50 protein-coding genes and 1 pseudogene (1 of these 51 only partly in view) are annotated in these 56,319 nt (G+C 70.8%); 16 read left to right on the top strand and 35 right to left on the bottom strand.

Annotation, left to right across the window (positions count from 1 at the left end; translation table 11 throughout):
* A protein-coding gene (locus JJ683_RS09735; protein ID WP_200173605.1) for an FAD-dependent oxidoreductase crosses the window boundary here: on the top strand, window positions 1-1,945 show its 3' portion. The gene continues 212 nt to the left of window position 1, outside the view; 1,945 of the gene's 2,157 nt are visible here — the last part of the coding sequence; its start codon lies off the left edge, out of view; it ends in the stop codon at window positions 1,943-1,945.
* Window positions 1,946-2,275: 330 nt separating this feature from the next.
* On the opposite strand, the gene JJ683_RS09730 is transcribed toward JJ683_RS09735, so the two are convergent.
* The 3 genes from JJ683_RS09730 to curA form a co-directional block, all read right to left on the bottom strand.
* Window positions 2,276-2,464, bottom strand: a complete 189-nt coding sequence (locus tag JJ683_RS09730) for a hypothetical protein (protein WP_200173579.1) — start codon at window positions 2,462-2,464, stop codon at window positions 2,276-2,278.
* Between the two features lie 369 nt (window positions 2,465-2,833).
* A complete protein-coding gene (locus tag JJ683_RS09725) occupies window positions 2,834-3,298 on the bottom strand; it encodes a hypothetical protein (RefSeq protein ID WP_200173577.1) in 465 nt (154 codons plus the stop codon).
* 620 nt (window positions 3,299-3,918) lie between these two features.
* Window positions 3,919-4,953: an NADPH-dependent curcumin/dihydrocurcumin reductase gene (curA, locus tag JJ683_RS09720; RefSeq protein WP_200173575.1), complete on the bottom strand. Its 1,035-nt coding sequence runs from the start codon at window positions 4,951-4,953 to the stop codon at window positions 3,919-3,921.
* 596 nt (window positions 4,954-5,549) lie between these two features.
* On the opposite strand from curA, the gene JJ683_RS09715 reads away from it, so the two are divergent.
* Window positions 5,550-5,903: a hypothetical protein gene (locus JJ683_RS09715; RefSeq protein WP_200173573.1), complete on the top strand. Its 354-nt coding sequence runs from the start codon at window positions 5,550-5,552 to the stop codon at window positions 5,901-5,903.
* A gap of 36 nt (window positions 5,904-5,939) precedes the next feature.
* Here JJ683_RS09715 and JJ683_RS09710 read toward each other — a convergent pair whose 3' ends face one another.
* Both JJ683_RS09710 and JJ683_RS09705 read right to left on the bottom strand, forming a co-directional pair.
* A complete protein-coding gene (locus JJ683_RS09710; protein ID WP_200173572.1) occupies window positions 5,940-7,538 on the bottom strand; it encodes a carboxylesterase/lipase family protein in 1,599 nt (532 codons plus the stop codon).
* Window positions 7,539-7,718: 180 nt separating this feature from the next.
* Complete coding sequence (locus JJ683_RS09705) at window positions 7,719-9,845, bottom strand: copper-translocating P-type ATPase (protein WP_200173570.1); 2,127 nt, start codon at window positions 9,843-9,845, stop codon at window positions 7,719-7,721.
* Between the two features lie 296 nt (window positions 9,846-10,141).
* Between JJ683_RS09705 and JJ683_RS09700 the strand changes: the two genes are divergently transcribed.
* Both JJ683_RS09700 and JJ683_RS09695 read left to right on the top strand, forming a co-directional pair.
* The gene (locus JJ683_RS09700) at window positions 10,142-10,564 is read left to right on the top strand and encodes a hypothetical protein (protein ID WP_200173568.1); all 423 of its coding nucleotides are present in this window, start codon (window positions 10,142-10,144) and stop codon (window positions 10,562-10,564) included.
* Window positions 10,489-11,019 carry an endonuclease domain-containing protein gene (locus JJ683_RS09695; protein WP_200173565.1) on the top strand — a complete coding sequence of 177 codons (531 nt, stop codon included), beginning with the start codon at window positions 10,489-10,491 and terminating at the stop codon, window positions 11,017-11,019. The genes JJ683_RS09700 and JJ683_RS09695 overlap by 76 nt, the downstream gene beginning before the upstream one ends.
* Before the next feature lie 74 nt (window positions 11,020-11,093).
* Here JJ683_RS09695 and JJ683_RS09690 read toward each other — a convergent pair whose 3' ends face one another.
* The 17 genes and pseudogenes from JJ683_RS09690 to JJ683_RS09610 all read right to left on the bottom strand — a co-directional run bounded on the left by JJ683_RS09690 (window position 11,094) and on the right by JJ683_RS09610 (window position 29,712).
* Window positions 11,094-13,181: a 3-hydroxyacyl-CoA dehydrogenase NAD-binding domain-containing protein gene (locus JJ683_RS09690; RefSeq protein WP_200173563.1), complete on the bottom strand. Its 2,088-nt coding sequence runs from the start codon at window positions 13,179-13,181 to the stop codon at window positions 11,094-11,096.
* A 47-nt stretch (window positions 13,182-13,228) separates the two neighbouring features.
* Window positions 13,229-14,227 (bottom strand): NADPH:quinone oxidoreductase family protein, encoded by a 999-nt coding sequence (locus JJ683_RS09685; RefSeq protein WP_200173603.1) that lies wholly within the window; start codon window positions 14,225-14,227, stop codon window positions 13,229-13,231.
* Between the two features lie 85 nt (window positions 14,228-14,312).
* A complete protein-coding gene (locus JJ683_RS09680; protein WP_200173601.1) occupies window positions 14,313-15,338 on the bottom strand; it encodes a phosphotransferase family protein in 1,026 nt (341 codons plus the stop codon).
* 100 nt (window positions 15,339-15,438) lie between these two features.
* Window positions 15,439-16,242, bottom strand: a complete 804-nt coding sequence (locus JJ683_RS09675) for an SDR family oxidoreductase (protein WP_200173561.1) — start codon at window positions 16,240-16,242, stop codon at window positions 15,439-15,441.
* A 2-nt stretch (window positions 16,243-16,244) separates the two neighbouring features.
* A complete protein-coding gene (locus tag JJ683_RS09670) occupies window positions 16,245-17,474 on the bottom strand; it encodes an acyl-CoA dehydrogenase family protein (RefSeq protein ID WP_207280117.1) in 1,230 nt (409 codons plus the stop codon).
* A gap of 59 nt (window positions 17,475-17,533) precedes the next feature.
* Window positions 17,534-18,478 (bottom strand): enoyl-CoA hydratase-related protein, encoded by a 945-nt coding sequence (locus JJ683_RS09665; protein ID WP_200173559.1) that lies wholly within the window; start codon window positions 18,476-18,478, stop codon window positions 17,534-17,536.
* Window positions 18,478-19,299: an SDR family NAD(P)-dependent oxidoreductase gene (locus JJ683_RS09660; protein WP_200173557.1), complete on the bottom strand. Its 822-nt coding sequence runs from the start codon at window positions 19,297-19,299 to the stop codon at window positions 18,478-18,480. Before JJ683_RS09660 ends, JJ683_RS09665 begins: the two co-directional genes overlap by 1 nt.
* Window positions 19,300-19,473: 174 nt before the next feature.
* Entirely contained in the window at window positions 19,474-20,256 is a 783-nt protein-coding gene (locus JJ683_RS09655; protein ID WP_200173554.1) for a TetR/AcrR family transcriptional regulator, read from the bottom strand.
* Between the two features lie 74 nt (window positions 20,257-20,330).
* A complete protein-coding gene (locus JJ683_RS09650; RefSeq protein ID WP_200173552.1) occupies window positions 20,331-21,092 on the bottom strand; it encodes an SDR family NAD(P)-dependent oxidoreductase in 762 nt (253 codons plus the stop codon).
* A 130-nt stretch (window positions 21,093-21,222) separates the two neighbouring features.
* Window positions 21,223-22,017: a (2Fe-2S)-binding protein gene (locus tag JJ683_RS09645; protein WP_200173597.1), complete on the bottom strand. Its 795-nt coding sequence runs from the start codon at window positions 22,015-22,017 to the stop codon at window positions 21,223-21,225.
* Window positions 22,018-22,022: 5 nt separating this feature from the next.
* Window positions 22,023-22,913 (bottom strand): ABC transporter ATP-binding protein, encoded by an 891-nt coding sequence (locus JJ683_RS09640; RefSeq protein ID WP_200173550.1) that lies wholly within the window; start codon window positions 22,911-22,913, stop codon window positions 22,023-22,025.
* Window positions 22,910-24,088, bottom strand: a complete 1,179-nt coding sequence (locus tag JJ683_RS09635; protein WP_200173547.1) for a FecCD family ABC transporter permease — start codon at window positions 24,086-24,088, stop codon at window positions 22,910-22,912. Before JJ683_RS09635 ends, JJ683_RS09640 begins: the two co-directional genes overlap by 4 nt.
* An 8-nt stretch (window positions 24,089-24,096) precedes the next feature.
* Entirely contained in the window at window positions 24,097-25,137 is a 1,041-nt protein-coding gene (locus JJ683_RS09630) for an ABC transporter substrate-binding protein (protein ID WP_307810812.1), read from the bottom strand.
* Window positions 25,138-25,140: 3 nt separating this feature from the next.
* The gene (locus JJ683_RS09625) at window positions 25,141-26,121 is read right to left on the bottom strand and encodes an ABC transporter substrate-binding protein (RefSeq protein ID WP_200173545.1); all 981 of its coding nucleotides are present in this window, start codon (window positions 26,119-26,121) and stop codon (window positions 25,141-25,143) included.
* Window positions 26,122-26,580: 459 nt separating this feature from the next.
* Entirely contained in the window at window positions 26,581-28,440 is a 1,860-nt protein-coding gene (locus JJ683_RS09620) for an acyl-CoA dehydrogenase (RefSeq protein ID WP_200173543.1), read from the bottom strand.
* A gap of 73 nt (window positions 28,441-28,513) precedes the next feature.
* Window positions 28,514-28,920: pseudogene (locus tag JJ683_RS09615) on the bottom strand (MaoC family dehydratase).
* A gap of 36 nt (window positions 28,921-28,956) precedes the next feature.
* On the bottom strand, window positions 28,957-29,712 hold the full coding sequence (locus JJ683_RS09610; RefSeq protein ID WP_200173540.1) for an SDR family oxidoreductase: 756 nt from the start codon (window positions 29,710-29,712) through the stop codon (window positions 28,957-28,959).
* Window positions 29,713-29,888: 176 nt separating this feature from the next.
* Here JJ683_RS09610 and JJ683_RS09605 point away from each other — a divergent pair, with 176 nt between their 5' ends.
* The 5 genes from JJ683_RS09605 (at window position 29,889) to JJ683_RS09585 (ending at window position 36,480) form a co-directional block, all read left to right on the top strand.
* Window positions 29,889-30,584, top strand: coding sequence for a TetR-type transcription factor C-terminal domain-containing protein (locus tag JJ683_RS09605; protein ID WP_200173538.1), 696 nt, complete (start codon window positions 29,889-29,891; stop codon window positions 30,582-30,584).
* Entirely contained in the window at window positions 30,581-31,447 is an 867-nt protein-coding gene (locus JJ683_RS09600) for an MBL fold metallo-hydrolase (RefSeq protein WP_200173535.1), read from the top strand. Before JJ683_RS09605 ends, JJ683_RS09600 begins: the two co-directional genes overlap by 4 nt.
* Window positions 31,448-31,593: 146 nt before the next feature.
* Window positions 31,594-33,126: an AMP-binding protein gene (locus JJ683_RS09595; RefSeq protein ID WP_200173533.1), complete on the top strand. Its 1,533-nt coding sequence runs from the start codon at window positions 31,594-31,596 to the stop codon at window positions 33,124-33,126.
* 160 nt (window positions 33,127-33,286) lie between these two features.
* A complete protein-coding gene (locus JJ683_RS09590; protein ID WP_200173531.1) occupies window positions 33,287-34,444 on the top strand; it encodes a serine hydrolase domain-containing protein in 1,158 nt (385 codons plus the stop codon).
* 377 nt (window positions 34,445-34,821) lie between these two features.
* Entirely contained in the window at window positions 34,822-36,480 is a 1,659-nt protein-coding gene (locus JJ683_RS09585) for an amidohydrolase (RefSeq protein WP_200173529.1), read from the top strand.
* On the opposite strand, the gene JJ683_RS09580 is transcribed toward JJ683_RS09585, so the two are convergent.
* The 5 genes from JJ683_RS09580 to JJ683_RS09560 all read right to left on the bottom strand — a co-directional run bounded on the left by JJ683_RS09580 (window position 36,470) and on the right by JJ683_RS09560 (window position 42,068).
* Window positions 36,470-37,108, bottom strand: coding sequence for an HAD family hydrolase (locus JJ683_RS09580; RefSeq protein WP_242474578.1), 639 nt, complete (start codon window positions 37,106-37,108; stop codon window positions 36,470-36,472). The genes JJ683_RS09585 and JJ683_RS09580 overlap by 11 nt on opposite strands.
* The gene (locus JJ683_RS09575; protein ID WP_200173526.1) at window positions 37,105-37,785 is read right to left on the bottom strand and encodes a TetR/AcrR family transcriptional regulator; all 681 of its coding nucleotides are present in this window, start codon (window positions 37,783-37,785) and stop codon (window positions 37,105-37,107) included. Before JJ683_RS09575 ends, JJ683_RS09580 begins: the two co-directional genes overlap by 4 nt.
* Window positions 37,786-37,844: 59 nt before the next feature.
* Window positions 37,845-39,269, bottom strand: coding sequence for an MFS transporter (locus JJ683_RS09570; RefSeq protein WP_200173524.1), 1,425 nt, complete (start codon window positions 39,267-39,269; stop codon window positions 37,845-37,847).
* 187 nt (window positions 39,270-39,456) lie between these two features.
* Window positions 39,457-41,094, bottom strand: a complete 1,638-nt coding sequence (locus JJ683_RS09565; RefSeq protein WP_200173522.1) for an AMP-binding protein — start codon at window positions 41,092-41,094, stop codon at window positions 39,457-39,459.
* A complete protein-coding gene (locus tag JJ683_RS09560) occupies window positions 41,094-42,068 on the bottom strand; it encodes a phosphotriesterase family protein (protein ID WP_200173520.1) in 975 nt (324 codons plus the stop codon). The genes JJ683_RS09565 and JJ683_RS09560 overlap by 1 nt, the downstream gene beginning before the upstream one ends.
* 116 nt (window positions 42,069-42,184) lie before the next feature.
* Here JJ683_RS09560 and JJ683_RS09555 point away from each other — a divergent pair, with 116 nt between their 5' ends.
* Window positions 42,185-42,745 (top strand): QsdR family transcriptional regulator, encoded by a 561-nt coding sequence (locus JJ683_RS09555; protein ID WP_200173518.1) that lies wholly within the window; start codon window positions 42,185-42,187, stop codon window positions 42,743-42,745.
* Between the two features lie 53 nt (window positions 42,746-42,798).
* Here the strand turns inward: JJ683_RS09555 and JJ683_RS09550 are convergent, their stop codons facing one another.
* Window positions 42,799-43,119 carry a YbjQ family protein gene (locus JJ683_RS09550; protein WP_200173515.1) on the bottom strand — a complete coding sequence of 107 codons (321 nt, stop codon included), beginning with the start codon at window positions 43,117-43,119 and terminating at the stop codon, window positions 42,799-42,801.
* A gap of 50 nt (window positions 43,120-43,169) precedes the next feature.
* Between JJ683_RS09550 and JJ683_RS09545 the strand changes: the two genes are divergently transcribed.
* Window positions 43,170-43,574 (top strand): MmcQ/YjbR family DNA-binding protein, encoded by a 405-nt coding sequence (locus JJ683_RS09545; protein WP_200173512.1) that lies wholly within the window; start codon window positions 43,170-43,172, stop codon window positions 43,572-43,574.
* 40 nt (window positions 43,575-43,614) lie between these two features.
* Here JJ683_RS09545 and JJ683_RS09540 read toward each other — a convergent pair whose 3' ends face one another.
* Together JJ683_RS09540 and JJ683_RS09535 are read right to left on the bottom strand one after the other, a co-directional pair.
* Window positions 43,615-44,217 (bottom strand): FMN reductase, encoded by a 603-nt coding sequence (locus tag JJ683_RS09540; RefSeq protein ID WP_200173510.1) that lies wholly within the window; start codon window positions 44,215-44,217, stop codon window positions 43,615-43,617.
* A complete protein-coding gene (locus JJ683_RS09535) occupies window positions 44,214-45,329 on the bottom strand; it encodes an LLM class flavin-dependent oxidoreductase (RefSeq protein WP_200173508.1) in 1,116 nt (371 codons plus the stop codon). Before JJ683_RS09535 ends, JJ683_RS09540 begins: the two co-directional genes overlap by 4 nt.
* A gap of 179 nt (window positions 45,330-45,508) precedes the next feature.
* Between JJ683_RS09535 and JJ683_RS09530 the strand changes: the two genes are divergently transcribed.
* Window positions 45,509-46,753, top strand: coding sequence for a cation:proton antiporter (locus tag JJ683_RS09530; RefSeq protein ID WP_200173506.1), 1,245 nt, complete (start codon window positions 45,509-45,511; stop codon window positions 46,751-46,753).
* A 4-nt stretch (window positions 46,754-46,757) separates the two neighbouring features.
* On the opposite strand, the gene JJ683_RS09525 is transcribed toward JJ683_RS09530, so the two are convergent.
* From JJ683_RS09525 to prpD, 3 genes are read right to left on the bottom strand one after another with little or no spacing between them, the layout of a single operon-like run.
* Window positions 46,758-47,978, bottom strand: coding sequence for a bifunctional 2-methylcitrate synthase/citrate synthase (locus tag JJ683_RS09525; RefSeq protein ID WP_200173591.1), 1,221 nt, complete (start codon window positions 47,976-47,978; stop codon window positions 46,758-46,760).
* On the bottom strand, window positions 47,978-48,892 hold the full coding sequence (prpB, locus tag JJ683_RS09520) for a methylisocitrate lyase (protein WP_200173504.1): 915 nt from the start codon (window positions 48,890-48,892) through the stop codon (window positions 47,978-47,980). The genes JJ683_RS09525 and prpB overlap by 1 nt, the downstream gene beginning before the upstream one ends.
* Window positions 48,892-50,394 carry a 2-methylcitrate dehydratase PrpD gene (prpD, locus tag JJ683_RS09515; protein ID WP_200173589.1) on the bottom strand — a complete coding sequence of 501 codons (1,503 nt, stop codon included), beginning with the start codon at window positions 50,392-50,394 and terminating at the stop codon, window positions 48,892-48,894. The genes prpB and prpD overlap by 1 nt, the downstream gene beginning before the upstream one ends.
* A gap of 189 nt (window positions 50,395-50,583) precedes the next feature.
* Between prpD and JJ683_RS09510 the strand changes: the two genes are divergently transcribed.
* A complete protein-coding gene (locus JJ683_RS09510; RefSeq protein ID WP_200173502.1) occupies window positions 50,584-51,510 on the top strand; it encodes an AEC family transporter in 927 nt (308 codons plus the stop codon).
* A gap of 41 nt (window positions 51,511-51,551) precedes the next feature.
* Here JJ683_RS09510 and JJ683_RS09505 read toward each other — a convergent pair whose 3' ends face one another.
* On the bottom strand, window positions 51,552-52,073 hold the full coding sequence (locus JJ683_RS09505; protein ID WP_200173500.1) for a VOC family protein: 522 nt from the start codon (window positions 52,071-52,073) through the stop codon (window positions 51,552-51,554).
* A gap of 98 nt (window positions 52,074-52,171) precedes the next feature.
* Here JJ683_RS09505 and JJ683_RS09500 point away from each other — a divergent pair, with 98 nt between their 5' ends.
* The gene (locus JJ683_RS09500; protein WP_242474576.1) at window positions 52,172-52,909 is read left to right on the top strand and encodes a (2Fe-2S)-binding protein; all 738 of its coding nucleotides are present in this window, start codon (window positions 52,172-52,174) and stop codon (window positions 52,907-52,909) included.
* A 223-nt stretch (window positions 52,910-53,132) separates the two neighbouring features.
* Entirely contained in the window at window positions 53,133-53,930 is a 798-nt protein-coding gene (locus JJ683_RS09495) for a YdcF family protein (protein WP_200173495.1), read from the top strand.
* A 67-nt stretch (window positions 53,931-53,997) separates the two neighbouring features.
* Here JJ683_RS09495 and JJ683_RS09490 read toward each other — a convergent pair whose 3' ends face one another.
* Window positions 53,998-54,864: a class I SAM-dependent methyltransferase gene (locus JJ683_RS09490; protein WP_200173493.1), complete on the bottom strand. Its 867-nt coding sequence runs from the start codon at window positions 54,862-54,864 to the stop codon at window positions 53,998-54,000.
* 242 nt (window positions 54,865-55,106) lie between these two features.
* Here JJ683_RS09490 and JJ683_RS09485 point away from each other — a divergent pair, with 242 nt between their 5' ends.
* Window positions 55,107-56,258: a DUF222 domain-containing protein gene (locus JJ683_RS09485; RefSeq protein ID WP_200173491.1), complete on the top strand. Its 1,152-nt coding sequence runs from the start codon at window positions 55,107-55,109 to the stop codon at window positions 56,256-56,258.
* The last annotated feature ends 61 nt before the right edge of the window (window positions 56,259-56,319 follow it).

The following is a 56,319-nucleotide window of genomic DNA, read 5'->3' as shown; positions in this document are numbered from 1 at the left end:
AGGCAGCACCAGCAAGAAGGAGCCGGGGCTGTCGGACGACAAGTTCATCCCGGGCCTGACGGCGCTGGCCGACGCGGTGCACGAGACCGGGAACAAGCTGTGCATCCAGATGGTGCACCACGGCAAGGTCGCCCGCATCGACACCGTCGACGACCGTCCCCTGCAGGTGCCGTCCACCCCGCGCCAGAAGATGGACCTGAGCGCGCTGGCCGACAACACGCCCGGCGAGCTGGCCAAGATGGCGGCCGTCACCGGCGGCAAGCAGGCGAGCTACCACGAGGTCACCGTCGAGGAGATCGCGGAGATCACCCGCCTCTACGCCGACGCGGCGCGGCGGGTGCGCACCTCCGGCGCGGACGCGGTGGAGATCCATTGCGCGCATGGCTACATCCTCAGCGGATTCCTCAGCCGGGCCGACAACTTCCGCACCGACGAGTACGGGGGTTCGCTGGAGAACCGGGCACGCTTCGCGTGCGAGGTCATCGCGGCCGTCAAGGAGGCCGTGGGCGAGGACCTGGCGATCCTGGTGCGCGTCTCCGGCAGGGAGTTCGGCGGCACCGAGGAACCGAATGCCCTGAGCACCGCCGAAGCCACTGCGGCGGCGCAGATGTTTGAGAAGGCGGGTGCCGACGCCATCGATGTCACCGGGTGGGGCCGCAATCCGTTCTCCAACTTCACCGACGGCCCGCTGCCGGACCAGGTGGGCGCTTACGTGGACCTGGCTGCGGCCGTCAAGCAGGCCGTGACGATCCCCGTGGTCACCGTCGGCCGGGTGCTGCCCGAGGTCGGCGAGCAGGCCATCGCCGAGGGCAAGGCCGACTACGTCGCGATGGGCCGCCAGCTGCTGGCCGACCCGGACCTGGTGAACAAGCTGCGCGCCGGCACGCCGGAACGGGTGCGGCCGTGCATCAACTGCTACGTGTGCGTACAGGAGAACTTCTGGGACGCGACGCCGCTGTGCGCGGTCAACCCGGCCCTGGGCAACGAAACGCTGCTGCCGTTCCCCACCGCGAAGACGGGCAAGCGGATCGTCGTGGTGGGCGCCGGGCCCGCAGGGTTGGAGACGGCGCGCATCGCCACCGAGCGCGGGCACCGGGTGACGGTGCTGGACAAGACGGACCGGCTCGGCGGCACCCTGTGGTTCTCCGCGCTCACCACCCCGGCCAACTATCCGCTGCTGGAGTGGCTGAAGAACGAGACGGCGCGCCTGGGCGTGGACATCCGGCTGAACACCGAGGCCACCCCCGAGCTGATCTCCTCGCTGCGCCCGGACACCGTCGTGCTCGCCACCGGCGCGTTGCGGGACCGCCCGCAGATCCCCGGCGGCGACCTGCCGCACGTGCACACCGGCGACACCATGCGCGCGCTGATGACCGGTGTGGGCGACACCGCCGGGCAGTCCTGGTACCTGCGGGCCGCCGGCAAGCTGGGCAAGCTCTCCGGCATCACCAAGAGCCCACGCCTGATCCGCGAGGTGACCAAGAAGTTCCTGCCGATGGGCAAGGACGTCGTCGTGATCGGCGGCTCGCTGGTGGGCCTGGAGCTGGCGGAGTTCCTCGCCGAGCGCGGCCGGCGGGTCACCCTGCTGCACGACGAGCAGCAACTGGGCCTGCCGATGGCGCTACCCAGGCGCTGGACCGCGGTACGCCACACCACCGAGGCCGGCGTGACCATCCACCGCAACGCCGAAGCCACCCGGATCACCGCGGACCGCGTGGAGTTCGACGTGGCTGTCAAGGACCGCAAGGGCAAGACGACCGAGACCAAGACGATGTCCGCACCCGCGTCGATGGTGATCTACGCGCTCGGCACCGACGCCGCCGCACCCCTGGAACAGCAGCTCGCGGGAGTGATTGATAACGTCCGCGTGGTCGGCGACGCCGGCTCCGTCGACTACATCGAAGGCGCCATCCACACCGCCTGGAAGGCGGCGGCGGGACTGTGAAGCGGCGATACAAGCGAAGAGTGGCAGGGCCGGTGGACCGGCCCTGCCACTGCTTTCGTCGCGACTGCAATCACGACGGCACGTCTCCTACTGGTTCATCATCGTACTGCCCAAATCGATCAAGCTGGGCAACGAGACCGACAGGTCGACGTACGTCATGATGAATTTTTCCAACATGATCGCTCCTTAGCCGTTGGTAGGATTAGCCGTTGGCGGGATCGGACGACAAGCCGTCAACATAGCCGATCAGCACCTTCGTAAGATCCACTGAGACAAACGAGATCATCTGAGACAGATACGTAAGTGAACTCTCCACGCTGCACCCTCCCTTCAGTTGCCGATAGAGGCCAGGCCGGCACCGAGCAACTGCGCGATTCCCACCGATCCGCTCTCGGCCACTCCGAGTGATCCCGAAATCGCCGCGAACGCGCCCTGGACCATGTTCCCGAAGTCTGTGGCCACCGGCGTCAGAGTGCCGGCGTCAATACTGGAAAGCGCGCCCATGCTGCCATCTGCCATGATTCACGCCTTCCAGTCGAAATCAACCGATGCCACCAAAGGAAGCATCGTGAACAAGGCTCCATACACCTTGATGATCGACCACTCCGGACTGTTTACTGCATCTACCACTGAGCCCAATGACCCCATGCGTAACCCCTTTCTCGCGCAAACAATTTACACAGCGATAGCGGAAGCTAAGCGCTCAACGTGTTCACGCTGCCCTTGAATGCCTCAAAGCCCTGGTCTACTGAACCCGTCGAGATTGCGGTCAACAACTGCGAGAGCATCTCCGCAGTATTACCGAGGAACATTGTTGACATAAACCCTACCTTCTGCCCTGTGAGTGAATAGGCGCACAAGTCACCTGTGCATCCGCGGAACTCGAACTCAGCTGTAGGTCACATCCAGACCGTCTGCCGATGCGAGGATCAGAGGTATCACACTCGTGTAGAGATGGTCCTGGAACGCATCCTTATCCAGATCAGCGCAGTTCGTGCCGGAGCCGAGGAAGTTTGCCGACTTGCCGTCGACGGCCATCGGAGTGGCGCACAACTCGACGTGGCCACCGTTAAGTACCGTGTTTGCCAGCGTGGAATTCCCGGTGATACACCATGCGCCGGCGGCATCCGTGTCGGTGGACTGCGGACCGAAGACCACCGCGCCGCTCGAATCGTAGAGCGAAGCGGTGATCGAAACCCCCTGCACAGCGGCATTCCCGGCGGCCACTGCGTTGCCGCACATCTGGTTGTTCGCGTTGGGTACGGCGGCGCTTGCCGAACCAGGCGCCCCGATCGTCGCCGCAGATGCGGCCGTCGCCAGCGTAAGACCTGCGCCCGCAATCATTGCTGTCACCCCGACAGCAGAAAGACCTCGATGCCTCAGTACACTCCCTCATTCAATTGCGGCTTACCCAAATTAGGTAAACCTTCGCAACGGTCCGATACCCGAAGGCACCGGCACAGTTCAACAAGAACCCCCTTGTCCTGCGATTCGTTGTGGTTCCGATCACCGTACATCCACCAGGTGAAACACGTAACCTCTTGCGTCAAAATTCTTTGAAACCATCGCTGTTCACAGCCGTCCATAACAGGTTCCGGTCCAACCGTTCGGACCAGTCTTGACGTTGCATCTGCCGCCCCCGCGGCGAATCGAGATCAGGGTGGCCGTTCGTTAAATCATGTTGCACCGCTTGGGATTTGGACAGGTGTCTGCAACGCTGACCACGCCCTTCATGGGACGCGCGGGTAGCCCTGAGCAGGACACCGGCCAGCCCGAGGATGCGCTCCGGCAGTCCCATCCGGACATCCGCACCGCTGCGCCCGGGCGTGTCGGTCGCCGCCGACGGCCACCGGCGCGACTCAGGTGCGCCCGCGAGGCCAGGCCCCGGACATGCCTGACGCCCGCCGCAGCCTCACCGCGAAGTCGGCGGCGGGCGTCAGGCGGGCGTCGTCATGCGCCGTTCGGCGGGCAGGCTACTCCTCCGCCACCCGCACCACGAGCTTGCCGAAGTTCCGCCCCTCCAGCAGGCCCATGAACGCCGCCGGCGCGTTCTCCACCCCGTCGACGATGTCCTCCCGGTAGCGCACCCGTTTGCTTTGCACCCAGTCGGACATGTCCATCAGGAAGCCCGGATACCACTCGTCGACGAACTCGCTCTGGATGAACCCCCGGACGGACAGGCTCTTGGTGAGCACGTAGTTCATGAATGCGGGGAGCCGGTCCGGGCCGTCGGGGCGGCCGGGCAGGTTGTACTGCGACACCAGCCCGCACACCGGCACCCGCGCGTACGTGTTGAGCAGCGGCAGCACCGTGTCCGTCACAGGGCCGCCGACGTTCTCGAAGTAGACGTCGATCCCGTCGGGCACCACGTAGGCCAGCTGCTCCGTGAACTCGGGCGAACGGTGGTCCACGGCCTCGTCGAACCCCAGCCTGCCGCGCACGTAGTCGCACTTGTCGGGCCCGCCGGCGATGCCGATGGCCCGCGCCCCCTGCAGCTTGGCGATCTGCCCCACCACCGACCCGACCGGCCCGCTGGCCGCCGCCACCACCACGGTCTCGCCCGCGACCGGTTTGCCGATGGCCAGCAGACCCGCATACGCGGTGAATCCGGGCATGCCCAGCACCCCCAGCGCCGTGGAAAGCGGCGCCCGCCGGGCGTCGAGCTTGCGCACGCGTGCACCGTCCTCCACCGCGTGCGTCTGCCAGCCGGAAAAGGAGAGCACGTAGTCGCCGGCATCCACGCCCGGGAACCGCGATGCGAGCACCTGCGCCACGGTGCCGCCCACCATGACGTCGTCGATCTCCATCGGCTCCGCATACGACTCGGCGGTGCTCATGCGCCCCCGCATGTACGGGTCCAGCGACAGGTAGATGATCCGCAGCAGCACCTGTCCGCGCCCCACCGGCGGCAGTTGCGCCGTCTCCAACCGGAAGTTCTCCTCGACGGGGGCGCCGTGCGGGCGGGATGCGAGGACTATGCGGGTGCTCTGGACGATCTGGTCGGTCATCGACGGGTACCTCGTGTTGGCGGCCGGGCGCGGTGCTCGGTACCACCATAGGAGCACGAGTTGGTCGTGCGCCCGAATATCGCGGACTCCGCCCGCGAGATCACCGTTCCGCCCCGGTGCGCCGGCCTCGACCGGGCGAAAGGACGCGTGTCCCACCTGTTGCGCACTACAGCAGCCCGAGACGTGCTAGCCCTTCCAAGAAAAGTGTCATACACTTAGGACGATATTCCTGAACATCCGTCCGGTAGCCCTACAGCACTCGGTCACAGCGAGAGAGATCCGCTCGGTGATCGCTTCGCCGCTGATCCGATACCGCCTGAGGATCAGGAAGGGACGGCTCCACTTCCGAATGCTCGGACGAATCGACCAAGAGCCGTGGATCGAGGTTGTCGTCGAAGAGTATACGTCGCAAGCGGTGCAGGTCGCGTTCCACGCAATGCTTCTATCTCTCCGGATTGAGCAAGAAGCACGCGCTGTAATCGGATGCCCTCTTCCGGGGTACACCGCTACGCCCCAAAGACGGTTCATAGGACCGACGTACACACAAGACACCACACCGCAAACGCCGCCAATCAACGCACGAGAGGAGTAGCAGCATGAGCAAAAACCCGGGGAAGCCGACCGGCGTGGAAGGATCAGACATGTCCCGCGACTATGACGTGCACGAGTACGACGATGTCATCGCCGACCTCACGGACATCAACTACACCGTGATTCCGGAATCTGTCGAGATCAGCGCAGAACTGAAACTGGGACGACCGCCGAAGCTCGCCGGCACTCCGCCCGCCGGGCCATCTCCAGCCCGGACTATCCGACTGGGCGCCGCCCTCGACCGCGAACTCACGGATTACAGCACCCAAGCGCACGTCACCATAAGTGCGCTGTTGCGTACCGCAGCCGTCGAGTTTCTCCAGCGGCATCCGCTCCCACAGCGGGATCACCACGGCTGACTTGCGTGGCTCCCATTGCGCCCGCAGGCGAAGCCCCTACCGCCGCCCCTCCCACAGCGCGCGGGTCGACGCCCCGGGATCGTCCACCACCGTCGGCCCGCCGTCGCCTACCTCTCCGTCGTCGCCGGCCCCGCCGCCTGCGATGCCATGTCCGAACATGCGCACCGTGCGCCGGGCGCCGTACTCGTCCCAGCCCGGGTGCCCGGACTCGATGAAGCGTACCCATGCCCCGTGCATCGCGTCGGCCAGGTGCTGCGGAGGATTCGGCCCGGTCATGGGACGCGCGTCGGGGTGAGCGAGGGTGTCGAAGACGAAGCCGAGCTCCATCGCGTGGGCCGCGCCCAGCCGCCCGCCGAGCTCCGGCGACCTCCAGCCGAACTCGTACACGAAGCTCCCCGCGCCGTGCACCGCGCGCGCTTCCGCCACCCGGATCGCGGGGATGCGGAAGAACACGTCCCGCATCAACGCCATGAACAGCGCCCCCGCCCGCTGCTCCGGCGGCACGGCCGGCCCGGCGGCCGCGTAGGCGCCCACCGCCTCGTCGGCGTCCAGCCCCATCGACGCGGCCAGCCCCCGCACGCCGGCCTCCGTCATCGCGGCGTCCAACCCGAACGGCACCGTGAACAGCGCGAACTCGTCTGCGTTCGTACCGGTGAGCAGCCCGACGGACGCCCCCGCGCCGCCCGCGATCCGGTCGATGGGGCGCCCGGGCAGGACGCTCCCGTCGACGCACGGTTCGAACGCCATCCCGTCCACCGCGATCTCGCCCCACCGCACGGGATCGGGCTGCTCGGCGATCCGCTCGGACAGCGCGCGCTGCGCCCCGATGAACTCGGCGATCGGCACCGCGCCCAGACCCTCGGCGGTCGCCGCCACTCCCAGCGACTCGGCCAGCGCCGCCGTGACGGTACGCGCCGTTTCCGGACGCATGGCGTGATGCCCGGCGCCGCTCTGGGTGATGGCCCGCTGGAACAGTCCGTCCGCCGCGGGCATCGCCATCAGCGCGGTCACGCTCATCGCCCCGGCCGACTCGCCCGCCACCGTCACCCGGCGCGGGTCGCCGCCGAACGCGGCGATGTTGTCGCGCACCCACTCGAGCGCCGCCACCTGGTCGAGCAGCCCGCGGTTGGCCGGCGCGATGCCCGGCGCGTCCGGCAGCAGGGCGAACCCCTCCGCCCCGAGCCGGTAGTTCACCGTCACGCACACCACCCCGCTGCGTGCGAACGCCGACCCGTCATACAACGGCACCGCACCGGTGCCGTTGACGAAGGCACCGCCGTGGATCCACACGAGCACCGGCAAGCCCACCGAGCCGGTGTCCGGCGACCACACGTTGAGATTGAGGACGTCCTCGCCGGGAATCGACGGCTCCGGCAGCAAGGCGTCGATGGGCGCGCGGTACGGCGGCTTCGGCGGGGTGGGGCCGTAGTCCAGCGCGTCGCGCACCCCCTCCCACGGCACCACCGGCTGCGGCGGCGCAAACCGGTTCTCCCCGTACGGCGGGGCCGCGAACGGGATGCCCTTGAACGCGGTGACCTGCGCCTGCTCGTGCCCGTTCTCGTGCTGGGCGTGTCCGTGCTGTGCACCGCGCACGCCGCGCACCGCGCCCGCCGCCGTCTCCACCACCACGTCCATGCGAACCTCCGCTCCGCGCCCCCTCACCGGCAGCCTAGGCAGCGCGGGCGGCGTCCGGCCCCGAATCGGCGGGGGCTAGGCGGGGGAGTGCGCCGACCAAGCGAAAAGTGTCACCTCGGCGCCCGAAACGTGCAGAGAACGCTTGCTCGGCGGGAAGGCGGGGGGCGGCGGGGCGGCCGGTCACCGCGCGGCGACGGCGGCCGGCACCCGCGCTTCACCGGTCCGCACCGCGCCTGCCACCGTGGCCGGGTCCAGGTCGAGCCGGCGCAGCAGCTGCGCGTTGAGCGCCACCACCACCGTGGACAACGACATGAGCACCGCGCCCACCGACATCGGCATCGTGAACCCGACCGGCGCCAGCACCCCGGCCGCCAGGGGCACGCTGATCAGGTTGTAGCCGGCCGCCCACCACAGGTTCTGCTTCATCTTGCGGTACCCGGCACGCGAGAGCGCGATCACCGACAGCACCGCGCGCGGGTCGTCGCCGGCCAGGATCACCCCGGCCGAGCCGATCGCCACGTCGGTGCCCGCGCCGATCGCGATCCCGACGTCGGCCTGCGCCAGCGCGGGGGCGTCGTTGACCCCGTCGCCCACCATGGCCACCACCCGGCCGTCGTCCTGCAGCCCCTGCACCCGGGCCGCCTTGTCCTCCGGCCGCACCCCCGCGAACACGCCGTCGATGCCCAGGTCGTCGGCCACGCTGCGGGCCACCGACTCGGCGTCGCCGGTGATCATCACGACCTCCACGCCCGCCCGGTGCAAGGCGTCCACAGCCGGCTGCGACTGGGGCCGCACGGCGTCCGCCACCGCGAGGGCGCCGATCACCTCGCCGCCGCGCAGCACGTGCAGCACAGTGTCGCCGTGGTCGCGCCACCGCCGGGTGCCGTCGAGCGGGTCGCGCCCGGCCTCGCCCAGCAGATGCGGACCGCCCACGCGCACCTCGGCGCCGTCGACCAGCGCCGTCACGCCCACCGCGGGCGACGACGAGAACTCCGCAGCGCCCGGCACCTGAACGCCGTCCGCCTCGGCGCGGCGCACGATCGCCCGGGCCAGCGGGTGTTCGCTGGGCGCCTCGGCGGCCGCGGCCAACGCCAGCACCCGCTGCTCGCCGCCCGGTTCGACGGCGATCAACCCGGTGACCTCCGGCTCGCCCTCGGTGAGCGTGCCCGTCTTGTCGAACACCACCACGTCCACCGACCGCATACGCTCGAGCGCCAGCCGGTCCTTCACCAGCACCCCGGCGCGCGCCGCCCGCTCGGTGGCGATGGCCACCACCAGCGGGATCGCCAGCCCCAGGGCGTGCGGGCAGGCGATGACCAGCACCGTGATCACCCGGACCACCGAGTCGTCCCCCGACCCGGCCAGCGCCCACGCGATCGCCGTGATCACCGCCGCGCCCAGGGCGAACCAGAACAGCAGCGCCGCCGCCCGGTCCGCGATGCGCTGGGCCCGCGACGACGACCCCTGCGCCTCCTCGACCAGCCGCCGGATACCGGAGAGCGCCGTGTCATCGCCCGTGGCCGTGACCCGCAGGCGCAGGCCCGAGTCGGTGGCCACCGTGCCCGCCACCACCGTGTCGCCCACGCCGCGGCGCACGGGGCGCGATTCGCCGGTGATCATCGACTCGTCCACGTGCGCGGAGCCGTCGATCACCTCACCGTCGACAGGGACGCTGCCGCCGGGGCGCACCAGCACGACGTCGCCCACGCGCAGGTCGGCGGGGTCGACGGCGGCGGCCTCGCCGGTGTCCGGGTCCAGGCGCTCGGCCTCGTCGGGCAGCAGCGAAGCCAGCGATTCGAGCGCCGAGGTGGTGCCGGCGAGCGAGCGCATCTCGATCCAGTGCCCCAGCAGCATGATCACCACGAGCAGGGCCAGCTCCCACCAGAACTCCAAGCCCGAGTCGAGGATCGACAGCGTCGCGCCCCACGACGACAGAAACGCCACGGTGATGCCCAGCGAGATGAGCAGCATCATGCCTGGCTGCCGCCTGCGCATCTCGTCCCAGCCGCCGGTGAGGAACGGGCGCCCGCCCCAGACGTACATGACGGTGCCCAGCACGGGCGAGATCCAGCCGACGCCGCCCGGCAGGTGATAGCCGATCAGGTGCGCGAAGCCCCCGGAGAACGCCACCACCGGCACCGCCAGCACCAGGTTGAACCAGAACAGGCGGCGGAACTGGGCGACGTGGCCCGCGTGGCCGCCGTGGGATCCGTGCCCGTCGTGGGATCCGTGGCCGCCGTGCTCCCCGGTACCCGCGTGTTCCATTGCCCCGGCGTGGCCGTGGTGCCCCGCCTCATGTCCGTTCATCGTGCTCCACCTCGCCCGTGTCGGCCCGCCCGATTCGATACCCCCATAGGGTATCGTCTGCTGACTCCATTGCCAACCGATGCGCCGGGATCCGTCAAGAGGGCAACAGCCGTCGCCGAGCAAGCGGATTCTGCACACCGGGGCGCCGAAACAGGCAGAAATCACTTGGTCGGCGCGCCGACATCGCCGGAGCGGTTGTCCACAGCCCGCACCGCTCTCCACAGGATTCTGCATTTCCCCAGGTAGCGGCTCGCCGGCCGCGCGGGAGCAGGTGGCCGGTCGGCCATGCTCGGGGCGTGGACATCGACAACGCGCCGTTCCGGGGCACCGAGGCGCTGGCGGCCGGGGCCGTCTCCCGGCGGCTCTTGGCGAAGCAGCACCGGCGGATCCTGCCCGGCGTGTACCTGCGCACCACGGCGGCGCTGACCCCGCTCCAGCGCGCCCGGGCGGTGTGGCAATGGTCCCGTGGACGCGCGGTACTGGCCGGGGTGTCCGCGGCGGCGGTCCTGGGCGCGCAGTACCTCGGCGACCACACGCACGCCTGTTGCATTCGCGCCACACCCCACCGCCTTGCCCCGCAATACCGCAGGCTGCACGTGCACCAGGACACGCTCGACCCGACGACGTGCAGCGGGTGCGGGGTATGGCCATCACGGCGCCCGCGCGCACCGCCTTCGACGTGGCCTGCCGCATGCCGTACCCCGCGAACGTCGAGGTGATCGATCAGATCTACCAGGCCACCGGGTTCACCCGCCGCGGGCTCGCCGAGTACGTCGCCCGGCACCCCGGCTTCCCCGGCATCGCAGGGGCCGCGGCGGCCGTCGAGGCCTCCGACGAGGGCGCCGAATCCGTGTGGGAGACCCGGGCGCGCACGGCCGTCGTCGCCGCCGCGCTCCCCCGCCCCGAGACGCAGGTCTGCATCTACGACGCCGACGGCCGCTTCCTCGCCCGCGTCGACATGTGCTGGCCGCAGTACCGGGTGATCTTCGAGTACGACGGCGACGGTCCGCACTCGACAACCCGGCAGCGCGACCGCGACATCACCCGGTGGAACGACCTCACCGACGCGGGATACACCGTCATCCGGGTGCGCGCGCCGCACCTGCGGGGCGACATGCCGCGGGTACTGGGCCAGCTGCGGGCGGCGCTCCGGAAGGCTGAAGCGGATGTGTGAGGGCCCGAGCAAGCGGATTCGGCACATTCCACAGCCGAAACGTGCCGAATCCGCTTGGTCGGCCATCAGGACACTCAGGTCAGGCTCGCGCCCTCCTGCGCCCGCCGCACCAGCAGCGCCGCCGGCTCCCAGGGCTTGCCATCCACGACATCGCCGGCATGGAAGCCGCGCAGCTTCTCCACCACCTCGGGCAATCCCACCCGGTCGGCGTAGAACATGGGCCCGCCCCGGTAACGGGGGAACCCGTACCCGGCCAGGTAGACCAGGTCGATGTCGGAGGCCCGCAGCGCGATGCCTTCGTCGAGGATCCGCGCCCCCTCGTCGGTGAGCGCGAACACCAGCCGCTGGACGATCTCCTCGTCGGAGAACTCCTGCTTGTCGGTGCCGTGCCGGTGGTGGAAGCGCTCGAGCAGCTCGTGCACCACGGTGCTGATCTTCGGGGCGCGGCTGCCGGATTCGTAGTCGTACCACCCGGCGCCGGTCTTCTGCCCGTAGCGGCCCATCTCGCACAGCTCGTCGGCGATCTCGTCGCGCGGCAGGTCGGGGTTCTCCGCGTACTGGCGCTTGCGCACGGCCCAGCCGATGTCGCCGCCGGCGAGGTCCTGCATGCGGAACGGGCCCATGGCGAAGCCGAACCCCTCGATGGCCTTGTCCACCTGGTGCGGGGTGGCGCCCGCGCGCAGCAGCGCCATCGCGGCGTCGCGGTATTTGTGCAGCATGCGGTTGCCGATGAACCCGTCGCACACGCCCGCCACCACGGGCGTCTTGCCCACGCGCTTGCCCAGGTCGAGCGCGGTGACCAGCACGTCGTCGGCCGTCTTCTCGCCGCGCACCACCTCGAGGAGTGCCATCACGTTGGCGGGGCTGAAGAAGTGCATGCCCAGCACGTCGGCCGGGCGGTCGGTGAACTGCGCGATCGCGTCGACGTCGAGCGTGGAGGTGTTCGAGGCGAGCACGGCGCCCGGCTTGGCCACCTCGTCGAGGCGGGTGAACACCTGCTTCTTCACCTCCATGTCCTCGAACACGGCCTCGATGATGAGGTCGGCCCCGCCCAGGTCGGAGTACTGCATGCTCGGCGTCAGCAGGCCCATGCGCCGCTCGAGCTTCTGGGCGGTGAGTTTGCCCTTGTCCACCTGCGCCTGGTAGTTGCGCCGGATGGTGGCCAGCCCGCGGTCCAGCGCGTCCTGCGCCATCTCCAGAATCGTCACGGGGATTCCCGCGTTGAGGAAGTTCATGGCGATGCCGCCGCCCATGGTGCCCGCGCCCACCACACCCACGCGCTCCACCGCGCGCGGCTGCACCGCCGCGTCGATGCCGGGGATCTTGCGGGCGGCCCGCTCGGCGAAGAACGCGTAGCGCAGCGCCGCAGACTGCTCGCCGGTGACGAGCCTCGCGAAGGCCGCGGACTCGGCCGCCTTGCCCTCGTCGAAGCCGGTGGTCAGCGCCGTGCGCACCAAGTCCAGGCCGACGGCGGGGGCCTCCTGGCCGCGGGCGCGCCGGAGCACCTTGCCGCCCACCGCGTCGAGGTCTCCGCCGGCGAGCGGGTCGCGGTCGCGCGTGCGGACCGGGGTCGTGCCGGCCACCGTGCGGGCGAGTGCGACGGCCGCGGGCACGACGTCGGCGGAATCGTCGACGACCGTGTCGAACAGCAGCTGCCCGTCGATCCGGGCGACGGCGGCCGCGGTGCGGGGCGCCCCGGTGGCGACGATCTCGGCGACCACGGCCGGGTCGAGCAGGCGCGGCAGACGTTGGGTGCCGCCGGCGCCGGGGATGAGGCCCAGCTTCACCTCCGGCAGCCCGATCTTCGACGACGCGGAGGCCACCCGGTGGTGCGCGCCCAGCGCCAGTTCCAGCCCGCCACCGAACGCGGTGCCGTCGACGGCGGCCACCACGGGCTTCGGCGAGTCCTCGAGGCGCCGGATCAGCTCGGACAGATTCGGCGACGCCGTCGCCTTGTCGCTGCCGAACTCGGTGATGTCGGCGCCGGCGGAGAAGAATCCGCCGGATCCGGTGATGACCACGGCGCGGACGGCGTCGTCGGCCGCCGCCCGGTCCAGGCCGTCGGCGATGCCCACGCGCAGCGCGTGGCCCAGCCCGTTGACGGGCGGCTTGGCCATGCGGATGACCGCGACGCCCCCGTCGGTGGAGTATTCGGTGCTCATGTGCGTGCCTTCCTGCGGATTGTGCGGCTGCGGATGCGCGGTGCCGGTCACGGCTGGAACACCAGGCGTCCCACCGTGGAGCCCTCGCCGAGCCTGCCGATGCCGTCGGCCACGTCGGCCAGTCCCAGCCGCTCGCTGATCAACGGCGCGACGGCGCCGGCGTCGACGAGCCGGGTGAGTGCATCGTGGCACTCGGCGATCACCCCGCGGTTCCGATTCTTGTACAGGCCCCAGTGCAATCCCACTATCGAATAATTCTTGATCAGCGCGTGGTTGAGGGCGGGCTGCGGGATGGTGCCGCCGGCGAAGCCGATCACCACGATCCGGCCCTCGAACGCGATGCACTTGGTGGACCCGGCGTAGGCGTCGCCGCCGACCGGGTCGAACACGATGTCCGCGCCGCGTCCGCCCGTGTGCTCCTTGACGACGGCGACGAAGTCTTCGCGGTGCCGGTCCACCACCACATCGGCCCCCAGGTTCCGGCAGTACTCGGCCTTGCGCGGCCCGCCGACCACGCCGATCACCGTGGCCCCGGCCGCTTTGCCCAGCTGCACCGCGGCGCTGCCCACGCCGCCGGCGGCCGCGTGCACCAGCAGCACATCGTCCTCGGCGATGCGGGTGCGACGATGCAGCGCGAACCAGGCCGTCTGGTAGCCGATGCACAGCGCCGACGCGGCCGCGTCGTCGAGCGACTCCGGCGCGGCGAACGCGTCCCCGGCGTCCATGATCGCCTGCTCGGCGAACCCGCCGTGCGGCAGCGACGGGGTGCCCAGCACCCGGTCGCCCACCGCGACGGGACGCCCGCCGGGGCCCACCGCGTCCGCACCGGCCTCGAGCACCTCGCCGCACAGCTCCACGCCCGGGGTGAACGGCAGCTCCGGCTTGATCTGGTACTCGCCCCGGCACATCAGCACGTCCGGGAAGTTCGCGGGCGCCGCGCGCACCCGCACCCGCACCTGCTGCGCGGACGGCGCCGGCACGGCAACCTCCACCTGTTCCAATGCGTCACGGGGCTCGCCGAGCCGAGTCACCTGCCACGCCTTCATCAGGCCCCTCTCCGTCACTGATTCGACTCCTTCACTGTCCCGTTCTCTTCACTGTGCTCATCCCGACTCACCCCGACTCATCCCGTCAGATGCCCGCCTGGTCGGCCAGCTCCGTCGCCTTGTCCACCAGCGCGTCGATGCGCTCGGGCGTGGGCGTGCCGGCGGCCGCCTTGTTGCGCGGCTCGTCGAGCGCCCGGCGCATCACGCCCTCGGCGATGGACGCCACCTTCCACAGCCCCAGCACGTGCCAGTACCGCAGCGCCGACTCGTCACGGCCGGTGAGCCGCAGGTACTCGGCGGCGACCTCCTCGCGGGTGGGCGATCCCTCCAGCGCGGTGGCGGTGAAATCGCCACCGAAGTCCTCGCCGGCCTCCGGCCAGTAGGCGAGCATGCTGCCGATGTCGGCCAGCGGCTCGCCCAGCGTGGACAGCTCCCAGTCCAGTGCCGCCACCACCTCGCCGCACGCGCGCGGGCCGCCCCCGTCAGGGGTGCCCGCGACGAGCACGTTGCGCAGGTGGAAGTCGCCGTGCACCAGCGTCACCTCCGTCTGCTCGGGGGCCGCGGCGATGAGCCGGCGGGTGAGCGCGTCGAACGCCGGCAGTTCGCGGGTCTTCGACTGCTCCCACTGGCCGGCCCACCGCTTGAGCTGCCGCGCGGCGTACGGCTTGCGGCCGGCGAGGTCTGCCAGGCCGGCCTGGTCCAGGTCGACGGCGTGGATGCGGGCGAGCACCGCCGGCATCGACAGCCCGATGGCGCGTCGCCTCTCCTGGGTGAGCCCCTCTGCCACGGACATGCGGTCCACCGCCAGCCCGTCGACGTACTCCATGAGTACGAGCGGGGCGTCGGCGACGGGGGCGCCGCCGACGATGGTGTCCGGACCGGCCACCCCGTGGATGACCGGCACCGGCACGTCGGTGTGCTCGAGCGCGCGGATGATCCGCGCCTCGCGGCCCACGTCGTGCGCCGAGGCCAGCAGGTGCCCGAGCGGCGGGCGGCGCAGCACCCACCGGCGGCCGCCCCGGTCCTCGGCCAGGTAGGTGAGGTTGGATTGGCCCAGGCCGATCCGGGTGAGCCGCAGCGCGCCGTCCACCGGCTGCCCGAGGCTCCGCATCCAGGCCGCCACCGCAGCAACGTCGATCCCCGGCACGTCCTGTCCCGGCCTGCTCTGTCCCCGCACGCGGGTTTCCGCCTCCGTCGCCGACCGTGCGCTGTCAGCCACGGGCACGCGTCTCCTCCCGGAATCCTGCCGGCGATCCGAGCCGCTGCCCGCCGTCGATCACCAATTCCTCGCCGGTGATCCACTGCGCCGCATCGGATGCCAGGAACGTCACGGCTCCCGCCACGTCGTCCGGCTCGCCGATGCGGTCCAGGGCCGTCGCCGACGACACCGCCTGCTCGTGCTCCTTCCACAGCGCCTCGGCGAGCCGCGTGCGCACCACGCCGGGGCACACGCAGTTCACGCGTACCCGCGGCGAGAGCTCCAGCGCCAGCTGCTTGGTCACGTGGATCAGCGCCGCCTTGGACGCGTTGTACATCCCGATGCCGGCCTCGTGGCCCATGCCGCCGATCGACGCCGTGTTGATCACCGACCCGCCGCGCTCGCGCATCGACGCGTCCATCACCAGCGACGTCCACAGGATGGGTGCCCACAGGTTGATGTCGAAGGTCTTGGCGAACCGTCCGTGGTCCTGCGCGATCAGCGGGCCGTAGGACGGGTTGGTGCCGGCGTTGTTGACGAGGATGTCGATGCCCCCGAACAGTTCCACCGTGCGCTGGACGCACGCGCGCGCCTCGTCCTCGTGCGCCACGTGGGCGGCGATGCCGACGGCCGTGCCGGGTCCTGCGACCTGCGCCGCCGCGGCGTCGGCCGCCTCCTGGGTGCGCGCGGTGAGCACCACGTTCGCGCCCGCGGCGGCCAGGTGCTGCGCCGTCGCGAGCCCGATGCCGCGCGAGGCCCCGGTGACCACCGCGGTGCTGCCGGACAGGTCCACTCCGGGGTGCGCCGTGCCCGCCATGGTCAGCGCCCCCCGGCGTTGCGGTGCTTGCGCAGCTCCTGGCGGGCGATGGCCCGCTTGTGCACCTCGTCGGGGCCGTCGGCCAGCCGCAGGGTGCGCACTCCGGCCCAGGTGCGCGCCAGCGGGAAGTCGTCGGTGACACCGCCGGCGCCGTGCACCTGCACCGCGCGGTCGAGCACCTTGAGCGCCATCTTCGGCGCCGCCACCTTGATGGCCGCGATCTCGGTGCGCGCCGCCTTGTTGCCCACCGTGTCCATCATGTCCGCGGCCTTGAGGGTGAGCAGCCGCACCATCTCGATCTCGATGCGCGCCTCGGCGATCCAGTCCTGGATGTTGGCGTTCTCGGCCACCGGCTTGCCGAATGTGACGCGGCTCAGCGCCCGCTCGCACAGCAGGTCCAAGGCGCGCTCGGCCATGCCGACCACGCGCATGCAGTGGTGGATGCGGCCGGGCCCCAGGCGCGCCTGGCTGATCGCGAAGCCCTCGCCCTCGCCCTTGAGGACGTCCTTGGCGGGCACCCGCACGTCCTGGAAGTCGATCTCGGCATGCCCCTCGCGGTCCTGGTACCCGTAGACGGGCAGCCCGCGCATGACGGTGACGCCGGGCGCGTCGATGGGGACGACCATCATCGACTGCTGGCGGTGCGTCTCCGCCGACGGGTCGGTCTTGCCCATGACGATCATGACCTTGCAGTTCTTGTGCAGGGCGTTGGACGCGAACCACTTGCGGCCGTTGAGGACGTAGACCGCGTCGTCGCCCTCGCCCTCGCGCACCATCGACAGCGCGATGTTGGTGGCGTCCGAGCTGGCCACCGCCGGCTCGGTCATGGCGAACGCCGACGCCATGGTCCCCTCGAGCAGCGGCTTCAGGTACTTTTCCTTGTGCTCCTCGGTGCCGAAGAGCTCGAGCACCTCCATGTTGCCGGTGTCGGGAGCGTTGCAGTTGCAGGCCTCGGGGGCGATGTGCGGGCTGCGGCCCATGATCTCCGCCAGCGGCGCGTACTCGAGGTTGGTCAGCGCCACTCCGGACGACGGGTGCGGGTGGAAGAGGTTCCACAGGCCCCGTCGGCGGGCCTCGGCCTTGAGCTCCTCCATGACCGGCGGCTGGAAGTGCGGGTCGCCGGACTCGCGCATCTGCTGCTCGTAGACGGGCTCGGCCGGGTAGACGTGGGCGTCCATGAAGTCGAGCAGTTCCTCGCGGAGTTGCTCGGTGCGTTCGGAGTATTCGAACATCGGGATCAGTGCTCCTGACTGGATTGCGTTCTGGCTGTTCGGGCCCCGGCGGTGGATCCTCAGTACGGCAGCGGCGGCAGGGAGATCGCGCCGGCCGCACGGGCGACCCGTCCGGCTTCCGTGGCCGGCGTCTCCCCCTCGGGGCGCGGCGGCAGCGGCGGGAACCGGGGCGCACGCCGCTCCAGGTGGCTCGCCACCCCCTCCGTCGAATCGGGCGAGTGGAATGCCTGCAGCATCAAAGGTTCCGCGCGTGCCGCGGCTCCGGGGTAGGCGCCGTCGACATCGCGGCGCAGCTGCCGCTTGATCGCGGCCATCGAGCGGGGTGAGCAGTGCGCGGCGAGGTCGGCGGCGTAGGAGACGGCGGCGGCGACCACCTCGGGCCCGGTCTCGCCCGCCAGGTGGTCGACCAGCCCGATCCGCCAGGCCTCCTCGGCCTCGACCATGCGGGCCGAGAGCAGCAGGTCGGCCGCCCGGCTGCGGCCCACCAGGTCCGTGAGCATCACGGTGGTGCCGTACTCGGCGATGAGCCCGCGCCGCGCGAACGCCGTGGTGAACCGGGCCGTGCGCGCCGCGAACCGCACGTCGAAATACAGCGCCTGCGCCAGCCCGAACCCGGCGACAGCCCCGTTGATGGCGCCGATCAACGGCTTGCGCAGCTGCCGGGCGGTGTCCCGCGCCCGCGGTTTGATGATGTCGTCGGCCGTGCGCTCGCCCGCGTGTCGGAGTCCGCCCAGATCGGCGCCGGAGCAGAAGCCGCGGCCGGCGCCCGTGACCACCACCGCCGCCACCGCGGGGTCCGCGTCGGCCGTCTCGAGCAGGTCCAGGTAGCGGTCCTCCATCGCGTTGTTCCACGCGTTGAGCTTGTCGGGACGGTTGAGGGTCAGCAGCAGGACCGCGCCGCGCAGCTCGGCGAGGACCGGAGCGTTCGGGGCCGACGCGTACACGTTCACAGAACCGCCCAGACCCGTATCACCCTGGCCCGCCTGCGTTTCCGACGCCGCCATCACGCATCCACCTCCAGCAGCGTGCGCTGGTAGCGGCGCATGCCGCGCAGCCACCGGTCGTAGTCGGCGCCCTTCTGCCGGTACATGTCCAGCACGCCCGGGTGCGGCAGGATGAGGAACCGCTCGTCCTCGACGGCCGCCATCGCTTCGGCGGCCACCGCCTCCGGGGCGAGGACGTCGCCGGCGCTGGTGACGGCGCGGGTCGCGGCTTCGCCCAGGCGGTCTCCCGAACGCTCGCCCTCGCGCAGCAGCGCCGTCTCGACGCCCATCGGGCACAGGCAGCTCACGCGGATTCCACTGTCTCCGTATGTGACCGAGAGCCACTCGGCGAAGGCCACCGCGGCGTGCTTGGCCACCGAGTAGCCGGCCGAGCCGATCTGCGTGAGCAGGCCGGCCGCCGAGGCGGTGGACACGAAGCAGCCCTCGCCGCGCTCGGCCCACTCCGGCACCAGCAGCTGCGCCGCGCGGATGTGCGCGCGCAGATTGACGTCCAGAGCCGTGTCCCACTGCTGCTCAGTGAGGTTCAGGCCCGTCCCGCCGGTGATTCCCGCGTTCGCGAAATACATGTCCACCGGGCCGAACTCGGCCTGCGCCCGCGCGATGAGGCGCTCGATCACCTCGGTACGGGCGACGTCACCGCCCTCTGCCACTGCGGATCCGGGATGTTCCGCGTTGATCGTCGCGGCCGCGCGCTCGGCCGCGGCCCCGTCGAGGTCCGCGACGACGACCCGCGCGCCGCGCGCCGCCAGCGCCTGCGCGACCGCGGAGCCGATACCGCCGCCGCCGCCGGTGACGATCGCCGTCTTTCCAGGGATCTGCACGTCGCCCTTCCCTCCTCGGCCGCAGCGATGTGCTCGCTGCTGTCTGCCGCACGGTCGCCGGCCCGTCGTGACCGGCATTACAGGGAAGTCTAATTGAAGTCGACGTCACCTTCAATACTTTGGCGTGACGAGGGACCGCCAGCGCGAACGCATTCCGGCCGCCGGGTCCACCTTTCAGGCCCGGCGCGGCTCCAGGCGCAGGGCGTTCGCCCACACGCGCGTGAGCGTGTCGACCAGCATGGCGAAGGCGGCGTCCTCGGCCGCAGCGCTGTCGGTTGCAGCACCGTCAGCCGCCTCGCCGTCGGACCCCGCCGCAAGGGCCGCGCCGGCGACCGATTCGAAACCCTCGCCGAAACCGATGACGCTGTAGGCGACGCGACTGACCATGCTCGACAGCGCACGGGAGGTGAGCATGGGGTCGAGGGCCGCGTCGGCGAGCCCGCGACGCTGCAGGTCGGCGATGTTGCGCGCGTTGCGGGCGATGAACACCTCGGCCCGCTGGCGCCGGTGCTCGCGGAAGTCGGCGTCGATGTTGGCGACCTGCTCCATGAGGACCATCAGCTCGGCATTGCGCCGGTACGACTCCAGGTATGCACGGTTGCTCGCCTCGAGCACCGCGTACGGGTCGTCCGGGTCGGCCACGCGGGCCATGCCGGGATGGAGCATGTCCTCCTGCGCCTCGTCGAGGACCGCCGTGAGGATCTCCTCCTTGCCGGAGAAGTAGGTGTAGAAGGTGCCCGTCGAGCATCGCGCCTCACGCGTGATGTCGGTGAGCCGCGTGTCCAGGTACCCGGCGCGCTCGAACACCGCGCGCGCCGCCGTCACCAACGCCGCGCGGGTGCGGGCCCCGCGCTCGGTGACCGGATACCGGCCGCCCGCCGACGAGGATCCGGAGGCGGTGCGGGTTCCGACTCCGGGGGCCGGGCGGTCTGCGTGCAGCGAGCGATTGCCTACCATGCCCCGTTTATACTTGAACATGACGTCAATTCCAAGAACGAGGGGCCGTGTCGGGTCGCGGCGGCGGGCCGCGTTCAGGTGATCGTCACGCCGCCGTCGACGGGGATCGTCTGCCCCACCACGTATCCGGCGGCGTCCGACGCCAGCCACACCGCCGTCGCCGCGAGCTCTGCGGGATCGCCGATGCGGCCCAGGACGATCCGCTGGTGCATCGCGTCGAGATAGCCGGGTTGGTAGGTGTCGGTCATCTCGGATGCGAAGAACCCGGGGGCGATGGCGTTGACGCGGATGCCCTTGCGCCCGCCCCACTGCTGGGCCAGGTCGCGGGTGAGCCCGATGACGCCCGCCTTGCTCGCCGAGTACGCGGCCTGCGGCAGCCCCGCCGTGGTCAGGCCGAGCACGCTGGAGATGTTGACGATGGCGCTGCCCGGCTCCATCACCCGCCCGCACGCCTGCGCCGCCCAGTACGAACCGGACAGGTTGATGTCGACGACGCGCCGGAACTCCTCGGGCGTCTCACGCGTGGCCGGGACGGCGGTGCCGATGCCCGCGTTGTTGACCAGCACGTCGATCCGCCCGAACTCCGCCGTCGCCGCGTCCGCCATCGCCTGGCAGGCGGCCGGGTCGGCCACGTCGGTGGCCACGCACAGCGCCGTGCGCCCCGCCGTGCGGACCAGCGCGGCGGTGTCCTCGAGCTTGTCGGCGCGCCGGGCGGCGAGCACCACGTCGGCGCCCGCCTCGGCGAATCCACGCGCGAACGCGACGCCGAGGCCCGACGACGCGCCGGTGACGATGGCGACGCGACCGTCCAGGCGGAACAGGTCGGGAACGGTCATGATGAGTGCTCCTCCGATGCGTGCGCGGATGCGATTGTTGCCAGGCTCACAGTATCCGCCGCGGGAGCGCGTCCCGTCTGCGGTGCCCGGTCGAAAGACGCATCCGGGGCCACTTTCGCGCAGCCCCTCGTCACTGCCGTGCGAGCCACTCGGCCAGCACCTGCGCACGGTCGTCGGGCCGTCGGCGCGGACAGCTCACGCACTTGCCCTCGCCGGGCGCCTGGTAGATCAGGCAGCACGAGCAGCGCCGTACCACCCGCCGGGCACCGCCGGGCACATCGGACGCCGGATCGACGGGGAGCACGGTGATGTCCTCGGCAGCCCCCGGCCCCTTGGAGCCGCACCCCGCGCTGAGGTCGGTGTAGCGCGGCGTCGGCATCGGCGTGTGCGCCGCCAGCCGCACTGCCAGCGCCCCGGCCTCGGCGATGCGTCCGGCCTCCCGCCCCGCGGCCAGCGCCTGGTTGGCCAGCGAGTCGGCCGCGATCGCCCACAACGCGCGTTCGGACGCGCCCGAGACCCGCGCCAGCGGTGCGATCACCCGCCCCAGCGCGGGGCCCAGCGCCCGGGCGAAGTCGTCGGCCCCGGACAGCAACCGTCCGGCCCGCACGGAGCGCAGGTAGCCGTGATCGGTGAGGGCGCAGGTGGCCCGGCCCGGTTCCGGGTCGGGTGCCACGCCCGCGGCCAGCAGCATCGCCGGCGCGGCGGCCGTCATCGTCACGCTCGCCGAATACCACCAGAGCGTGCCTGCCGTCCGATCGTCGGGGCACTCCCAGCGCCGCACGGTGTCGGCGACCCGGCGCGCCAGCCAGCCCTCGTCGCACAGGGCCGTGCCGGAGAACGCGTCGGCATCGTCGGAGTCGCCCGTGCGCTGCGCGAACCGTCCCATCAGTGCGGCCGCGGCCGCGTAGGCACCGCCGAGGTCCATGTCCGTCACAATCCCGCCTCCATCACAGTCCCGTCTCCATCGAGCCGCGCCCCGCCCTCCGCCAGCCCCCGCACGTCGAGCAGTCGCCGCCCGCCACCGTCGCGGACGGCGCCGTCGACGCCGAACACATCGGCGAGCAGCGCGGGCGTCAGCACGTCACCTGGCTGGCCGGACGCCCGCACCTCCCCGATGTCCAGCACGGTCAGCGCGTCGCAGTACTCGACGGCCCAACGCAGGTCGTGCAGCGTCACCACCACGGCCATGCCGTCGGCGGCAAGCGCCCGCAACAGCTCGAGCACAGTGAGCTGATGGCGCAGGTCCAGGTGGTTGGTGGGCTCGTCGAGCAGCAGCACCCGCGGACGTTGTGCCAGGGCGCGCGCGATCGATACGCGCTGGCGCTCGCCGCCGGAGAGGGCCGTGACGTCGCGCTCGGCGAAGCCGGTCAGGCCCACCTGAGCGACCGCGTCGTCGACGATCCGCTCGTCCTCGCCATCCATTGGCTCGAGCCAGCCGCGCAGCGCGGTGCGCCCCAGCCGCACCGATTCGTGCACCGTCAGCCCGCCCAGCGCGGGCGGCTCCTGAGTGCTCGCGCCGACGAGCCCGGCCAACGAGCGCCGACGCATCCGCCGCACGTCCTCGCCGCCCACCAGCACCGCACCCGCCGAGGGCTCGAGCGCCCGGTAGCAGCAGCGCAGCAGCGTCGTCTTGCCGCTGCCATTGGGGCCCACCAGGCCGTGCACCTCGCCCGGCGCCACCGTGATGCCCACGCCGCGGAGCACGTCTGCGCCGCCGAGGCGCGCCGTCACTCCGAGCGCTGTAAGCAGCACGGGAGCAGCACCGGTCGTCGTGGCCCGGGCCTCCGCCGCCCTCGACGCAGGTGTCTCCGCGGAAGTCATCGCGCCATCCCCCGTCGGCTGTACTGCCGCCACAGCATCGCCAGGAACACGGGCCCGCCGGCCATCGCCGTCACGACGCCTACCGGCAACTCGGTGGTGGGGCTGACGGTGCGGGCCACCACGTCGGCGAGCACCAGAACCAGCGCCCCGCCCAACGCCGCCACCGGCACGAGGCGGACGGCGTTGCGCCCCACAAGGAACCCGGCGGCATGCGGCACGAGCAGCCCGACGAATCCGATCGCCCCCGACACCGACACGGCCGCCGCGGTGAGCAGCGACACCGCCAGCAACACCAGCAGCCGGAAGCGCCGCACGTTCATGCCCAGCGCCGCCGCCCCGTCGTCGCCGGCATGCAGCAGGTTGAGCCACCGTCCGCTCGCCATCACGCCGCCGCCCACCAGGAGCACGGCCGCCGCAGGGACGGCGAGGGTGGGCCAGCGCGCGTCGCCGAACCCGCCCGCGAGCCAGCGCATGACGCTGCCCAGTGTGTGGTCGTCGCCCACCACCAGCACGAAGAACGTGATGAGGGCCGAGAAGACCATCGACATCGCCACACCCGCGAGGATCACCGCGGTGACATCGCGAGCCTTGGCGCTCACCGCGATCGTGCCGGCCAGCGGCAGCAACGCCCCGGCGAACGCGGCGGCCGGCAGCGTGAAGGCGCCCAGCGCTCCCGCCCCCAATCCGGTGACGATCACGAGCACCACCCCGAACCCGGCGCCCGATGAGATGCCCAGCAGGTAGGGGTCCGCCAGCGCGTTGCGGGTCACCGCCTGCGCCACCACACCCGCCACGGCCAGTGCGGCGCCTACGCAGGCGGCGGTGAGGGCTCGCGGCAGGCGCGAGTCGGCGACGATGGCCTCGCGTGCCGGGGTCCACCACGGCGCCCACGAGCCCGTCCACCACGACGACGGCGTGGCGGCATGCGCCACAATCGCCCACACGTCGCCGAACGGGATCGTCACCGAGCCCAGCGACACAGACGCGCCGAGCGAGACGAGCAGCGCGGCGGCCAGCGCCAGGCCGATGAGCACGGCGCGGCGCGAGGCGCGGCGGCCGGGGCCGGGCACGTCGCGCCCGGGTACGACCACCGTCTCCTGGTTCCGCCGCGGCACGGCGGCCCGGTCGTCATCGGCGGCCGCCGCCGTGGACGACGAAGCGGCTGGTGCGGTCATGACGCCCCTCACTCGTTGTCCGTGAACGCCTCGGGGTGCAGCCCCCGGGCGATCGTCTCCGCGGCCATCACCATGCGGGTGCTCTCGAACATGTTGCTCAGCGGCACCATCACGAACCGGTCGTTGCGCACGGCGGGCGTGGTCTGCATGATCGGCTGGTTCTTGAGGAAGTCGATCTTGCGGTCGCCGTCCGCCGTGCCGGTCATGTCGAAGTTGTCGACGACGATGGCGTCGGGTGCTCGATCGCCGACTGTCTCCCAGGTGGTCTTGTAGAACGGCTTGGACTGATCGGGCGCGATGTTCTCGGCCCGCGTGTACTGCGCGATGAGGTTGCCGATACCGGCGCTGCCGATGGTCGTGGGCTGCTCTTCGCCCATGTCGTAGAAGAACGTGCGCACCGGTTCCACGCCCGCCGCATCGAGGAGGCCGCTCACGGCATCGAGCCCGCCGACGATCCGATCGATCAGCGCCTGCGCCGCGGGTTCGACGCCCAGTACTCGGCCCAGGTCGGTGAAGTCGTCCTCCAGCACGCTGATGTCAGAGAAGCCGTCGCCACAGTATTCCGAGAACAGGAACGTCCGGATGCCGCTGCTCTCGAGCGCGTCGCGGCTCAGCCCGCTCTTGTCGGAGAACGCGCTGGACATGCCGGCCACGACGAAATCGGGTTGCAGATCGAGCACCTTCTCGGCGGGCGGGTACTCCTTCGACAGCGAGGGGATCTTCGCGAGCTGGCCGACGACCTCGGGCAGCGGGTCCTTCTGATCGTCCTGCGCCATGCCGACGATCCTGTCGCCCACGCCGAGCTGGATGAGGGTCTCGGTGACGTGCCGGTTCATACTGACGATCCGCTGCGGTGGGGCGTCGAAGGTCTCGGTGCGCCCGCAGTTTTCGATGGTCACAGGCTGGGCGAAGGGGACTGATGATGCGGTGTCGGTGGGGGCCTCCCCACGGGAGCATGCCGCGGCCGAGCCCAGGAGCGTTACGGCCAGGGCGACGCAGGCCGCACGGGCGGCGACGGTACGGCGGGTGCCGGCGTTGCGACGGGTCACCGGTCAGCCCTCGTTCGCGAAGGCGCTGGGGTGCAGGCCGCGGGCGATGGTGTCGGCGGCGCGCACCATGCGGGGGCTCTCGAACATGTCGGCGAGGGGCACCACGACGAACCGGTTGTTCTGCACTGCAGGAGTGGTGGCCATGATCGGCTGGCTCTTGAGGAAGTCGATCTTCTGCTGCGCCGTCTCGTCGCCGTAGTCGAAGACGACGACGGCCTCGGGCGCGCGTTCGCCCACCGTCTCCCAGCTGGTGGAGAAGTACGGCTTGGCTCTGTCCGGGGTGATGTTGCGGGCGCCCGCGTACTCGGCGATGACGCTGCCGACGCCGCGGGTGCCGATCGTCGTCGGCTGGTCAGTGCCCGAATCGTAGAAGAATGTGGGCACCGGAGCCGCCCCGCTCGCTTCGATGCGCGCGCGGACGCCGTCGAGGCCCGCGGTGATCGTGTCGATCACGTGCTGCGCCTGGTCGGGCGTGCCGAGCACCTCGCCGAGCTGCGTGAAGTCGTCGCGCAGCACGTCGAGGCCGGTGAAGCCGGCGCCGCAGTACTCGGAGAACAGGAACGTGGGGATGCCCGCGCCCTCCAGCGCGTCGCGGCCACGACCGTCCTTGTCGGAGAAGGCGCTGGTCATACCGCCCACCACCAGGTCGGGGCGCTGGTCGAGCACCTGCTCGGCGGTGGGGAACTTCGCCGAGAGCTGCGGGATGGCGTTGTAGGTGTCGGCGATCTCGGGCGCGGGGGGCGAATCGGGGTAGGCGTCGCCGACGATCCGGTCTCCGGCGCCCAGCGCGATGAGCGTCTCGGTGACGTGCCCGTTGAGCGTGATGATCCGCTGCGGCGGCGCGTCGAAGGTCTCGGTGCGGCCGCAGTTCTGCACGGACACCGGCTGCGCGAACGCGGTGGTGGCGGACCCAGCGGCAGGGACGGCAGAGGTGTCGGCATTGCCGGAGCCGCGGGTGCAGCCGGCCAGCGGCGCCGCGAGCATGAGTGCAGCCGCGGAGGCGGCGAGCAGGCGCCGGGCGGGAGCGCCGGAACGAACTCCGGGCCGGGTGTGGGGGAATCCTGGGCGGGCCAACCTCGGGCCTTTCGACGGGTGGCCCGGGGAGCGGTCGCGGTACGGCCCGGCGGCGCCGTACGCGCGGGGAGACCCCGGGCGCGGCGCGACGAGCCCACCGGACCCCTGCCCGCAGACCACGGCGGCACATGGGATCGCAACACGCAGGCGCGGGTGGTCGGGCTCGCCGCCGGGTGGCGGCCTACCGTTGCGGGTCAGCGCCGGACTCTCACCGGACTTCCCCCACGCGAGCGCGGATGATGCTGCCCGACATTATGCACAGGCACGGCGCGCACGCCGGAGGCGGGAGCGCCGCTTCCCCGGCCGCCTCGGCACGGATGTCGGTGACTGCCATCGTCAGGTCTCCCCGGCGCGCTGAAACGCTGCCGGTCACAACCACGCCGGATCGAGGTCCACCGTGGTGCGGTCGCGACTGGCGAGCAGATCGAACTGCGGGCCGGTACGCGGCAGCTCGTAGCGGTAGAAGTAGCGGGCGGCCGTGCGTTTGCCCTCGTAGAAGTCGCCGTCCTTGCCGCCTGTCGCCAGCAGCTGCTCCAACCACATCCACGCGATCACGACGTGCCCGGTCGCCTCCAGGTAGACCGACGAGTTCGCCAGCGCCACCTGCGCGGTGTCCTCGGCGCCACCGCCGGCCCACAGCGTGCCGGTGACCTCGGTGAGCCGCGCCACGGCCGCCGACAGCTCCTCGGCGTATCCGGCCGCGTCGCCGCCGGCCTGGCGGGCCCGTTCCGCGGTGGCCTCGATGGTCTGCGCCAGCAGTACCAGCCCGGCGCCGCCTTGCATGATCATCTTGCGCCCCAGCAGGTCCAGGCCCTGGATGCCGTGGGTGCCCTCGTGGATAGGGTTGAGCCGGTTGTCGCGGTAGTGCTGCTCCACGTCGTAATCGCGGGTGTACCCGTAACCGCCGTGCACTTGGATGGCCAGGCTGTTCGCGTGCAGGCACCACTGACTGGGCCAGCTCTTGGCGATCGGCGTGAGCACGTCCAGCAGTAGCGTGGTGCGGGCCCGTACCGCGTCGTCGTCCGCTGTCTTCTCCTGGTCGACGAGCATGGAACAGTACAGGCCCAGGGCCAGTGCGCCCTCGGCGTACGCCTTCTGCGCCAGCAGCATCCGCCGCACGTCGGCGTGCTCGACCAGTGCCACGGGCGGCGTGGACGGATCCTTCTCGCCGGGCCGGCGGCCCTGGGTGCGGATGCGCGCGTACTCCAGCGAGGTCTGGTAGCCGGCATAGCCGAGCGCGATCGCGCCGAAGCCCACCCCGATGCGCGCCTCGTTCATCATGTGGAACATGTAGACGAGGCCCTTGTTCTCCTCGCCCACCAGATAGCCCACAGCACCCGCCTTCCCGTCCACCGGATGCGTCCCGTCGCCGAAGGCCAGCAGCGTGTTGGTGGTGCCACGATTGCCCATCTTGTGGTTGAGCCCCACCAGAGTGACGTCGTTGCGCCCGCCGAGCGCGGCCTCGCCGCCGCGCTCGGCCGCCGTGCGCACGCCGCCATCCGGCACGTGCTTGGGCACGATGAACAGCGAGATCCCCTTGACGCCCGCGGGCGCGCCCGGCACCTTGGCCAGCACCAAGTGCACGATGTTCTCGGTCAGCTCGTGGTCGCCGCCGGAGATCCACATCTTGGTACCGGTGATCCGGTACCGCCCCGGCTCCGCGCCGTCGTCCTTGACCGCCTTGGTGGTCACGTCCGCCAGCGACGAGCCGGCCTGCGGCTCCGACAGGCACATGGTGCCGAACCAGCGCCCGGCGAGCATGGGCCGCACGAAGGTGTCCACCTGCGCCGGCGATCCGTGCGCCGCGATGAGGTTCGCGTTGCCGACGGTGAGGAACGGGTAGCCCGCCGTGGAGATGTTCGCCGCCTGGAACCAGGCCATCGCCGCGCGGGCGACGACCACCGGCAGCTGCATCCCGCCCAGTTCCCCGTCGAACGAGCCGGCGATGAGCCCGGCCTGGGAGAAAGCGTCGAGCGCCTTCTTCACCTCGGGGATCATCTCGACGGTGCCGTCGGGCAGCATGCGCGGCTCGTGCGCGTCGGACGCCTTGTTGTGCGGCGCGAACAGGCGCATCGCCAGGTCCTCGGACAGGTCCATGACGGCGTCGAACGTCTCGCGCGAATGTTCGGCGAAACGCTCGCGGGCCGTGAGGGATTCGACGTCCAGCCACTCGTAGAGCAGGAAGGCGAGGTCCTGACGGGACAGCGGGCGGGCGGGGGATCCGGTCATGGTTGCTCCAGGGTTGTCGAACGTTCGGGGCGGGGCCGCCAGAGCGTCCGGGCGCCAGGCCGCCGGGCGGTCATCAGGTGGCGGGGACGACGACGCTGACCATCTTGACGACACACGCGGGCTTGTCGCCGCCCTCGCGCTCGACGGTCACCCGCGTCACCGCCTGGCCCCCTGACCGGAGGGCTCCACCGCGAGCAGCTCCACGTCCGTCCGCACGCGCGAGCCCGCGGGCACGGTGGACGGGAAGCGCAGCCGGTTGGCCCGGTAGTTGATGCCCATCGCGATGCCCTCGACCGCGTAGACCTCCCCGGCCAGCATGGGAACCAGACTCAGGGTGAGGAATCCGTGCGCGATAGTGGTGCCGAAAGGCCCCTGCGCCGCCTTCTCCTGGTCCACGTGGATCCACTGGTGATCGCCCGTGGCCTCGGCGAAGGTGTCGATCTGCTCCTGGGTGACCGTGTGCCACTCGGAGTACCCCAGCCGCCGCCGAGGCCGCGGGGATGCCGTCGAAGATCCTCATACCTTGGGCCCTCCCGCCACGTATAGCACCTGGCCGGAGACGTATCCGGCGCCTTCACTCGCGAAGAACGACACCGCGTGCGCGATGTCCGCCGGCACGCCGGTGCGCGCCACCGGGATCTCCTTGGCCATGTGCGCCTTGAACTCGTCGAAGGGCGCCCCGATGCGCTCGGCCGTCGCCATCGTCATCTCGGTCTCGATGAACCCGGGGGCGATGGCGTTGGCCGTCACCCCGAACTTGCCCAGCTCCAGCGCGAGCGTCTTGGTGAAGCCCTGCATGCCGGCCTTCGCCGCCGCGTAGTTGGCCTGGCCGCGGTTGCCCAGCGCCGAGGTGCTGGACAGGTTGACGATGCGCCCCCAGCCGGCCTGGGTCATGTGCGCCTGCGCCGCCCTCGACATGAGGAACGCCCCGCGCAGGTGCACGGCCAGCACCGCGTCCCAATCGGCGACGCTCATCTTGAACAGCAGGTTGTCGCGGATGATGCCGGCGTTGTTGACCAGGATCGTCGGCGCGCCCAGCTCGGCGGCCACCCTTTCGACGGCGGCGGTGGCGGCGGCCTCGTCGGAGACGTCGGCCCCCACTGCCAGCGCGCGGCCGCCCGCGGATTCGATCCGCCCGGCCACCGGGCGGCAGGCCGCCTCGTCCAGGTCGAGCACCGCGACGGCGTGCCCGTCCGCTGCGAGCCGTTCGGCCACACCGGCGCCGATGCCGCGCGCTGCGCCCGTGACGATGGCGATTCTGGAATCGTTCATGCAGATCCTCCTGTGGGGCCGCTCCACGCCCCGTTGTGGGGACCGGGACAGATGACCGCGATTCCGGACGCAAAGCCGGATTGCAGGTTACTAAGCGCTTGCTTAGACTCATCGTGACGCACGACACGGGGCGCGTCAAGAGTCGACCGCGCCTCCGGGCCGGATGGGGAGCCGCGATGAACAACGACGAGCACACCGGGGCCACCGGGCAGGGGGACAGGGCGGTGCACGGAGGCGGTACGGGCCCCGAACCCGACCGCGCCGCGGCCACCCGGGACAGGCTCGCCGAGGCCGCCACCGCCGCATTCGCGGAGAAGGGGTTCGCGGGCACCACCACCCGCGACATCGCGGCCGCCGCCGGCATGAGCCCGGCCGCGCTGTACGTGCACCACCGATCCAAAGAGGAGTTGCTCTACGTCATCTCCAGGGCAGGCCACCGGGAGGCGCTGCACACCGTGCGCTCGGCCGCGGCCTCCTCGGACGACCCCGCCACCGCTCTGCGCACGCTGGTGCACGACTACGCCCTGCAGCACGCCCGCGGCAGCACCCGCGCGCGCATCGTCAACTACGAGTTGGGATCCCTCACGCCCGAACACTTCACGGAGATCCGCGAGATGCGACGGGACATCGAACACGAGGTCCGCACCCTGGTGGCGCGGGGCATCACGGCGGGCGTCTTCGACACGCCCGACCGTGATTTCGCCGCCCTGGCCCTGCTGTCGCTGGGCATCGACATCGCCCGCTGGTACCGCCCGCACGGCCGGTGGAGCCCGGAGACGGTGGCACGCGGCTACGCCGACATGGCACTGCGCATCGTCGGCTGCACGGATACGCGGCAGACCCGATCAGGAAAGGACGCGGCGACGCGATGAGCGACCAGGACACCCCGGCGGGCCGCGAGCTCAGCCTGAGCCCGCACGTCACGCAGCTGCGCGGGCCCCGCGGCGGCAAGTATCCGGCCGGCAATCCGCTGCGGGTGACGGCGGGCGACACCACCGTCATCATCGACTCCACCTTCGGCACCGACGTCTCCGCGTGCGACCTGCTGTTGCTCAGCCACTACCACGAGGACCACGTCGTAGGCGCCGGCGCGCACCGCGGACAGGTCGCCGTGCACGTGCGCGACGCCGAGGCCGTGCGCTCGTGGGACGAGTTCCGCGCGGCTCTCGGCGTGGAGCCGGGCGGCTGGGAGCACGACATGGTCGAGGAGTTCTCCTGGTCGGCACTCCCGGACGCGACCGCGTTCGGCGACGGTGCCGTCTTCGAGGTGGGCGGCGGCGTGACGATCCGCGTCGTGCCGCTGCCCGGTCACACCGCCGGGCACTGCGGGTTCATGATCGAGCCCGACGGGGTGCTGTACCTGGCGGACGTGGATATGTCGTCGTTCGGGCCCATGTACGGCGACGCCGGCTCCAGCCTGGCCGACACGCGCGCGACGCTCGCCGCGTGCGCCGCAATGGAGGCCGCGGTGTACGCGCCGTACCACCACAAGGGCCCGTACACCGACCGCGACGATTACCAGGCCGCCCTCGCCGCGCACTCCGCCGTGCTGGACCAGCGCGAGCGGCGGCTGCTGGACCTGGTGGCCCAGGGCCACGCCACGGCCGATGCGCTGGTTGGGCGCGGCGTGATCTTCCGGCCCGGCCCGCGGCCCGTCTACGCCGACGCGGTGGAACGCACGATGTGCGCCGACCACCTGGCCGAGCTCACGCGCCGCGGAGTGCTGGGCGTGTAGCGGGCACGCGCCGCCGCGGGCGCACCCGCATCCGGGTAGTGACGCAACTCTCACTACGCGCTATTGTTGAAGTTGTCGTCAACTTCAACTCGGCCCGTCGGCCGCGCCGTCGACGCGCTCCCGGGTCCGTCCTCCGAAAGGTGACCATGCCCAACGTCATCGACCCCGTCCGCCGCCACGCCGCGGACAGCCCGGACAAGACCGTCGTGCGCGAGGGCGCCACCGACTGGAGTTACGGACGGCTGTATGCGGCCGCCCTCGCCTACGGTGCGGCGCTGCGCCGCGACGGCATCACCACCGGCGACAGGGTCCTCCTGGCCGCGCCCACCACACCCGAGTTCATCGTCGCCTACCTGGGCATCCAGGCGGTGGGCGCCATCGCGGTGCCGGTCAACACGATGTCCACGGCCGCCGAGGTGGAGTACTACTTGTCCGATTCCAGCGCGACGCTGGCCGTGGGCTGGCACGGGCTGGGCCCGGCCGTCGCCGACGGCGCCGGCACCGCGGGCGTGCCGTACCGGGCGCTGCCGTCAATGGACCCCGCCGCCGCGCAAAAAACGGCCACAAGTACGGATATCGACGTGGTGGACCGCGAAGCCGACGACACCTGCGCCATCCTCTACACCTCGGGCACCACCGGCCGTCCCAAGGGCGCCCAGATCACGGTGGACAACCTGCTGGCGGCGGGCGAGATCGGCGCACACGGCGCCCGCGGCGGGGCCGACGACCGCACTGGCACCGGGCTGCCGCTGTTCCACGTGTTCGGGCAGGCGTCGGTGATGATGGCGACCTTCTGCGGCGGCGGCATGCTGTCGCTGCTGCCGCGTTTCGACCCGGTGGCGATGATCAAGATGCTGCGGCGCGACAAGCTCACCATCATGTGCGGCGTGCCCACCATGTGGAACGCCATGCTGCACGCCGCCTCCGACGCCTCGCCCGCGGATTTCGCGAGTCTGCGCGTCGCCGTCTCCGGTGGGGCCTCACTTCCGGGTGAAGTGGCCCGGGCGTTCGAGGCGAAGTTCGGCTGCACCCTCCTCGAGGGCTACGGGCTCACCGAGACGGCCGCCATCGCCACGTTCAACGACATCGACAAGGGGGGCAAGATCGGTTCCGTCGGCGCGCCCATGACCCGCATGGCGGTGGAGATCCGCGACCCCATCGAGGGCCACGCGTGCCCGCCCGGCGAGGTGGGCGAGGTGTTCGTCCAGGGCCCCACCGTCACCACCGGGTACTGGAACCGCCCCGACGCGACCGAGGCCGCACTGCGCGACGGCTGGTTCCGCACCGGCGACCTGGGCGTGCTCGACGACGAGGGCGACCTGCGCATCGTCGACCGGCTCAAGGACCTCGTCATCCGCGGCGGCTACAACGTGTACCCGGGCGAGGTGGAGGAGGTGCTCTACGCGCACCCCGACGTGGTGGAGGCGGCCGTGGTCGGCGTGCCCGACGACCACTACGGCGAGGAGGTGGCGGCGCTCATCGTCGTCCGCCCCGGATCCTGCGCCGACGCGGACGCGATCGATGCCTGGTGCTGGGAGCGGCTGTCCGCCTACAAGGTTCCGCGGCTCGTCCGGTTCACCGACTCGCTGCCCAAGGGGGCGACGGGCAAGATCCTCAAACGCGCCATCGATCGCGCCGGGCTGCGGGGGCCGACGCACGAGCGTACGGACCGGGCATAGGGCCGACCTGCCAATTCACCCGCCGATTCGCACTGCATTCCACTGGACTCGACACGCAATCTGATCACTCCGATCGGAATCGATCCTCAGCAGACAGAACATCGACACGCGTGACCTGTCCGCATCCGAAACGCTATCGAAAGCAGAAGGAGAAGCCACGATGACTGAGTCGACTTCCGCAGTACAGGGCGCCTGTGCAGGGCGATTCGAACCGGTACGCGCCGCACTGGAAGAAAACCTCCGCCAGGGCACCGAGCTGGGAGCGTCGATCTTCGTCGACATCGACGGGGAGCGGGTCGTGGACCTGTGGGGCGGATACCGCAACGCGAAACGCACCCTGCCATGGGAGGAGAATACGATCGTCAATGTCTGGTCGACCACCAAGACCGTCACCTGCCTTGCTGCGCTGATGCTGGTCGACCGCGGATTGATCGATCTGAACGCACCGGTGAGCAGATACTGGCCGGAGTTTGCCGCCAACGGCAAAGAGAAGGTGGAGGTCCGGCATTTCCTCGCGCACACATCGGGGGTGTCCGGCTGGGAGCAACCGTTCACGACCGAAGACATGTACGACTGGGAGTCCGCCGTCACGCTTCTCGCCACACAGGCTCCCTGGTGGGAACCTGGTACCGCATCCGGCTATCACGCGCACAACCAAGGCCACCTGATCGGGGAGATCATCCGCCGGGTCACCGGGAAGTCCCTCAAAGAGTTCGTCGCCACCGAGATCTCCGGTCCACTCGGAGCGGATTTCCAGATTGGCGCCAGTGACCGCGACCGCGGACGCGTCGCGGAGATCGTGCCACCACCGCCGCTGCCATTGGAACTCGACACGCTCGATGCGGACAGCCCCATGCTCAAAACGTTCACCGGACCGCCCGCCAATGCTGAGGCCGCCAACACGGATGCGTGGCGCCGAGCGGATATGGGGGCACTCAATGGCCATGGAAACGCGCGTTCTGTCGCGCGGATCATGTCGGCGATCACATCGGGAGGGACTGTCGACGGGAATCGGTTGCTGTCGCAATCCACGATCGATCTGATCTTCGACGAGCAGTCGAACGGCACCGACCTGGTCCTCGGCATGCCCCTGCGCCGCGGCATCGGATACGCCCTCCCGCTTCCGGAAACCATCCCGTTCATCCCGGAGGGGAAGATCTGCTTCTGGGGAGGCTGGGGCGGATCCCAGATCGTCATGGATCTGGACCGCCGGGTGACGTTCTCCTACATGATGAACAAGATGGGCCCCGGGATTCTGGGCTCGGATAGGACCGAGCAATACATCGACACGTTCTACAGAATACTGAACGAAGCATGAGGGGGGCGGCGTCATGTGTTCGTAGCAACAGCACAGGCGTTGAAGAGAGGCAAGGCGGGTAGGGAGACGGCGGCTGACGATGGGCGACCGGTCCCGCCGTGAAGCCCAACTGACGCGTCACGCCGACATCGTCGGCCGAATCGTCCAGCTCGGCGCGATCCATCCCCAACGCCGCCATCCACCACATGATGACGTTCATCGGCTGCCATCCGATCGACGAAGACCCCGGCGCCACGCTGAACAAGCTGTTCGACGGAGCCAACACCGGCAAGCTCATGCTGCGGATCGCCTGACCGCGGCCGCCACGCGGAGGATCGCGCCGTGCCGGAGAGCGGGATCCTCACGCATGCGGCGGCGCAACGGCCGACAATGAGGACATGACCCACTACGCACCGTCGGCATCCGGCACTCCGACCGCAGACACGGTGTTCCTCGGCGGCACCGTGCACACCGTGGACGACGCGTTCTCCACGGCTGAGGCGGTGGCCGTCGCCGACGGCCGCATCCTGCGGGTGGGCACGCGCGCGGACGTCCTCGCGCTCGCGGGCCCGGACACCGAGACCGTCGAGCTGGACGGCGCCACCCTGCTGCCGGGGTTCGTCGAAGCGCACGGGCATCCCACCGCCGAGATGGTGATGGCCGGGCCGGGCGCCGTGGACCTGCGCGCCGCGGTGTGCCCGTCGGCGGAGGCCGTGCTGACGCGACTGCACGAGGCCGTCGCCGCCGCGCCGGAGGACGGGTGGGTCACCGCGTCGGGCTGGGACCCGCTGCTCAACGACGAACTGCCCCCGCTCTCACGCGCCCTGCTCACCGAGCTGTCACCGCGCATCCCGCTGTCGGTGATGCACTACTCCGGCCATGCCGCGTGGGCCAACGACGCCGCGATGGACCGGCTGGGCATCACCCGCGACACCCCCGACCCGGCCGGATCGGTGTATGTACGCGACGCGGACGGTGAGCCCACAGGGGAGGGCCGCGAGTTCCCCGCGGCCGGCATCATCATGGGCCCCGGCGCGCAGATCCCGGAGGGCACGTTCGGCGCCCGGCTGCAGGCGGCGCTGGAGATCTCGGCCGCGGCGGGCGTGACGATGACCGGCGACCTGGCCTTCAGCCCCGACGCCGAGGCGGCCGTGCGCGCGTACTACGCCGCCGGCACCGCACCGGTGCGCATGCGCGCCTACGAGATCTCCGGCATCCGCGAGACCATCCCCCACGGCGACGAGGCCGACCCGTTCTTCCGCCCGGTGGGCGTGAAGATCTGGTCGGACGGCTCGCCATGGATCGGCAACATCGCCACCAGCTTCGCCTACCACGCCGGGCACGCCACCGATGTCATCGGCGTGACGGAGGGGCATCGCGGCTGCGCCAACTACACAGCCGAGCAGCTGCTGGAGCTGTGCCGCCGGTACATGGGCCAGGGCTGGCAGATCGCCTGCCACGTGCACGGCGACGTCGCCGTCGACTCCGTGCTGGGCGTGTACGAGACGGTGCAGGGCGAGAACCCGGGCACGGAGTTCCGGCTGCGCATGGAGCACTGCGGCAGCATCACCCCGGAGCAGGTGCGCCGGGCCGCCGGCCTGGGCGTGACCATCTCGTTCTTCCCCGCGCACATCTACTACTACGGCGAGGTGCTGCGGGAGTTCTTCGGCGAGCGCGCCGACGCGTGGGTGCCGGCCGGCGCGGCCGAGGCGTGCGGCATGCGGTTCTCGCTGCACAACGACCCGCCCGTCACCCCGGAGAGCCCGCTGCTCAACATGCAGACTGCGGTGGATCGGACCTCCCGCGGCGGCACCGTGCTGGGCGCGCAGTACGGGGTATCGGTGCGCGAGGCAATACGGGCGCAGACCATCCACGCGGCATGGCAGCTGCACTCCGAGCACGAGGCGGGCTCCATCGAACCGGGGAAGCTGGCGGACTTCGTGCTGCTCAGCGACGACCCGACGGCCGTGGACCCGGGCGCCCTCGGCGCCATCCGCGTACTGGGGACCTGGATCGGCGGTCGGCGGGTGCCCGGCGCCCACGCCGCTACCGCGTGATGCCGAACCGTTCGGCCAGTTGACGCTCGGTGTCCCGCGCCGAGGTGTGCAGCACCCCGGCGATGCCCAGCCGCGCGGCGCCGTCGAGGTTCTGCTGCAGGTCGTCGATCATCACCGCCTGCTCCGGCGCGACGGCCAGCCGCTCGCACGCCACCTCGTACATCTTGCGCGACGGCTTGCGCACGCCCACGTCCGACGAGACCACCACCGCGTCGGCCAGCGCGTCCAGGTCGACGCCCGCGTAGGAGTCGCGGCCGAAGGCGTTGGACACCAGCGCCACCGGCACCCCGGCCGACCGCAGGCCCATGACCAGCGCGGTCATCGCCTCGTCCGGCCGCAGCCCGGCCTTCATCCGCTCCTGCAGGCCGTCTGCGGCCACGTCCACGCCGTGCGCGCGCAGTCGCTTGGCGAAACCCTGCTCGAACTCGTCCGCGCCGATCAGGCCCCGTTCGTGCTCCGAGATCAGCCTGCGGGACGCCTCGTCGGTGGTGAGCAGGCGCACGGGGAGGTCCGGCTGGCCGTACTGCGCCCCGAACTCCGCGAACGAGTCGAGCACGCTGGTGGTGAGCACGCCGCCGAAGTCGACGAACACGGCCGTCACCTGCGATGCCGATGCGCCGTCCATCATGACTGTTCCTTCCCTCCCGGATCCGACTCCGGGATGCGCAGCGCGTTCACCCACAGCCGGCTGGCCGTGCGCACGATCTCGTCCAGGTCCGCCCGCGGATACTCGTCCAGCTCCACGTCGGCCACAAAGTACGAGAACGCGACGCGGCTGATCATCCCGGACAGCGTGCGCGAGGCCAGGTCGGCGTCCACCTCCGGATCGGCGAGCCCGCGCGCCTGCAGGTTGGCGATAGAGCGCGCGTTGCGGGCGACGAACGCCTCGGCGCGTTCATGCCGCAGCCGCCGGAACTCCGGCGAGATGCCGGCCACCTGCTCCATCAGGCCCATGAGCTTGGCGTTGCGCTGGTAGGCGATGAGGTAGGCGCGGGTGCTCGCCTCGATCACCGTCGCCGGGTCCGCATCGTCCGGCACCCGCGCCGTGCCCGGGTGCATCATCTCCTCCTTCGCCTGCTCGAGCACGGCGGAGAAGATCTGTTCCTTGCTGTCGAAATAGTTGTAGAAGGTGCCCGCCGAGCACTGCGCCTCGGTGGTGATGTCGATGAGCCGGGCGTCGAGGAAGCCCATGCGCTCGAACACGGCCCGCGCCGCCGCGACCAGGGCCGCGCGGGTGCGCAGGCCGCGCGCGCTCGACGGCGGGGAGGGGAGGGCGAACAGCCGGGGTTCCACTGGGGCGGGCATGGCGTCCGTTATACCGGACCGTGCTCGCCGACCAGCGGAAACCCGCCGCAGCGCGGTGGTCATGCGAGGGCGCGGCCACCGATTCCGACGCCGACGCCGCGCTGCGCGGACACGGACTGCGCGGCGTCGATGCCGGGCACGGCCCGCGGACCCTCCCGCACCGCGGCAGGGTTGGTCTCCTTGAGCGCCAGCGCGCACAGAAGCGTCACCAGGGCCATCGCCATGACGAACACGGCCACCAGCGTGGTGGAACCGGTGCCCGCGATGATCGCGGTCATGATCATCGGGGTGCCGCCGCTGATGGTGATGGCGGCCAGCTGGTAGGCCAGCGACATGCCCGAGTAGCGGATGCGCGGGGCGAAGATCTCCGACATGAATGCGGCGAGCGAGCCGTACGTCATCGACTGGAAGACCGCGCCCACCGTGACGGCGACAATGAACAGGGCCGGCGAGGCCGTGTCGACCAGCCAGAAGTACGGGAACGCCCACACCATGATGCCGATGGCGCCGATGATGAGCAGCGGGCGCCTCCCGACCCGGTCCGATGTGCCGCCGGACCACCGGATCACCCCGGCGCCGATCACCGAGCTGACGAAGGCCATGGCCAGCAGCCCGTCGTAGTCCATGCCCAGCTCCGCGGTGGCGTAGCTGAGCACGCCCGCGATGGAGATGTAGAACAGCGAGTTGGTGGCGGCGAGCAGCCCGCAGCCCAGCAGGATCTTGCGCCAGTGGTGGCGGACCACCTCGGCCAGCGGGGCCTTGGCGACGGCGTTGCCAGCGGCCTTTGCGGCCTCAGCCTGCGCGGCGGCCTGCAGGTCGCTGAACTCGGGGGTGTCCTCCACCTTGGTCTGGATGTAGTGGACGACGAGGAACAGCAGCGCGCTCGCCAGGAACGGCACGCGCCAGCCCCAGGTGATGAAGGCGTCGTGCGACAGCGCCGCGATGGCGCCCGGGAACACGAGGTTGCCGAGGAGGACGCCGAATGGCACACCCATCTGGCCGAAGGTGCCGGCGAAGCCTTTGCGCTTGGGGTCGGCCGATTCGGTGAGCAGCAGGATGATGCCGCCCCACTGCCCGCCGCAGGCCATACCCTGGATGAACCGCAGCGTCACCAGCAGTATCGGCGCGGCGATGCCGATGGCCGACGTGCTGGGCAGCAGGCCGATGAGGAACGTCGCGGCGCCCATGCCGATGAGGCACACGACGACGGTGGGTTTGCGCCCGTACTGGCCGCCGAAGTGCCCGGCGATGACGCCGCCGAGCGGACGGGCGACGAACCCGGCCCAGAAGGTGCTGAACGACAGCAGCGTGCCCATCAGCGCCGACGCCACGGGCAAGAACACGTGCGGGAACACCAGTGCCGCCGCCGTGCCGTAGAGGAAGAAGTCGTACCACTCGATCGAGCTGCCGAAGAGCCCTGCCGCCAGCAGCTTCTTCTGCGCTCGTCCGCCGCCGTGCGCGCGGGTGGCCGTGTGATTGGTCATCAGATCACCTCTTGCCCGGATTCACGGGAGGCGGCCGACACACGCCGTGCCGGCCGCGACCCATACGTTGAGGTTGACTCCATCTTCAAGTTGAAGTTCGCTTCAGCCTGTTCGGGACGAAGTGTGATGCCAATCACTACCCGGTGGTAATGTGCAGCGAATCCCGCGTCGTGACGCTGATTCCGCGCTACCCGCCCCGCAACGCGCGGCGCAGGATCTTGCCGGTGACCGTCTTCGGCAGCTCATCGCGGATCTCGACGGTGCGCGGCACCTTGTAGGCGGCCATCCGCTCGCGGCAGAAGGCGATGAGCCCGTCCTCGTCCGCCTCCGCGCCGGACTTGAGCGAGACGACGGCCTTCACCGTCTCACCCCGGTACCGGTCGACGGCGCCGACCACCGCGGCCTCGCGCACTGCCGGATGCGCGTACAGCACGTCCTCGACCTCCCGCGGCCACACCTTGAACCCCGACGCGTTGATCTGGTCCTTCTTGCGGTCGACGATGTAGAACCAGCCGTCCGCGTCCATCAGGCCGACGTCGCCCGTGTGGAACCGGCCGCCCGGCATGGCGCGCGACGTCTCGTCCGGCTTGTTCCAGTACCCGGCGCACACCTGCGGGCCGGCGATGACGATCTCGCCCACCTCGCCGACGGGCAGCACGGCGTCGTCGTCGCCGACGACCTCCGCGACCGTGTCCGCCACGGGCGTGCCGATGGACACCGCGCCCGACTCCGGGTCCACGGGCGCGGCGGCGCCGAACGGCACTGTGATGGCGGGGCTGTTGGTCTCGGTCAGCCCGTAGCCGTTGTGGATGTAGTGGCCGAACTTGTCGCGGAACGCCGCGAGCGCCCCCTCCGGCACCGGCGCGCCCCCGGAGAACACCGACTGCAGGCTCGCCAGGTGCTCCCGGGCCACCTCCGCGGCGTCCGTCCACGCGATGAACACCGTGATGGCCCCGATGATCCGCGTCGCCCCGTGCTCCCGGATGGCGTCGGCGGCGGCGACAGGGTGGAAGCGGCAGGTGAGCACCGCCGGGCAGCGTGTGAGCATCGGGGCCGCGATGTGCCCGATGAGCCCGGTGATGTGGAACAGCGGCGCCACGGCGAACATGCCGCCGCCGGCGGCCATTCCCACACTGTCCCGGTAGACCTGTGCGGTGAAGACCACGTTGGCGTGCGTGCTCATCGACCCCTTGGGCGGGCCCGTGGTGCCGGAGGTGTAGGGCAGGTAGGCGAGGTCGTCCGGCCCCAGGTCCACCGGCTCCGGCCGCCGCCCGCGATACCGCTCGATCGTCTCGAGCAGGTCCGCCGTCCCAGTTCCGCGCCGACGCTCGGAGGCCGCGAAGATGCGGGGGTCGTCCCGCGTCTGCAGGTCGAGCTCGCTCGTGGTGAAGATCGCCCGCACGTCCGTGTCCGCCGCCGCGGCGACGAGCTCCTCGGCCACCGACTCCAGGCACACGGCCGCCACGGCGCCGCTGTCGGCGAGGATCACGTGCAGCTCGCGCCGCTTGTACATCGGATTGATCGGCACGGGTACGGCGCCGATCTTCCACGCCGCGAGCACCACGGGAAAATACTGCGGGATGTTCTGCAGCACCACGGCCACCCGGTCGCCCCGGGCCAGTCCGTGCTCCGACAGCGCGACGGCCAGCGCGTCGGACATCCCGTCCACCTCGGCGAAGGTCAGCGTCGTGTCGAAGTACCTGACCAGCGGGGCGTCCGGGGCGGCCGCCGCGGAGGCGCGGAACATCGCGAGCGCGGTGGGGAACTCGTTCGGCAGGGTCCGGCCGTCGTGGCCCTCGGACCGGCTCATAGTCTGCGCGGCCATCACGCGGCCTCGAAGTAGAGGCGCGGGTTGTCCACCATCATGGTAGTGATCTGCGCATCGGTGACGCCCCGGTCGCGCAGCGCGGGCAGCACGTCGTCGCTGATGTGCGTGAAGTTCCAATTCGGCACGGCGGCACGCTTGGCATTCTCCTCGAACCAGTCGATGAAGCAGGCCGCGTCGTGCGCGAGCACCATCTTCTCCGCGTAGCCGCGGCGGCACAGCTCGGCCACCGTCGCCACCCGCTCTTCGAAGGGCAGCAGCACGTCCAGCCCGAAGCGGTCCATGCCCAGATACGATCCGGCGTCGGCGATGCGACACAGGTAGTCCAGGTCGGTGGAGTCGCCGGAGTGCCCGATGACGACCTTCTCCAGGTCGGCCCCCTCCTCCTTGAGCACCCGCTGCGCGACCAGCCCGGACCCCGAGTGCGGGTGGGTGTGCACGGTGATCGGCACACCGGTCTCGGCGTGCGCCTGGCCCACCGCGCGCATCACCCGCTCGACGCCCGGAGTGAGGCCCTGCTCTTCGATGGCACACTTGAGGAACGCCGCCTTGACCGACGTGCCCGCGATGCCCTCGCGGATGTCCTGGACGAACAGCTCCACCATCGGCTCCGGCTGGTCGAAAAGCAGCCCAGGGCCGGTGTAGTGGAACTGAAAAGGCACCTCGTTGTATGTGTAGACGCCGGTAGCGGGCACGATGTTGATGTCCACCTGCTCGTTGATCCGCTGGATTCGGGGCAGGTAGCGGCCCAGGCCGATCACCGTCGGGTCGACGATCGTGTCGATCCCGCGCGCCTTGCATTCGCGCAGCTGGGCGACGGCGTCGGCGATGCGCGCCTCCTCATCCCAGCTGTTGGGGAAGTCCGGATAGTTCTGCTGCATCTCGGTGTTCAGCACGAACACGTGCTCGTGCATGAGGACGTGGCCGAGCTGCCCGCTCTCGACCGGTCCGCGGACGGTTTCCACTGGTGACATCGCACGCTCCCTTGCGCGGCTCCGCAGGAGTGTGTCCTGCGACACTATGTGAGACAGATTACGAGACTGTCTCACCTGTGCGAGGATGTCAACGGCCGACGTGAGGAGGGCGGGCGATGACCACTGACGGACGGCGGCGCGTGATCGACGCGGCGACGCGGCGATACCTGGCGGGCGATCCGATCGACATGTCCACGCTCGCGGCGGAACTCGGCGTCGGCCGCGCGACGCTCTACCGGAACGCGGGCAATCGCGACGCGCTGCTCGCCGCCGTGCTCGCCGAGGCCACCGAGCGGACCTACCGCAAGGCGATCGCATCGGCACGGGGCACCGGGGCGGCGCGCGTGCTCGACTTCGTCGAAACGGTGATGCGGGACGTGGAGAGTGCGCCGCCGCTGCGTGCGCTCACCGCACGCGAGCCGATGCTGTTCATCCGCCTCGCACTCATGCCCGGCGCCATCGAGGACGTTTCCGCGGCGCTGACCGCCCAGGTGATCCAGGTGGAGGCCGACGCGGGCAGGCTCGCTCTGCCGCTGCCCGCCGCAACCCTGGCGAGCGCGATCGTGCGCATCTGCGATGTGCACCTGTACGCCCCGCTACTGGGGGGCGACCACGCCGAGATCGACACGGCCCTGGAGCTGGTGGGGCTGCTGCTACGCCCCAGCCCGGCGGGGTGAGACCCGGTCCGCATGACGCGTAGTCGACGGGGCCGATCCGGGCTGATCGGCCACTACACCGCTTCGACGACCACCGCGGTGCCGTACGCGCACACCTCGACCCCCGAGGACTCGTACTCGTTGGTCTCGAAGCGGAACGCCACCACCGCGTTGGCCCCGCGCTTCTCGGCCTCCTCGGACAGCCGCGCCAGCGCCTCCTCGCGCGCCTCATGCAGCAGCTTGGTGATGCCCTTGAGCTCACCGCCCGCCAGGGACTTGAGCCCGGCGCCGAGGTTCGAACCGACGTGCCGCGAGCGGACCGTCAGCCCGAAGCACTCGCCGATGGTGCGCGTGATGCGCGCGCCGGGGACGTCGTTGGTCGTCACGATGATCATGCCGCGCACGGTACCCGCCGCACCGGCGCGCTTGCGCCTAATCTGGCGGCATGCCGCACCCGATCATGTTCGACGACGACGATCCCGTACTGGCCCGCGTGCGCACCGCCGCGCTGGCGCTGCCCGGCGCGGCCGAGAAGATCTCGCACGGCCGCCCGAACTTCTTCACCGTCAAGGTCTTCGCCACATACAGCGGTTCCCTGCGCCACGGCGACGGTCGCCGGTTCCCCCAGTCGATCCTGGTCAAGCCGGACCAGGGCGAGTATCCGGCGCTGCTGCAGCACCCGCGCTACTACGAGCCCAAGTACATGGCCCCGTACGGCTGGGTCGGCATCGACCTCGCCCCCGGCGGCGCGCCGCCCGTCGACTGGGAGGAGGTGGCCGAGCTGCTGGACATGTCGTACCGGATGACCGCGCCCGCCAAGCGCATCCGGGAGCTCGACGGGCGCGTGTGAGCGGACGCGGGTGACCGGGCGCAGGTGACGCTGCCGCTGTCTACCCATTCAGAAGTTCCTCGAACGGCACCGGGTCGGCGAAGCCGTCGCGCACCGGCTGCTGCACGGGGCCGCCGGTCACCATCGCCGCGAGTTCTGCGGCGGCGCGCCCGATCCGCTCGTCCAGCCCGGCCGCGCCCCAGTCGGTCGACGCCGCGTAGACGCCGGTGGGTACGGGCATGGCGCGCAGGTACGCCATCAGTGGGCGCATCGCGTGGTCGATCATCAGCGAGTGCCTCTCGGTGCCGCCGGTGGCGCCCAGAATCACCGGCTTGCCCTGCAGCGCATCAGGATCGAGGATGTCGATGAACGCCTTGAACAACCCGCTGTAGGACGCGGTGAACGTCGGAGTGACGAGGATGAGGCCGTCGGCCGCCGCGACGTCGTCGACCACCCCGCGCAGCGCGCCGGAGGAGAACCCGGTGAGGATCGCGTCGGCGATGGCGTGCGCATGCCCGCGCAGCTCGACAGCGCGGATCTCCGCGCCGCCAGATCCCAGACCGCCCAACGCCGTTGCGGACTCGCGCGCCAGTCTGTCGGCCAGCAGGCGCGTGCTCGACGGCTCCGACATCCCGGCGGAGACGGCGACGATCCTGCGGGTCATGCCGGCACCCCCGCCTTCTGGTCTGCCGATTCCGCAGCGGCGTCGCGCGCCGCGAGGAGCGACGCGTGCGTCGGCGCCTCGGGCACGTGCGCGGGCCTCAGCGCGTCGAACTCCCTGCGCAGCACTGGAACCACCTGCTCGCCCAGCATGTCCAGCTGCTCGAGGACCGTCTTGAGGGGCAGCCCGGCATGGTCGACGAGGAACATCTGCCGCTGGTAGTCGCCCACGTAGTCGCGGAAGCCCAGCGTCCGGTCGATCACCTGCTGCGGGCTGCCGACGGTGAGCGGCGTCTGCTCGGAGAAGTCCTCCAGCGACGGCCCGCCGCCGTAGACGGGGGCGTTGTCGAAGTAGGGCCGGAACTCGCGCACCGCGTCCTGCGAGTTCTTCGCCATGTACACCTGCCCGCCGAGGCCGACGATGGCCTGGTCGGCGGCCCCGTGCCCGTAGTGCTCGTACCGGCGGCAGTAGAGCTCCACCATCCGCCTGGTGTGCTCCGGCGGCCAGAAGATGTGGTTGTGGAAGAAGCCGTCGCCGTAGTACGCGGCCTGCTCGGCGATCTCGGGGCTGCGGATGGAGCCGTGCCACACGAACGGCGGCACGCCGTCCAGCGGGCGCGGCGTCGACGTGAACCCCTGCAGCGGGGTACGGAACCGGCCCTTCCAGTCCACCACGTCCTCGCGCCACAGGCGGTGCAGCAGGTTGTAGTTCTCCACGGCCAGCGGGATGCCCTGCCGAATGTCCTGGCCGAACCATGGGTACACCATCCCCTGGTTACCGCGGCCCAGCATGAGGTCCACGCGCCCGCCGGCGAGATGCTGCAGCGTCGCGTAGTCCTCGGCGATCTTCACCGGATCGTTGGTGGTGATCAGCGTGGTGGAGGTGGACAGCATGATGCGCTCGGTGCTCGCCGCAATGTAGGCCAGCGTGGTGGTGGGCGACGACGGCACGAACGGCGGATTGTGGTGCTCGCCGGTCGCGAAGACGTCCAGGCCCACCTCTTCGGCCTTCTTCGCGATGGCGACGGTCGCCTGGATGCGCTCGTGCTCGGTGGGGGTGCGCCCCGAGGTGGGGTCGGCGGTGACGTCGCCGACGGTGAAGATGCCGAACTGCACTGGGAACCTCCCGGATCGTCTGCTGCTGGTGGCCACTGTACATGTCTTTGCGTGCGCAACTACTTGTCGTAACCGTGGGCCGCGGTCGGATATTCCTCCTGTGCACGGGCGGTCGTTGACCGATTGGCCGACAGCCGGAAAGCCACACCGGGACCACCTGCGCGTGGCACGATGCGGTCATGACCCTGCTGGCGGACGCCGCTGACGCCGCTGCTGCGAGCGGCCCGTCGGACATCGTCTCGCTGTTCTGGGTGGCGCTCGCCGCGGTCGTCGCGCCGCTGCTGGCCCGCGCGATCCGCGGCTACGTTCCCAGCGTCGTGTTCCTGCTCGTGCTGGGGATGCTCCTCGGCCCGTCGGTGGCCGGGCTGGCCTCGGACACCGGCGGACTGGAGCTGATCGACGAGCTCGGCCTGGGCATGCTGTTCCTGCTCGCCGGCTACGAGCTGGACCCGGCGCTCATGCGCGGACGCACCGGGCGGGTCGCCGGCAGCGCGTGGCTGATGAGCCTGCTCATCGCGTTGGGCCTGGTCGCCCTGATCGCCACCGGCGACACGTCCGTCACGTCGATCATCGCCGTGGCGATCGCCATGTGCTCCACCACGCTCGGCACGCTGGTGCCCATACTCAAATCCGAGAAGCTGATGGACAAGCCATTGGGCCGGGCGGTCATGGCCCATGGCGCCATCGGCGAGTTCGGCCCCGTCATCGCCATGGCGCTGCTGCTCACCGGCCGTCAGGCGTGGGCGGCGGTCGCGGTGCTCGCGCTGTTCGTCGTCGCCGCGCTCGCGCTCACCGTCGTCCCAGCGCGCCTGGCCCGGCGGTTCCCTGCGATCGGCGGAGTGCTCGGCGCGCTGCGCGGCGGCACCGAGCAACTGCCGATCCGCGTCGTCTTCCTGCTGCTCGTCGTACTCATGGCGGTGGCGTCGGTGTTCGACCTCGACGTGGTACTCGGGGCGTTCGCGGCGGGCATCATCCTGCGCCGACTCGCCGGCGCCGCCCGGCCGGACCTGGACGAGCCGTTGGAGGCGATCGGCTACGGGGTGCTCATCCCGGCGTTCTTCGTGGTCTCCGGCATGGGCATCGACCCTGCCGCCGTGGCCGCGGCACCGGGCACCTGGGTGGTGTTCGTCCTGATCATCCTGGTAGCCCGCGGGCTGCCGGTGTGGCTCAGCGACCGCATCTTCCCGCACGGCGCCAGCGTCGGCACCGCGGCCGACCGTGTGCAACTGGGCCTGTACGCGGCGGCCGGGCTGCCGATCATCGTCGCGGTCACCGAGGTCGGAACGCGCACCGGGTTGCTGGACGAGGACCTCGCGTCGACGATGGTGGCCGCCGGCGCCACCACCGTGCTGCTGTTCCCGCTGGCCGCGAAGATCATCGGGCGCCAGTACACGGCCACGCGGGCGAAGCAGACTGCGGGGTAGACCGTCAACTCGCTGCCGGCACGTCGCGCCGCGCCAGACCCTCGTAGTGGGCCAGCGGCCTGATCAGGTGATTCGACCGCCGCTGCTCGATGATGTGCGCCGCCCAGCCGGCGATGCGCGCCATCGCGAAGATCGGCGTGAACATCGCGATGTCGATGCCCAGCAGGTAGTACGACAAGCCCACGGGGTAGTCGACATTGGGCTTGAGCCCGGTCGCATCGGCCATTGCGCGTTCAAGCTCGTCGTAGACCGCGAGCAGCTCCTGCCCGCCCCGCCGCTCGGCGATCTCCCCGAGCGCCGCCCGCATCGTCGGCACCCGCGAGTCGCCGTTCTTGTACACGCGGTGCCCGAATCCCATCACCTTGCGGTGCGAGTCCAGCTCGCCGCGCAACCAGTCGCCGACGCGCTCACGGCTGCCGATCTCGAGGAGGTTGCGCATGGACGCCTCGTTGGCGCCGCCATGCAGTGGACCCTTGAGCGCGCCGATCGCACCGGTCACCGCGCTGTACAGGTCGGACTGCGTGGACGTGATCACGCGCGCGGTGAAGGCCGAGGCGTTGAAGCTGTGCTCGCCGTACAGGATCAGCGACGCCTCGAAAGCGCGGGCCAGCTCCGGATCGGGCACTTCGCCATGACACATGTGCAGGAAGTTCGCCGCGAATCCCAGCCGCTCGTCGGGCGCCACCGGGGCCAGTCCCCGCCGTCGGCGCATGTCGGCCGCGACCACCGTGGGCATCAGGGCCATGAGCCGCAGCGCCTCGTCCTGCTGACGCCCCTCCTGCAACGCCGCCGCGTCGCGCGAGCCGCCGGGGTCGACCATCGCGGCGTCCTCGTCCGGGTCACGGGATCCCAGGAAGCCCACCACGGTGCGCAGCACGTCCATCGGCGGGCACCGCTGCGGCATCAACGCCATCAGGTCGTTCACTGGCCGGTCGGTACGGCGGTGCTCGCGCTCGCGCTCGATGAACCGGTGCAGCCGCGCGGGCTCCGGCAGTTCCGCGTTCCACAGCAGGTACGCGACCTCTTCAAAGCTGCACTGCCTGGCCAGCTGCTCCACCGGGTAGCCGCGATAGGTGAGCGATTGGGTTGCGGGATCGATCGCCGCGATCGCCGTCGAGTCGACGACCACGTCGGCCAGCCCCTGGTGGATGTCGGGTACGGGCGCGCGGGCGCCGTGCGCAGTCGCCTCACCTCCGCGACCGGCACCGTCGGGGGAATCCCGCATCATGCACCTCCTTCCAGCGTGAAGTCGTACACCGAGCCGTCGAACGCGTTGTACCCCTCGTAGTCGAGCAGTTCGTAAAGGCGGCTGCGGTGCTGCATCCGGTCCAGCATCCCGGCCTGGGTGCCTTCGGCGGCGAGCCCGCGCAGTCCCTCCTCGGCCGCGAACATGGCCAGGCGCAGCGTCGTCACCGGGTAGATCACCGCGTTGTATCCGATGTCCTGCAGCCGCTGGGCGGGGATGAGCTCCGACTTGCCGAACTCGGTCATGTTCGCGAGCAGCGGCACGTCGACGGCCTCGCGGAACTCTTCGAACTCCGCCTCGTCTGCCAGCGCCTCGGTGAAGATCATGTCGGCGCCCGCGTCCGCGTAGGCCTTGGCGCGGTCGATGGCGGCGGGCAGCCCCTCGATGCCGCGGGCGTCGGTGCGGGCGCAGACCACGAAGTCCGCGTCGCGCCGTGCCCCCACCGCCGCGCCGATCCTGCGCACCATGTCGGCGGCCGGAACCACGGCCTTGCCGTCGAGGTGCCCGCACCGCTTGGGGTTCACCTGGTCCTCCAGGTGGCAGCCCGCCACGCCGGCACCCTCCAGGTGGGTGATGGTGCGCGCCACGTTCATCGGCTCGCCGAAGCCCGTGTCGGCGTCGACAAAGGTGGGCAGGTCGGTGACGCGGGCGATCTGGCGGCTGCGATCGGTCACCTCGGAGAGCGTGGTCAACCCGATGTCCGGCAGGGCGAGATCCGCCGACACGACGGCACCCGAGACGTAGACGCCCTCGAAACCGACCTCCTGAATGAGCTTCGCGGTGAGCGGGTTGAAGGCGCCGGGCAGACGTTGGATGGTGCCCGACGTCAGGCCCGCGCGCAACGCCGTGCGCTTGTCGTCCGCCGAGGTCGCCGCGGTGATCAATCCGGTCATCAGAGCAGTCCTTCCGGGATGGCGGGCACGCGGGCCGCCGCCTCGTCGGTCACGGTGAACCCCAGCCGGTGCAGCTGCCCGGCGGGCAGGTCGGCGACGGTGTCCACCGCGCCCAGGAAGCGGTCCTGTTCGTCGGGGGCGACGATGCCGTCGGCGAGCGACCGGAACTTGGCCACGTACTGGGAGCGAGTGAACGGGTGGGCGCCCTGCGGATGGGCGTCGGCCACGGCCAGCTCGTCGACGACCGTTTCGCCCGAGTCCAGGGTGACCTCGGCGCGCGCCCCGAACGCCCTCTTGGCCGGGTCCGGGTCGTGGTAGCGCCGAGTCCATTCGGGATCCTCGGCGGTGGAGACCTTCCGCCATAGCGCGACCGTGTCCGGCCGTCGTGCACGTTCGGGGGAGTAGGAGTGTTCGTGGTGCCAGGCGCCGTCCTGCAGCGCGACGGCGAAGACGTACATCACCGAGTGGTCGAGGGTTTCGCGGCTCGCGTGCGGGTCGAACTTCTGCGGGTCGTCCGCGCCGGTGCCGATCACGGTGTGCGTATGACGGCTGGTGTGCAGGGTGACGGAAGAGATCCGCGCCGGATCGCCGACGCGCTCCCGAAGCCGGAACGCCAGGTCTATGACGGCCTGCGCCTGGTATTCCGCCGAGTGCTCCTTGGTGTAGCTGTCGAGGATGGCACGTTTGGGGGCGCCCGCTGCGGGCAGCGGCACCCGGTATTCGGCGTCGGCCCCATCGAGGAGCCAGGCGATCACGCCGTCCTCGCCCTCCCAGATCGGGGCCGGCGCACCCTCGCCGCGCATGGCGCGGTCGACGGCCTCGACGGCGGCCTTGCCCGCATAGGCGGGGGCGTAGGCCTTCCAGCTGGAGATCGCGCCCTTGCGGGACTGCCGCGTCGCGGTGGTGGTGTGCAGGGCTTGGCCGATCGCCTGGTAGATCACCTCCGGCTCGAGGCGGAGCAGGGTGCCGATCCCCGCGGCGACGGACGGCCCCAGGTGGGCGACGTGGTCGATCTTGTGCTCGTGCAGGCACATCCCGCGCGCCAGGTCGATCTGGATCTCGTACCCGGTGGCGACGCCGCGCACGAGGTCCGCGCCGGATACGCCGGCGTGCTGCGCGACGGCGAGGATCGGGGGGATGTTGTCGCCCGGATGCGAGTACTCGGCCGCCAGGAACGTGTCGTGGAAATCGAGCTCGCGCACCGCGACGCCGTTGGCCCACGCGGCCCACTCGGGGGCGAACCGGCCGTGGATACCCCACACCGAGCCGCCCGGGGAATACGGACGCACCAGCGCCTGCGCCCGGGCCGCCGCGACCGGGCGGCGGGCGAACGCGGCGGCCGCCACTGCGGCGTCGTCGATGATGCGGTTGACCACCATCTCGCGCACGTCGTCGTCGACGGCGACTGGATCGGCCGCGACCTGCGCGATCTTCCAGGCCAGGTGCTCGTCGCGGGGAAAGTCCTCCGCGGATCGGCGGGTGCGGACCGTGTGCATCCGCATGTGCTGTGCGCCGGCAGGCTGCGCGGTGTCGGGTTCATCAAACATGCGGCCTCCAGCATTTCGCTCGTCGCCCCGGGTCCGCCGCTGCGGTCTCGCGGGCCCCGCTTCCGACGCTACTCGTGCTGTGGCCCGCCCCCGCCCGTCCTAGACTTGGCGGGTCCCCCAGCCGCGTCTCCGGAGGTGCCCCGCGTGTCCGGTGTGCTGTCGGGGTTCGTGGTGATCTTCGTGGTGATCGCCGTGGGATACCTGCTGGGCCGGCGCGGCACGCTGGGGGACCAGGGCCGGATGGTGCTCACCCGTCTGGTGTTCTACGTGGCCACCCCGGCGCTGCTCATCGACGTGGTGGCGCACGCCGACTTGCAGACGTTGTTCTCGTCGGGGCTCGCCGTCGCCGCGGGCACCGCCGCCGCCGTGGCCGTCGTGTACGCGGCGGTGGCGCGATACGTACTGCGGCGCGCGGGACCCGAGGTGATGGTGGGCGCCATGGCCTCGTCGTACCTCAACGGCGGAAACCTGGGCATCCCCATCGCCGTGTTCGTCCTCGGCGACGCGTCGTACGTGGCGCCGGTGATGCTGTTCCAGATCATCGTGTACGCGCCGATCGCCCTGACCGTGCTGGACATGACCACCACCGGGCGGGCCGGCTCACTGCGCGGGGTGGCGGCGTCGATCGTGCGCAATCCCATCGCGCTCGGCGGCATCGCGGGCCTGGTCCTGGCGGGGGCCCGGTGGCTGCCGCCCGAGCCGATCATGGACTCGATCTCACTGCTCGGCGGCGCCGCCGTGCCGGGCGCCCTCATGGCGTTCGGGCTGTCGCTCTCCGGGGCGCAGGTGCTCCGGAAGGGCACGAGCCCCCGGCGCGATGTGGCCGTCGCCTCCCTGCTCAAGGCGATCGCCCAGCCGACCCTCGCCTACCTGCTGGGCCGGTACGGGCTGGGACTCGACGGGCATGCACTGTTCGCGGTGGTCGTCGTAGCCGCGCTGCCCACCGCGCAGAACGTGTTCATCTACGCCTCGAAGTACGGGCGGGGCATGGTGCTGGCGCGCGACGCCGCCCTCGTCACCACCATCGCCTCGGTGCCCGTGATCCTCGTGGCCACCGCGCTGCTGGGGTGATGCCGGGCGCCGCAGGAACTCGTAGCCTGCCGCACCTCGCCTCACCGCGCGCGGATCTGCTCCCACACGTCGAAGTCCTCGCGCGGCCCGCCGGGGGTGTCGGCCCCGTACTTGGCGATCTCCGCGTCGAGATCCAGCGGCCGGGTGGGCGGGGAGCCGGGCTTGAGTTCGTCGAGTATCGACGCGTCCGGCACCATCCAGCACACCTCGAACTCGATCCCGTCGGGATCCGCGCCGTAGAGCGCCTTGGTGGAACCGTGGTCACCGGCGCCGGTGAGGGAGCCCGCCTCGGAGAGCCGCCGCCCCATCTCCGCCAACGCGTCGAGCGTGTCCACTTCCCACGCCAAGTGGTACAGCCCCACCCCGCGCGCCGGACGGGGTCCGGTGTCGCCCAGCTGGAACAGGCCCAGGTCATGGTCGTTGGCCGAGTCCGCGGCCTGCAGGAACGCTGCGCCGGGGAACTGGCTGAGCACCCGGAATCCCAGCGTTCCCACGTAGAAATCGAGGCTGCGCTGCAGTTCCGACACGTACAGCACGGCATGGTTGAGGCGCTTGATCGACATGGCGTCATTGTCCCATTCGACGTCGTGGTCGACCTGGTGTCATCGCTCCACCGGTCCTGCTCGCAGGGGGCATCCCGGGGCAGGGCAGTATGGCGGCCATGATCGGCCCCGGCGCCCCCGCGTCGCCTTCCGGAACGACGTTCTCCGGCGCGCTGCTGAGCGACGACGCGTGGCTCGCGCGGCGGATCGCCGACACTCGCCGCAGGTGGGGCTGCCGCGATGATCGCACCGCAGGAACCCTCTGGTGGTACTCGGCCGCGGCGGTGCTCACCGACGCCGGCCCGCGGATGCTGCTCGCACACGGCGTCGCTCCCGACCCTGCTCTGGACCGGCTCGAGTGCACGCTCACCGAACAGGGCTACCTCGGTGCGGTACGCGCAGAGGGCGTTGTGCGCGAGCCCGGCGAGTACGGCACGGCCCTGGCGTCGGCGCTCTCGGCGGTCATCGTGCCGCTGTCCGCCGTGTCGGGGGCGTCGGAGCGGGCGTTGTGGGCCGTGGCGTCGGATGCGCTCGCGGGCCGTGCGCTCGCCGCCGGTCCCGCGGCCGGTCGGCTCGCCGAGGCCTGCGCCCTCGCGCGCCGTCTCACCGTGCCGCCGCTGGTGCCGGCACGGTTCGTCGACGTCGTGCCGCACCCGGACACGCCGCCCACGGGCCGGATCCAGCGGCTGCCCGCCGATCCGTCTTCTCCCGTGCCGGCGACGGGCCGGCGGATCGTGCGGCGCTGCTCATGCTGCCTCATCTTCCAGGCGCCGGGTCAGGCCAAGTGCGTGAGCTGCCCGCGTCGCAGGCCTGCCGACCGGGATGCGGCGCTCGCAGTGTGGTTCCAGAGCTCCTGATTCCCGACTGGCACGGTCCGTGTGCGAGTCCGCCCTGTCGCCCCCGTTCCGCCTGCGACGCAGCGCGTAACGTTACATAATCGAGATCTTCACATGTGTAATAGCTGCAGAATTGTCGTTATTCAATGGCTCTGCCAGTGCAGTTCAATTCCGTCTGGCGGGATTGGACTGACACACGTACCTTCCCTCCCGTCGTAACACCTGAACGGGGAGGTCAACACGAATGAAGGTTTTCACGACCGCATCCGCATCCCGGTCGCGCGGCCTTTCGGCCGTCGGCGCGGCAGCCGCGTCCGTCGCGATCGCGGCGACAACCGCGATCGCCGCGCCGGGCGCTGCTGGCGCCTCGCCGCAGTCGCCCAGTGCGCCGCTCGAGTCTGCGGGCGTACCCCCGCGCATCGCCGCGCTGGCCGACTCCGGCAGCCTCTCGGTCGAGTCGGTGGACCTGATCCCGGAGGCGATCGCCGCCGTATCCGGGTCGGTGGGACTGCCGACCACCGTCTCGAACGCGCTCCTGTCCACCGTCGGCGGATGCCAGAGCGACGCCCCCGAGGCCATCATCGCCTGCACGGAAGACCAGACACTCACCACCGAACCGCCGCTGTCGCTGCGCGTCAACCCGGCGAATACGGACATCGTCGTCCTCGGCGCGGGACTGCACGAGGACGGCACTATGCGCCCAGTGCTGGAGAGCCGTCTGCGCGCGGCACTCGAACTGGCGAACAGCTTCCCGTCCGCGCCGATCATCGTCACGGGAGGCGTGCCGCAGAGCGGGCGCACCGAGGCAGACGCGATGTTCGACTGGCTCGTCGCCAACGGAGTCCCCGCCACGAGGATCACGAAGGAAGAACGGTCCACCTCGACCGTCGAGAACGCGCAGTTCACGGACGAGATCCTCGATGCGCGGCGATCGCCCGCAGCGGTCGTCGTCACCTCCCCCGGACACCTGGAGCGTGCGCTTGTCGACTTCCGCAAGGCCGTCGACGGGCAGCGTTCGATCCAGGGCGTCGTCGCGCCGTAGGCCCTGGCGGGCCCGTGCGTCGGCCTGGCGCGGGGCCGACCGGTTCGCTGCCGCGGGCCGGCCGGCCTCAGACCACACGCCCCACCCGCATCGACACCGGCCACTCCACCGGACGCCGAACTTCCCGGGCCCCCCAGAGCTCGGTGATGTCGGCGACGAACCGGTCGATGAGATCGCCGCGGCCTCGTGCGCGGAGGTTACGCGTCGCCGACCACGTGCCGACATAGCCGAGCAGGTCGTCGAGGTTCCAGGACCTGCGGATCACGGCGGCAGGCGCTGCGCACTCGCCGAAGGGGAATGCGACGTCCGCGTAACCGTTCTCCACCATCGCGCGTTCCGGCGGCCAGAATTCGGCTATCTCCTCATCATAGAATCGCTGGAATCGCGCACCCGCAGAGTCGATTCCCCTATCTCGATCCGATTGCGACGAATCATCCGCGATACCCGTCCGCCCCGCCGCGGCCCCGGCGCGACACGCGTCGCCATCGACCCGCGGGTCATCGCCGGGCCTGCCCACGACGAGCTTTCCGTAGGTCGCAAGCGCGACGACCGCGCCGGGGGCGGTCACCCGCCGCACCTCGCGCCAGAACCGGGGCAGGTCGAACCAGTGGGCGGACTGCGCCGCAGTGACCAGGGAAACCGCGCCGTCCGCGATGGGCAGCCTCTCGGCCGTGCCGCACGCGTACTCGATCCGTCCTCCCGTGCGGTGCGCGACGGCGTTGGCGAGCTGGTCCGCGCTCGGGTCCACTCCGATGACGGCGGGATACACCGCCGCCAGCTGCTCGGTGAACTGCCCTGTGCCGCAGCCGACATCGATCACCCAGCGTGCACCCGCCCCGGGCGGCGCTACTTCGGCGAGAAAGCGAACGACCTCCCGCGGGTAGTCGGGACGCGATTGCGCGTAGTCCGCTCCGCCGTCGCTGAACCAGTTCATCCCGCCAGTGTGCTCCGCCAGGCCGCCGGCTTCCGGCCGTCCCGACTCGCAACGAACCGCATCCGCCGGCCTCATTCCGGCGTTCTGCGTACCCGACGCGCCGCCGCCGACCATGGTGACGCCTCCATCTGATGGTTCCCGTGGACGAACTCTAGAACATATGTATCATAGAAATCACGTTCGATGCCAAGCCCGGGGAGGGTGCTCGGCATCATGCAGAACAGATCAGACGGGGGGATTTCATGCTTGCCGATCTTGCGCAGCTCGGCGACTGCAGCGCCTGGCGCCGCACCGTGCCGGACCTCGGCGCACTGGATTCGTCGTCACTCATCGACGTCATCGCGGATTGCGCGCGGCTCGAATCGGCGTTCCTGGAACGCCGCCTGGCTGCGACGGCGCAGTTCCTCACGGTGGTCGATCGCGAACTCGAGGTACGAGGGGAGTGGTCCTCGGATCCGTTCGAGATGGCGGAGGCCCAGATCGCCGCCGCCACGACCGCCAAGCGAAGTCACGCCGGCGCGGAGCTGAGCCTTGCCCTCTCCCTGCGCGACAGGCTCCCACGCACGCGCGTGGCCCTCGCAACGGGCCATCTGAGCGCATTCCGCGTGCGGCAGATCGAGTCGGCGACGGCGAACGTGGAGGCCGACCGCGTCGCAGAGGTCGAGGCCGAGGCCCTCCGCTCCATCGCACCCGATGCCCCCGAGTCGGAGCCGGATTGGGACCGGGCCGAAGCCCACGCTGGCGACGATCCGGGTGCCGCTGGTTCCATGAGCGCGGCATCCCCGTACCGCACGGTCCGCCGTGGCCTGGTCGGACGGCGTCTGACCGACACTATCGCGCGGATCATCGCCAAGAAGGATCCTGACGGCGTCCGTACCCGCCGCATCCGCAAGCGCGCCGAAAGGTTCGTGGGCATCAGCGACGACACCGACGGCGCGGTGTACCTCAACGGGTCGCTGCCCGCGGAGGACGGCCGCCGGCTCGTCGGCCGCCTCACCGAGATGAGCCGCGACGTCTGCAAGGCCGACGACCGCACGCTGGACCAGCGCCGCGCCGACGCCCTCATGGCGTTGGTCGACGGGGCACGAGTCCTCGCGTGCGCATGCGGTGACGAGTCCTGCCCGCGCGCGGGTCGCAGCGCACCCGCCCAGCGCAAGCCGCTGGTGCACGTGATCATGCTGGACAGCACGCGGCGGGGCGGCGACGAGCCGGGCTTCCTCGACGGCTACGGGGTCATCGGCGCCGACCACGCCCGCACCATCGCCGCCTCGGGCACGGTCCGCCCCATCCGGGTACCCGAGGACGTCCGGACACGGCGCAGGTCCCGGGGCTCTACGGAATGCAGAGTGCGTAGACGGGTGTCCAGCGAGGTGAGGGGGGACCACAACATGTAGGCGGGTCCTGCGGTGTGAAGATGAGAGTTGCGAAGCTCCCCATCGACCACCACAGGACCCG

The sequence above is a fragment of the Tomitella cavernea genome (assembly GCF_016599145.1).
GTDB lineage: Bacteria > Actinomycetota > Actinomycetes > Mycobacteriales > Mycobacteriaceae > Tomitella > Tomitella cavernae.
This window is presented reverse-complemented; position numbering and strand designations above follow the sequence as displayed.

Excerpts from the sequence above, each read along its gene's own strand:
- JJ683_RS09600 (WP_200173535.1), top strand. The coding sequence starts at position 30,581 with ATGAGCGACCAGGACACCCCGGCGGGCCGCGAGCTCAGCCTGAGCCCG.
- JJ683_RS09685 (WP_200173603.1), bottom strand. The coding sequence starts at position 14,227 with ATGAAGGCGTGGCAGGTGACTCGGCTCGGCGAGCCCCGTGACGCATTG.
- JJ683_RS09675 (WP_200173561.1), bottom strand. The coding sequence starts at position 16,242 with ATGGCGGGCACGGCGCACCCCGGAGTGGACCTGTCCGGCAGCACCGCG.
- JJ683_RS09705 (WP_200173570.1), bottom strand. The coding sequence starts at position 9,845 with ATGAACGGACATGAGGCGGGGCACCACGGCCACGCCGGGGCAATGGAA.
- JJ683_RS09695 (WP_200173565.1), top strand. The coding sequence starts at position 10,489 with ATGGCCATCACGGCGCCCGCGCGCACCGCCTTCGACGTGGCCTGCCGC.
- JJ683_RS09530 (WP_200173506.1), top strand. The coding sequence starts at position 45,509 with ATGACCCTGCTGGCGGACGCCGCTGACGCCGCTGCTGCGAGCGGCCCG.
- JJ683_RS09715 (WP_200173573.1), top strand. The coding sequence starts at position 5,550 with ATGAGCAAAAACCCGGGGAAGCCGACCGGCGTGGAAGGATCAGACATG.
- JJ683_RS09635 (WP_200173547.1), bottom strand. The coding sequence starts at position 24,088 with ATGACCGCACCAGCCGCTTCGTCGTCCACGGCGGCGGCCGCCGATGAC.
- JJ683_RS09565 (WP_200173522.1), bottom strand. The coding sequence starts at position 41,094 with ATGGCCGCGCAGACTATGAGCCGGTCCGAGGGCCACGACGGCCGGACC.
- JJ683_RS09690 (WP_200173563.1), bottom strand. The coding sequence starts at position 13,181 with ATGAGCACCGAATACTCCACCGACGGGGGCGTCGCGGTCATCCGCATG.
- JJ683_RS09585 (WP_200173529.1), top strand. The coding sequence starts at position 34,822 with ATGACCCACTACGCACCGTCGGCATCCGGCACTCCGACCGCAGACACG.
- JJ683_RS09710 (WP_200173572.1), bottom strand. The coding sequence starts at position 7,538 with ATGGACGTGGTGGTGGAGACGGCGGCGGGCGCGGTGCGCGGCGTGCGC.
- JJ683_RS09505 (WP_200173500.1), bottom strand. The coding sequence starts at position 52,073 with ATGTCGATCAAGCGCCTCAACCATGCCGTGCTGTACGTGTCGGAACTG.
- JJ683_RS09540 (WP_200173510.1), bottom strand. The coding sequence starts at position 44,217 with ATGACCCGCAGGATCGTCGCCGTCTCCGCCGGGATGTCGGAGCCGTCG.
- JJ683_RS09495 (WP_200173495.1), top strand. The coding sequence starts at position 53,133 with ATGAAGGTTTTCACGACCGCATCCGCATCCCGGTCGCGCGGCCTTTCG.
- JJ683_RS09640 (WP_200173550.1), bottom strand. The coding sequence starts at position 22,913 with ATGACTTCCGCGGAGACACCTGCGTCGAGGGCGGCGGAGGCCCGGGCC.
- JJ683_RS09590 (WP_200173531.1), top strand. The coding sequence starts at position 33,287 with ATGACTGAGTCGACTTCCGCAGTACAGGGCGCCTGTGCAGGGCGATTC.
- JJ683_RS09580 (WP_242474578.1), bottom strand. The coding sequence starts at position 37,108 with ATGATGGACGGCGCATCGGCATCGCAGGTGACGGCCGTGTTCGTCGAC.
- JJ683_RS09625 (WP_200173545.1), bottom strand. The coding sequence starts at position 26,121 with ATGCTCGCGGCGCCGCTGGCCGGCTGCACCCGCGGCTCCGGCAATGCC.
- JJ683_RS09610 (WP_200173540.1), bottom strand. The coding sequence starts at position 29,712 with ATGAACGATTCCAGAATCGCCATCGTCACGGGCGCAGCGCGCGGCATC.
- JJ683_RS09605 (WP_200173538.1), top strand. The coding sequence starts at position 29,889 with ATGAACAACGACGAGCACACCGGGGCCACCGGGCAGGGGGACAGGGCG.
- JJ683_RS09680 (WP_200173601.1), bottom strand. The coding sequence starts at position 15,338 with ATGCGGAGCCTCGGGCAGCCGGTGGACGGCGCGCTGCGGCTCACCCGG.
- prpD (WP_200173589.1), bottom strand. The coding sequence starts at position 50,394 with ATGCGGATGCACACGGTCCGCACCCGCCGATCCGCGGAGGACTTTCCC.
- JJ683_RS09595 (WP_200173533.1), top strand. The coding sequence starts at position 31,594 with ATGCCCAACGTCATCGACCCCGTCCGCCGCCACGCCGCGGACAGCCCG.
- JJ683_RS09555 (WP_200173518.1), top strand. The coding sequence starts at position 42,185 with ATGACCACTGACGGACGGCGGCGCGTGATCGACGCGGCGACGCGGCGA.
- JJ683_RS09560 (WP_200173520.1), bottom strand. The coding sequence starts at position 42,068 with ATGTCACCAGTGGAAACCGTCCGCGGACCGGTCGAGAGCGGGCAGCTC.
- JJ683_RS09545 (WP_200173512.1), top strand. The coding sequence starts at position 43,170 with ATGCCGCACCCGATCATGTTCGACGACGACGATCCCGTACTGGCCCGC.
- JJ683_RS09655 (WP_200173554.1), bottom strand. The coding sequence starts at position 20,256 with ATGGTAGGCAATCGCTCGCTGCACGCAGACCGCCCGGCCCCCGGAGTC.
- JJ683_RS09650 (WP_200173552.1), bottom strand. The coding sequence starts at position 21,092 with ATGACCGTTCCCGACCTGTTCCGCCTGGACGGTCGCGTCGCCATCGTC.
- curA (WP_200173575.1), bottom strand. The coding sequence starts at position 4,953 with ATGACCGACCAGATCGTCCAGAGCACCCGCATAGTCCTCGCATCCCGC.
- JJ683_RS09525 (WP_200173591.1), bottom strand. The coding sequence starts at position 47,978 with ATGCGGGATTCCCCCGACGGTGCCGGTCGCGGAGGTGAGGCGACTGCG.
- prpB (WP_200173504.1), bottom strand. The coding sequence starts at position 48,892 with ATGACCGGATTGATCACCGCGGCGACCTCGGCGGACGACAAGCGCACG.
- JJ683_RS09485 (WP_200173491.1), top strand. The coding sequence starts at position 55,107 with ATGCTTGCCGATCTTGCGCAGCTCGGCGACTGCAGCGCCTGGCGCCGC.
- JJ683_RS09570 (WP_200173524.1), bottom strand. The coding sequence starts at position 39,269 with ATGACCAATCACACGGCCACCCGCGCGCACGGCGGCGGACGAGCGCAG.
- JJ683_RS09550 (WP_200173515.1), bottom strand. The coding sequence starts at position 43,119 with ATGATCATCGTGACGACCAACGACGTCCCCGGCGCGCGCATCACGCGC.
- JJ683_RS09665 (WP_200173559.1), bottom strand. The coding sequence starts at position 18,478 with ATGGCGGCGTCGGAAACGCAGGCGGGCCAGGGTGATACGGGTCTGGGC.
- JJ683_RS09620 (WP_200173543.1), bottom strand. The coding sequence starts at position 28,440 with ATGACCGGATCCCCCGCCCGCCCGCTGTCCCGTCAGGACCTCGCCTTC.
- JJ683_RS09670 (WP_207280117.1), bottom strand. The coding sequence starts at position 17,474 with ATGTTCGAATACTCCGAACGCACCGAGCAACTCCGCGAGGAACTGCTC.
- JJ683_RS09490 (WP_200173493.1), bottom strand. The coding sequence starts at position 54,864 with ATGAACTGGTTCAGCGACGGCGGAGCGGACTACGCGCAATCGCGTCCC.
- JJ683_RS09730 (WP_200173579.1), bottom strand. The coding sequence starts at position 2,464 with ATGGCAGATGGCAGCATGGGCGCGCTTTCCAGTATTGACGCCGGCACT.
- JJ683_RS09575 (WP_200173526.1), bottom strand. The coding sequence starts at position 37,785 with ATGCCCGCCCCAGTGGAACCCCGGCTGTTCGCCCTCCCCTCCCCGCCG.
- JJ683_RS09645 (WP_200173597.1), bottom strand. The coding sequence starts at position 22,017 with ATGGACCTCGGCGGTGCCTACGCGGCCGCGGCCGCACTGATGGGACGG.
- JJ683_RS09500 (WP_242474576.1), top strand. The coding sequence starts at position 52,172 with ATGATCGGCCCCGGCGCCCCCGCGTCGCCTTCCGGAACGACGTTCTCC.